This window comes from Ensifer sp. M14 (genome assembly GCF_003355565.1).
GTDB lineage: Bacteria > Pseudomonadota > Alphaproteobacteria > Rhizobiales > Rhizobiaceae > Ensifer.
The window spans coordinates 4,137,503-4,193,042 of sequence record NZ_QJNR01000004.1 but is presented as its reverse complement, the minus strand read 5'-3'; the positions used below and the strand labels follow the sequence as shown (position 1 = coordinate 4,193,042).

The following is a 55,540-nucleotide window of genomic DNA, read 5'->3' as shown; positions in this document are numbered from 1 at the left end:
CGCCGCCGATAATCAGCAGTTCGAAAGGCTGGTTGAGGACTTCCATATGGCCGCCCATGGCCACGTAGCCGCCGAGAATACAGCCAAAAGTCACAAGAAGCCCGATGATGATGTTCATTTTCGATACCCGTCACGATCCCATTTTCGTCTATCGGGATAAGGTCTCTTCCTTGTGTGAGGCTGGCCGCTAGGTCGCGGGAATCATTGCGATGGAACAGGTTCGCGCAAGCCAATCCGGTCAGGATTTGGTATGGCCGGCTCTCCAGTCGCGCCCATCTCATTCCGCTAAGGGCGATCCGACCGTGACCACGACCTATACGAGCTACAAGCTGATCACAGCCGACCTGGGCAAGTCGCTGGAGCGCGTCGCCAAGGAACCTGATGTCGCCCGCGAGACCGAATATTACCTCTCGAAGATCGGCGACATCAAAACCATCGACCAGTTCTTCGCCGACACGCGGCTGTACAACTACGCGATCAAGGCCCACGGCCTCGAAGACATGGGCTACGCCAAGGCCTTCATGCGCAAGGTGCTGAGCGAAGGCGTCGACAACGAGGATGCGTTCGCCAACAAGCTGACCGACAGCCGCTACAAGCAACTGGTCGAATCGCTGAACTTCGCCCGCCATGGCGAGGCTGCCACGTCCTTCGATCGTGCCCAGAAGGGTGTCGTCGACAAATACGCCCGTGAGACGCTCGAGCAGAGTGCCGGCGAAGAGAACGCCGGCGTACGCCTTGCGCTCTACTTCGCGCGGATGGCACCGTCGATTGACAGCGGCTATGCCATCATTGCCGACGAGGCACTGGCGCAGGTGGTGCGCACAACGCTGCAGCTCCCCAACGAATTCGCCGGAACCGAAGTCGATCGCCAGGCGGCCGCCTATGAGGCCGCAATCGATCTCAAGGATTTCCAGGATCCGGCCAAGCTGACGGATTTTCTCGATCGCTTTACGGCTCTCTGGGAAATCGACAATTCAACGGACGGTTATGACCCGCTTGCGGTTTTCGGTGCGTCGAGCGGCTACGGCATCTCTTCCGACCTGCTGCTGTCCATCAACAGTCTGAAACTCGGGGGACGCTGAACGTGCAGACCGGTCTTTACGTCGCGATTTCGTCGCAGATGGCGCTTGAAAAGCGTCTCAATACCCTTGCCGACAACATCGCAAACTCCGGTACCGTCGGTTTCCGCGGCACGGAAGTGAAGTTCAACCAGATGCTCGGCGATACCAAGCCGACGAAGGTTTCCTACGTCAGCAAGGGCGAAGAATTCCTCAATACCAACAATGGTTCGCTGACACGCACCGGGGGCATGTTCGACTTTGCCGTCAAGGGCGATGCCTGGTTCCAGATCGACACGCCTTCAGGTCCCGCACTGACGCGCGACGGCCGCTTCACCCTGACCGAGACCGGCGAACTGGTGACCATTCGCGGCTATCCGGTTCTCGACGCCGGCGGCGCACCGATCCAGATCAACGGTTCGGGCGGCGACGTGACTGTCGGCGCAGATGGCGCCCTGCACCAGAACGGCGTCGCCGTGGCATCGCTCGGTCTCTACCAGGCGGACTTCAGCAAGGGTTTCATGCGCCTCGACAACAGCGCCGTGCTCCCGTCGGTACAGCCAGAACCGGTCGTCGATCGCTTCGATGTTGGCGTCATGCAGGGTTTCCTCGAGGAATCCAACGTCAACGCCATCGCGGAAATGTCGCAGCTGATCATGGTCACCCGCGCTTTCGACAACATCACCGCGCTGATGCGCGACGGCGAAGGGTCGCTCAGCGAAGCGATCAAGACCCTCGGTGGCAGCCGCTAAGGCGTGACGGGAAACGGCATGGAACGCGAAGGTCTGAAGACGAGCGCCGCATCGACATCGCTGGCTGCCCTTGCCGGCCTGGTCGAGCGCTACGCCAAACCCGAACATTCGATCGCGCCGGGCGGCCACGTCCAGACGATCTCGCCGGGTCACTATACGGTGACCGGCCTGTCGCGGCATGTGCGGCTTGGCGACTTCGTCGCCCACAAGAGTTCGACCGGTACGCATCTCGGCGAAGTGGTGCGGGTCGAGCCCGAGCGCGTCGTCGTCTGCCCGATCGAGCCGGGCGATCCGATCGGCATCCACGATACCGTCATCCGCAAGGGTGCCTTCCGCATCGCGCCGACCGACCAATGGTGCGGTCGTGCGATCAACGCACTTGGCGAACCGATCGACGGCCTTGGACCGCTGCTGCAGGGCGACGTCCGCCGCTCGATCTCCAACACGGCGCCGCCGTCGATGACCCGCAAGCGCGTGGAGCACGGCTTTCGCACCGGCGTGCGGGCGATCGATATCTTTTCGCCTCTCTGCCTCGGGCAACGCCTCGGCATTTTTGCCGGTTCCGGCGTCGGTAAATCGACGCTGTTGTCGATGCTGGCGCGGGCAGACGCGTTCGACAAGGTGGTCATCGCTCTGGTCGGCGAACGTGGCCGCGAAGTGCGCGAATTCATCGAAGACACGCTCGGCGACAATCTCTCCAAATCGGTTGCCGTCGTCGCCACCAGTGACGAAAGCCCGATGCTGCGCAAGATGGCGCCGCTGACTGCCGTCACCATTGCCGAGCATTATCGCGACAACGGCGACAACGTGCTTCTGATCGTCGACAGCGTCACCCGTTTTGCCCATGCGATCCGCGAAGTGGCAACCGCATCCGGCGAGCCGCCGATCGCGCGCGGTTATCCCGCTTCGGTCTTTACCGAATTGCCGCGCCTGCTCGAGCGCGCAGGTCCGGGCGCCGAGGGCGCAGGCACCATCACCGCGATCATCTCGATCCTGGTGGACGGCGACAACCACAACGACCCCATCGCCGACTCGACGCGCGGCATTCTCGACGGTCACATCGTGCTCGAACGCAGCCTGGCGGAAGAAGGGCGTTATCCGCCGATCAATCCGCTGGCATCGATCTCCCGTCTGGCGCGCAAGGCCTGGACGCCGGACCAGGAAAAGCTGGTGTCGCGACTGAAGTCGTTGATCCACCGCTTCGAGGAAACGCGTGACCTGCGCCTGATAGGCGGCTACCGCCCAGGCGGCGATCCCGATCTCGACATGGCGATCAAACAGGTTCCTGTCATCTACGACGTTCTGACGCAAACGGCGGGAGAGCCGCCGACGCAGGACGCATTTTCCGATCTTGCCGGCGCGCTGAAAGCCGCTGCGATGGGCAATCAGCCGGGTGCTGCAGGGATGAGGCCGAGGTGATGGGTGTGACGGATTACGACGCGGACGAAACGATCCATCAGCGCAAGCGCGAAGGCGGCATGCCGATGATTGACAAGGCGCTGGCCGCGACCGGCATCATGCTGGCGGCACTTGCGACCTTCTTTCCCTGGTATGCCTTCTTCAACCAGGACAAGTTCACGATGCCGCCGTTGTGGCAGGGGTCGACGCGCGATCTGCCGGAGAAGCCGGCGCGCAATGTTATGTCCGTCTCGCCGCTGGCGATGTCCGACATGGACGGCGAGACCGTCGCCGCAATCGACCAGCTGACGACCGCAACCGTTCCAAGCCTTGGTGGCGGCCCCGCCGCCGAAGGCAAGGCACCGCAGGAGGGGCTCGAACAGCCGTTCCCGGGCAAAACCGGCTTCAAGCTGATGCATGTCGCCAACGGGCGCGCTCTGATCGAGGACACGACCGGCATGTATATCGTGCGCATCGGCTCGATCCTGCCCGACAACAGCCGCCTGGCGACGCTTGAAGAGCGTGATGGCCGCTGGGTGATGATCACTTCGAGCGGCGACATCTACAAGGCCGACTGACCAGCCATAACATTTTGCCGAAGTCTTTCTCCGTTGCGGATTGATCGCCATCCGCGGCGGATAATATCGTGCGCAATTCGCGCGTATCGCGTGGTCTGCGACGAGCCTGTTTTCAACGACAAGTCCCACGCAAGATTACCCACCTAGGTTCGCATCACCAAGCATGGAGCTTTTGATGCAACCGATTCAGCTTTTCGAACTCGCGTCCCGGCAGGCCCAGTGGCTGACCGTCCGCCAGAACGTGGTGGCCGGCAACATCGCCAATGCGAATACGCCGCACTACAAGGCCAAGGACGTCAAGCCGTTCGAAAGCGTGTTGCAAAACACCGGCATCCAGATGGCTGCCACCAACAAGGCCCACTTCACCGAGAGCCTCGAAGCCTCGCAGGTGGCCGAGGTCGGCATGCTCGACGGCGTTCAGATCCAGCAATCCGGCAACAGCGTCGCGATCGAGCAGGAAATGATGAAGACAGGTGAGATCAAGCGCGACTACGAGCTCAGTGCCGGGCTCGTCAAAGCGTTTCACCGAATGATGCTCATGACGGTACGGAAGTAACAACCATGGATCCTTTGACTTCGGCCATGAAGGTCTCGGCCTCCGGTCTGCAGGCAGAATCGACCCGCCTGCGCATCGTTTCCGAAAATATAGCCAATGCACGCTCCTCGGGCGACGTGCCCGGCGCCGATCCGTACCGGCGCAAGACCATCAGCTTTGCAGCCGAGGTCGACAGGGCCAGCGGTGCGTCGCTCGTCGAAATCGAGCGGCTCGGCACGGATGATTCGAACTTCACCATCGAGTTCGATCCGGGCAATCCGGCGGCCGACGAGAAGGGCATGGTCAAGATGCCGAACGTCAACATCCTGGTTGAAATGGCCGACATGCGCGAAGCCAATCGCGCCTATGAAGCCAACCTGCAGACGATCAAGCAGTCGCGCGACCTGGTTTCCCAAACAATCGACCTGTTGAGAGCATCACAATAATGATCGACGCAATTAACTCTGTCGGCGCATTTTCGGTCATGAAAGAGGCCGAGGGTACCCGCCTTACGTCCTCTTCGTCGTCGGTTTTCGGCGCAGCTGCCGCGGCCCCCGCAGCCCCGCAATCCCAGAGCTTCGCCTCGGTTCTCGGCGACATGGCGACTGACGCCATCGGTGCCATGAAGAAGGCCGAAGGCGCCTCGCTCGACGGCATCCGCGGCGAGGCCAATACCCGTGAAGTCGTCGATGCGGTGATGAACGCCGAACAGTCGCTTCAGACCGCAATCGCGATCCGCGACAAGGTGGTGACCGCCTACCTCGAAATCGCGCGCATGCAGATCTAAGGAACGAGACATGAAGGCCCTTTCCATTGCCGCAACCGGCATGAACGCCCAGCAGCTGAACCTTGAAGTGATCGCGAACAACATCGCGAACATCAACACGACCGGCTACAAGCGTGCCCGCGCAGAGTTTTCCGACCTGCTCTATCAAACCGAACGCGCCCAGGGCGTGCCGAACCGCTCCAACCAGGCGATCGTTCCGGAAGGCGCGATCATCGGTCTCGGCGTCCAGACGGCTGCCGTGCGCAACCTGCATATCCAGGGCAGCCTCGTCAGCACCGGCAACGACTACGACCTCGCACTGGTCGGCCGCGGCTGGTTCCAGGTGGAAACGCCCGATGGCGAAACGGTCTATACCCGTGCCGGCGCCTTCAACAAGAATGCCCAGGGCCAGCTCGTCACCATTGACGGCTACACCGTCGTGCCCGGCATCACGGTTCCGCAGGACGCCACCGAAATCGCCTTCACCAGTTCCGGTCAGGTCATGGTGCGCGTCGGCAACGATCCGGCGATGCAGGAAATCGGCCAGCTGACGGTCGCCAACTTCGTCAACGAAGCGGGCCTTGAGCCGCAGGGCGAAAACCTCTTCAAGCAGACGCCTGCCTCTGGCGAGCCGATCGTCGGCACGCCGGCTGATCCGGGCTTCGCGCTGATCAAGCAGAAATATCTCGAAGCGTCGAACGTCGATCCGGTCAAGGAAATCACCGATCTGATCTCGGCCCAGCGCGCCTATGAGATGAACTCCAAGATCATCCAGGCCGCGGACGAAATGGCGGCTACGGTGAGCAAGAACCTCAGGTAACGGAAGAGGGGGCAAACATGACGTTTCGCCGAGCCGCTGGCATGACAGCTCAGAAGGACGGTTCCGCGCCAGGCGCGCGGCACGTGGTGGCGGGCATTTTGCTTGCCGCCGCTTTCCTGTCGCCTTCGGCAGGCTTTGCGGAACGGCTGACGGCGGTCATCCCCAAACAGACGATCTACCCCGGCGAAGCGATCGACGCGAGCCGGCTTGAGGTCGTCGATGTGACCAACCCCGATCTGACGGACGGCTATGTCAGGACGTTGAGCGAGATCGACGGCAAGGTCAGCAAGCGCACGCTGCTGCCCGGCCGCGTCATTCTGGCCTCGGCCCTGCGCGAGCAATATGCAGTCGAGCGCGGCTCCACCGTCCGTCTGGTCTTCAGCAATGGTGGCCTCACCATCAGCGCGGCCGGTTCGCCCCTTCAGGACGCCGCGGTCGGTGATCTGATCCGGGCTCGTAATATTGATACTGGCGTTATCGTCTCCGGAACGGTGATGGCCGACGGCACGATACATGTGGTGGCGAAATGAAAATGCTTGCCTGCAAATGGTTCCTGACGCTGGCCGTCGCGCTGTCTACAGCGATGACGCCTGCCTTTGGCGCGTCGCGAATCAAGGACGTCGCCTCGCTGCAGGCCGGCCGTGACAACCAGCTGATCGGCTACGGCCTCGTCGTCGGCCTCCAGGGAACGGGCGACAGCCTGCGCTCGTCGCCGTTCACCGATCAGTCGATGCGCGCCATGCTGCAAAACCTCGGCATCTCGACCCAGGGCGGAGAATCGCGCACCCGCAACGTCGCGGCTGTTCTCGTCACCGCGAACCTGCCGCCCTTTGCCAGCCCCGGCAGCCGCGTCGATGTGACGGTCGGATCGCTCGGCGACAGCACCTCGCTTCGCGGCGGCACCCTGGTGATGACCTCGCTTTCGGGCGCTGACGGTCAGATCTACGCGGTAGCCCAGGGCTCCGTCGTCGTCACCGGTTTCACGGCGCAAGGCGACGCCGCATCGCTCAACCAGGGGGTTACCACCTCCGGCCGCGTGCCGAACGGCGCCATCATCGAGCGCGAACTGCCGTCGAAGTTCAAGGACGGCTTCAACCTCGTGCTGCAGCTGCGCAACCCCGACTTTTCCACCGCGGTCGGCATGGCCGCTGCGATCAACAAATATGCCGCCGGGCAATATGGCGGCCGCATCGCCGAGGCCCGCGATTCTCAGGCCGTTCTCGTCGAAAAGCCGAAGATGGCGGACCTGGCGCGGCTGATGGCGGATATCGAAAACATCGTCATCGAAACCGATGTTCCGGCAAGGGTCGTGATCAACGAACGCACCGGCACGATCGTCATCGGGCAGGATGTGCGCGTCAACGAGGTGGCTGTCAGCTACGGCACCTTGACCGTACAGGTCAGCGAGACGCCGACGGTGGTTCAGCCGCTGCCGTTCGCGCGCGGCCAGACGGCGATGGAACCGAACACCACGATCGAGGCCCAGTCCGACGGCGGCACGGTCGCGATCCTCAACGGGTCCAGCCTCCGCTCTCTCGTTGCCGGTCTCAACAACATCGGCGTCAAGCCTGATGGCATCATTGCCATCCTGCAAAGCATCAAAACGGCTGGGGCCCTTCAGGCGGAGCTTGTCCTGCAATGATGAACATCGACCGCTTTCTGGGAAGATCCCGCAACATCCTGCTCGCATCGGCCGCCGTCGCGTCGATGCTGGCGATGCCCGGCGCCTTTGCCCAGGACGTCACAGCGCCGCCAGCCGGCAACGCCACGGCCAACGAGATCCAGCAGTTCTGCACCAATATCGCTGACGCTGCCCGCGACCAGCGCTATGTCCTGCAGCGCAAGGAACTCGAAGCGCTTCAAGCCAATGTCGACGACCGGATCGCGACGCTCGAAAAGCGGCGCGAGGAATACGAAGACTGGCTGAAGCGTCGCAACGACTTCCTCAAGCAGGCCGAGATCGGCCTCGTCGGCATCTACAAGACGATGAAGCCGGACGCCGCCGCCGGCAAGCTTGAAATGGTCAACCCGGAGATTGCCGCCGCGATCGTCATGCAGCTACCGGCGCGCCAGTCGTCGCTGATCCTCAGCGAGATGAGCGATGAAAAGGCGGCTATCCTGACCAACATCATCTCAAGTGCCAGCGATCCGAACACCTCGAAGGAACCATCATGAAAATGCGTCTAACGGCCGTATTGGCCGCGGGCCTCCTCGCAGGATGTCAGAACCAGGCTTTCAACGAGATTGGCCGGGCCCCCGCCATGAGCCCGATCGGCAGCGGCCTGCAGTATACGCAGACGCCGCAGCTTGCGATGTATCCCAAGCAGCCGCGCCAGGTCTCCAACGGCTTCTCGCTCTGGAACGATCAGCAGTCGGCGCTCTTCAAGGATGCGCGCGCATTGAACGTCGGCGACATCCTGACGGTCGAGATCGCCATCAACGACAAGGCCTCGTTCGACAACAAGACCGATCGCAGTCGCAAGAACACCAGCGGTTTCAACATCGGTGCGAGCGGCAAGTCGGAGGCGAGCGACTTCGGTTGGTCGGGTGATCTGAAATACGGCTCGAACACCAAGACCGAAGGCGACGGCACGACCGAACGCTCAGAGAAGTTGCAGCTGCTCGTTGCGGCCGTCGTTACCGGCGTCCTCGAAAACGGCAACCTCCTGATCAGCGGCTCGCAGGAAGTGCGCGTCAACCACGAGCTTCGCATCCTCAATGTCGCCGGTATCGTGCGCACGCAGGACGTCGACGCCAACAACGTGATCTCCTACGACCGGATTGCCGAGGCGCGCATTTCCTACGGTGGCCGCGGCCGCCTGACGGAAGTGCAGCAGCCGCCTTACGGCCAGCAGGTCATGGATTTGATTTCGCCGATCTGATCGGCAGGGAACGGCAAGATGGAAGAACTCGATACCGCCGCGCCCGCGAAATCACCGTCGAAGGTGATCACGATCGCTATCGTCGCTGTCCTGACGCTCGTCGCCGGTGGCGGCGGCTGGCTGGTCGGCGGCATGCTTGCGCCGCCACCGCCCAAGGAGCAGGTGGACGCGGCGAAGGAAGTCGCCCCGAACGCAACAGGCGAAGAGGGGGTCCCGAAGATCGCGACGGAGGCCAACGGCGTCGTTCAGCTGGAGCCGATCACCACGAACCTTGCCTACCCCTCTGAAAACTGGGTCCGGCTCGAGGTGGCGTTGCAGTTCGACGGTATCCCGGACCCGGCCGTGGCCGAGCAGATCCACCAGGATATCGCCGCCTATCTGAAAACCGTATCGCTGCAGCAGATCCAGGGACCACGCGGGTTTCAATATCTCAGGGATGACATCCAGGAACGGGTTGACCTGCGCTCGGATGGGCGCGTAACCAACGTTATGTTCAGAACCTTCGTCATTCAATGATTCGCTAAATGATCCGGCTCATCGCCTTCATAGTCGCCATGATGGCGATGTCCGGAATTGCCGGCGCCCAGAGTTTTCCCTCTGACATCCTGAACACGCCTATCGATGGCTCTGCCGCGTCCTGGATCATCCGGACCTTCGGCCTTCTGACCGTCCTTTCGGTGGCGCCCGGCATCCTGATCATGGTCACCAGCTTTCCACGCTTCGTGATCGCGTTTGCCATCCTGCGCACCGGCATGGGTCTGGCAACGACGCCGTCGAACATGATCATGGTGTCGCTGGCGCTGTTCATGACGTTCTATGTGATGGCGCCGACCTTCGACCGCGCCTGGCGCGATGGCATCGACCCCTTGATGAAGAACCAGATCACCGAAACTGAGGCGTTGCCGCGCATCGCGGAGCCGTTCCGGGAATTCATGCTGGCCAACACCCGCGACAAGGATCTGCAGCTCTTCATCGATATCGCCAAGGAAAAGGGTCAGACCGTTGTCGTCGACGACAAGGTCGACCTGCGCGCCGTCGTACCCGCCTTCATGATCTCGGAAATCCGCCGCGGCTTCGAGATCGGCTTCCTGATCATGCTGCCGTTCCTGGTAATCGACCTGATCGTCGCCACCATCACCATGGCGATGGGCATGATGATGCTGCCTCCGACGGCAATCTCCTTGCCGTTCAAGATCCTCTTCTTCGTGCTGATCGACGGCTGGAACCTGCTCGTCGGCAGCCTGGTGCGCTCATTTAGCTGAGCAATTTTGCCCGTCCTGGCAACGGCATCGCCTTGCCGGTATGTGGCGCCCTGCATATGGGGTTTCGGCGCGCCGGTCTTCCGTCACCCGTCTCGATTCCGCGAAGGCCTGTCTCGAGCGTCGTGCCTCAGAAGAGCGCACGAAGGACGCCCTACACTTTGGTTTCAGGCCATCGTATCCGTCTTCAATGGTTCGCTTGAAAGCGGGCTGCTCCGAAGCGTTGCCGCGCAAGCGTGAGACGATGGGCGCGATGTGCTTGTGCTGCCGATCCGCGACGTCGAACAAAAAAACCCCGCCGTGTCGGCGGGGTTTAAGGGGAGACGAAGCATGTCGGCGGTTGCACCGCCGCCGTGTTTTTACTGAGCAAATGATCCCGTTCGCGCCGGCAGGGCCGGCACGTCGATGAGCGCGGGCTCCAGTCCGTTCCTGGCGCGGTCGGCCATCATCTCGTAAGCCTGCTCGAGGTGGCGGCAGAAGCGCTCTGCGTCGAAGAGCGGCTTCAACATTCGATTATCCGTGAGCCGCTGCCGGTACTCGGCGACCTTGGCGCGGTTCTCGTAAAGAGCGACCGCCTGCTCGATGTAGTCGTTGATGTCTGCGGTAACGAGTTCCGGCACGCCGATCGCGTGCAGCAGGCTTTCGCTAACGCGTGAGGCGAAGTGGGTGCCCTTGGGCGTCAGGACCGGCAAGCCCATCCACAGCTGTTCGGAGGTTGTGGTGTGGCCGTTGCAGGGGAAGGTATCGAGGCCGAGATCTGCCGCCGGGATACGGCCGAGGTGCTTTTCGTAGTCGACCTTCGCGCAGAAGATGATGCGCTTCGTGACGATGCCGTAGCTTTGGAAGCGCCGGAGAATATGAGCCTGGGCTTCGGGTTTCGGGCACATGAGCCAGAGCACGCTATCGGGGGTTCTGCGAAGGATTTCCGCCCATGCCTTCATCGTCTCAACCGTGATCTTGCGGTTGGCGTTAAACGAGGCGTAAACGAACGCGTCTTCCGGCAAGCCGATCTCCGCGCGGTTCGTCGTTGCGGGCAGGGGACGGCCGGCAGGGTCGTTCGGCTGGTAGGTCTCCGGCAACCGGCAGAACCGCTCGTGGTAATGTTCCTGGCTGCCATCGGGCAGGACGTAGGGGTCGCCGATGATGTAGTCGAGGTCGGTGTTGACGGTGGTGCCGGGGAAGCCGAGCCACGCGACCTGAACCGGGGCGACCTTGTGGTTGAGAATGGAGACGCGACTGTTCATCGTGTGCCCCTTGAGATCGACGAGAATGTCGATCTGTTCGTCGCGGATCACCTGGGCCGCATGCTCGTCGGAAAGGTGTTCGACGCGGACGATCCTGCCCCAGCTCTCCCGTCCTTCGCCGACTACCTTGAGATATTTCTCCGGCGTGTAGCAGAACAGGACGATCTCGAATTTTTCAGGGTCATGGGCGGTCAGGACGGCCCGCAGCAGCTTCATGGTGGCGTGCAGGCCCCAGAAGTCGTTGGACAGATAGCCGATCCTGATTTTCTTACCCCAGCTATGCGGCATGGAGCGACGCTCCTGCGGCAGGCCGGGCGGGAACGGCTGATCGAGTGCTGCAGCCAGGCGGTTCAGTCTTTCGTCGCGGCACCAGTGCACGTTGTAGAATGGTGTTTCCGCGCGCAGAAATTTGCTATTGCTCGATTGAACCACGCGCTCCAACGCTTGCGCATAGTTTTCGATTTCGTTGAAGTTGTTCACTTCCTGCATGAAAACGAGATAGGCGGACAACAGGACCGGGTTCGAAGGCGTCCGCCGGAACAGGTTGGTGACGATCTCGCGATCGTCGTTGTTGCCGACGTCGGACGTCAGCAGCTTCGCAGCAAGCACCTGGTGTTCCTGCCGGGCGCTCGCCGAGAGCGTCGACTTGAAGGGGCCGAGGATATCGGCCTGGTCGCGCTTCAGGAACAAGGTCACGATGATGTAGGCAAGTTCGGGATCCGTCTTGGCCTGCTCGAGCAGCGGCCGGCCGAGGCTCAAGGCCTGATCGTCATTGCCGCAGGCGAAGTGCAGCTTCATGGCTTCCGCCAGGAAGTGCTCCGAACGCAATCCACCTTCTTCACCCGCCAGTTGATAGGCTTGCGCCGCATCGCTCCGGAAGCCGAGCTTGAGCAGTACCTTCGCCAAGAGCGCGTAGGTTTTGGCATCGCGGGTAAGATCGAGCAGCTGATTGAGGGAATCGAGGGCCTCGGTGTACTGGCCTTTTTGATACTGCCGCGAAGCGGAAGAAAAGATGGTGTGGGCGTTCAAGGGAAGCTCCATGGAATAAGCGCAACCGTTGTCACCGCGCAAGCCTGTGCAACGTCAATGTACCAAGAGCCTGTTTTGAAGCAGAAACCTTGCCCCAGGCGGGATTGCTGGGCGATTAGCGTATTGTTTTCCAACAAATGCAGTGTCGCCGAAGTCATTCCCGCAAGCGGGGCTGGGGCGAAAGTAACGTGCTGTTAACCATAAGATTTTGCTTCGAAAATATCTTGCCGCCTTAATGAAATCGCAAGCATTGGAGGTGATATTCACCCTCACATGACGGGTTTGGTTTCCTTCACTTGAGTGAGCGGAGCCGAGTGGCATGAAGCCGGTCCGTCATTACCGGTAGACGTTTTCAAGTCCGGTATGTCCCCAACCATGTAACCTTGTAAATTTGAGGGACAGTCTCATGACTTCTATTATGACCAACAACTCGGCAATGGCCGCACTCTCCACGCTGCGTTCGATCAATTCCTCGATGGAAACGACGCAGGACCGTATTTCGTCCGGCTTCCGCGTTGGTAACGCTTCCGACAACGCTGCTTACTGGTCGATCGCAACGACCATGCGTTCGGACAACAAGGCCCTCGGCACCGTTCAGGACGCACTCGGCCTCGGCGCTGCCAAGACCGACGTTGCTTACACCGGCATGAAGGCTGCGATCTCGGTCGTCGACGAAATCAAGGCAAAGCTGGTTGCTGCCAGCGAGCCGGGCGTTGACAAGTCCAAGGTCCAGAAGGAAATCACGCAGCTTCAGGATCAGCTGAAGAGCGTCGTCAAGTCCGCTGGCTTCTCCGGCGAAAACTGGCTCTACACCGCTTCCGGCGCAACTGCTCCGGGCACCAAGTCGATCGTCGGTTCGTTCAACCGCGACTCCAACAGCAATGTCAGCCTGACGACGCTCGACGTCGACACGACCAAGACGATGCTGATCGACGAAGCTGCAACGGCAAACGGCCTGCTGACGGCAGAACTCAAGGATGCAGGCGGCACGGCTATCGCTGGCGTCAGCGTTCTCAGCCTCAACATCACGGCAGCCGACACGACCGCGCTGAAGAACTACCTCAGCGGTGTTGACACCGTGCTGAAGAGCATGACCGATGCCGCTTCGGACCTCGGTGCTGTCAACAAGCGCGTCGACCTCCAGAAGGACTTCGTCGACAACCTGATGGACTCGATCGAATCGGGCGTCGGCAAGCTGGTTGACGCTGACATGAACGAAGAGTCGACCCGCCTGAAGGCTCTGCAGACGCAGCAGCAGCTCGGCATCCAGGCTCTCTCGATCGCCAACAGCAGCTCGCAGAACATCCTGTCGCTGTTCCGCTAATCGGTCCAGACACCGGCGATTTCGGTCCCGGTCTGCAATACGAAAAACCGCGTCTCGATCGAGGCGCGGTTTTTCTTTTGGCTATACGGTTTTTTTGGGTCGCGGCTTCAACGTTCGTTAACCATCTTGGTGTTTTCTATGCCTATCGAAACGGCGGGTTAACCAACAAGATTAACGCGTTAGCAGGCATGAAGCTGGCCGCCGTTTCCCGGTAATCCCGGAATGTCCCTTTCAATCCAGAATTCCCAAGGGGCACTCAGCCAATGACTTCTATCATGACCAACAACGCCGCGATGTCCGCACTCTCGACGCTGCGTTCGATCAATTCCTCGATGGAAATGACGCAGGACCGTATTTCGTCGGGGTTCCGCGTTGGTAACGCTTCCGACAACGCAGCTTACTGGTCGATCGCAACGACCATGCGTTCGGACAACAAGGCCCTCGGTACCGTTCAGGACGCACTCGGCCTCGGCGCTGCCAAGACCGACGTTGCTTACACCGGCATGAAGGCTGCGATCTCGGTCGTCGACGAAATCAAGGCAAAGCTGGTTGCTGCCAGCGAGCCGGGCGTTGACAAGTCCAAGGTCCAGAAGGAAATCACGCAGCTTCAGGAGCAGCTGAAGAGCGTTGTCAAGTCCGCTGGCTTCTCCGGTGAAAACTGGCTCTACACCGCTTCCGGCGCGACTGCTCCGGGCACCAAGTCGATCGTCGGTTCGTTCAACCGCGATTCCAACGGCGCTGTCAGCCTGACGACGCTCGACGTCGACACGACCAAGACGATGCTGATCGACGAAGCTGCAACGGCAAACGGCCTGCTGACGGCAGAACTCAAGGATGCAGGCGGCACGGCTATCGCTGGCGTCAGCGTTCTCAGCCTCAACATCACGGCAGCCGACACGACCGCGCTGAAGAACTACCTCAGCGGTGTTGACACCGTGCTGAAGAGCATGACCGATGCCGCTTCGGACCTCGGTGCTGTCAACAAGCGCGTCGACCTCCAGAAGGACTTCGTCGACAACCTGATGGACTCGATCGAATCGGGCGTCGGCAAGCTGGTTGACGCTGACATGAACGAAGAGTCGACCCGCCTGAAGGCTCTGCAGACGCAGCAGCAGCTCGGCATCCAGGCTCTGACGATCGCCAACACCAACTCGCAGAACATCCTGTCGCTGTTCAAGTAATCAGCGCGTCGGGCATGGGGGCACATCCGCCCTCATGGTCACCAACTCCAGGAAACCGCGTCGCCCGAGAGGGTGGCGCGGTTTTTCCGTTTCGCGTCTGTGGCTTGCTGGCATTAACGCCTGCTTCATATTTCCTTATTTTTGTTCACCTTCGTTACTGACTTATGAATGGCGTTAACTGTTTGTTAACCAAACAATCATTACACATTCGTTAAGAGCGAAGGGTCGCCCCCAGGGCAAAACAGGGGCGGTTCGCATGACGCTGGTCCCGTCGCTGCCGGTCATTCACACCGGGATGTTCTCAGAAAATCTTTCGGGGCAAGTGACCAATGACCAGCATCATGACCAACACGGCCGCCATGGCCGCACTCCAGACGTTACGCTCGATCAACACCAACATGGCCGAAGTGCAGGACAGGATCTCGTCCGGCTACCGGGTACAGACGGCAGCGGACAATGCCGCCTACTGGTCGATCGCGACCACCATGCGATCCGACAACGCCGCTCTGTCAACGGTGCAGGACGCGCTCGGCCTCGGTGCAGCCAAGGTCGATACCGCCTATGAAGCGATGAAAGCTTCCATCGACATCGTCACGGAAATCAAGACGAAACTGGTTGCCGCGCGCGAGCCGGGTGTCGACAAGCTCAAGATCAACAAGGAAATCACGGAGCTGAAGAACCAGCTCATGTCTGCCGCGCAATCGGCGTCGTTCTCGAGCGAGAACTGGCTGTACAACACCAATACCGCCGCTGTCGGCACAAAGTCGATCGTCGCCTCGTTCAACCGCGACGGAAACGGCAATGTTTCCATTACCACGCTCGATTTCGATACGGCGCAATCAATGCTGATCGACTCAGGCAGCTCGGCCCGCGGCCTGCTGACCAGAGGCTATGATGCTGACGCGCTCCTGGGAACGCCGACGGGCACCGCGGCTCCGTACTATCTGATCGTCGCACCGCCCGCAGCTCCTCCGACCGGCACCGAAATCAAGCTGTCCGCATCCACCACGCCTGCCGACATGGACGCGATGATCCGCGTCGTCGACAAGATCCTCGGACAGTTGACGGACGCCGGCTCGACACTTGGTGCGATTACCAAGCGCATCGACATGCAGGAAAGCTTCGTCGCCAACCTGATGGATACGATCGACAAGGGCGTCGGCCGTCTCGTTGATGCCGATATGAATGAAGAATCGACGCGGTTGAAGGCGCTGCAGACGCAACAGCAGCTCGGCATTCAGGCGCTCTCGATCGCCAACACCAATTCCGAAAACATCCTGCGCCTCTTCCAGCAGTAAGGTTTTCCAACCGGTGCGCTCTGGCCCGCCGGTTTGAGATCGCTCGGCCGCATCCGCTGAGAAGCGGATGCCGGAACGGGTTGAGTTCTGCCATGTCGTCGGTCACGGCACCCGGTGGAAACGGTTGGACCGCGCTAATTGCCCTGGCGCGGTCCAACACATTCATTTTCGCACAAGTTTGACCGAATAGCCTTCCCTCGCAGTCCTGTCGGTTGACTGCCGGCCAATATGAGATTTGTGCCGCCGCCTGCATCGGTCCGCCGCTTGGATGAGAGTTTCCGAGCGCGACCTGTGTAAGTCCAAGCATGCAGGGTTCGCCGCTATCGGCGAGCGGACCCGAGGGAGACATTTCAGCAGTGTCAGCATCATGGGAATTCTGCGCCGTAAGGCGGCGCCTGTCGGGCAGACGGGGATCGCCGGCTGTCGGTCTGCGCGCATCGAGGTTCCAGCCATGAGCGCGATGCTGTCACGCTATCTCAAGGATTTCAGCGCGCCGAAAGTCGAACTGTCGATGATGCCGCCGAAATATTTTCCCGATCTGGATATCGACTACTCCGATAGCGACCGTTCCGCGCCGCGGTCGATCGCCCCTCAGATCGATGTCGATGCCGAGCGTCGTGACGCATTCGAGCAGGGCCGCGCGGAAGCGCAGGCTGAGCTTGCCTTTGAACACGCCAACCAGATTGCCGACCTCCAGGCCGCCCACGCAGCCGAAATCGAAGCCCTGACCCAGCGCTTCGAGGATGAGGCGGCAAGCCGTGTTGCCGAACGATTCAACGCGATGACGGATCAACTGGCCGTGTCGCTGGGTGACCAGACCGCCCGTGTGCTTGCTCCCGTCATGGAGGATGCGCTTTTGCAGCGGGCCGTTGCCGATATGGCCCAGATGATCCGGCAAGGGATCGTCGCCGGCGAAGGGTGTGCGATCACCATCAAGGGCCCGCTTCGCCTGTTCGAAGCCTTGAAGAGCAGCCTCGGCGACGACATGCCGGTGTTCCGCCACATTGAAACAATGGACGTCGATCTCGCCATCGAAATGGACGGCACGATCCTCGTCACAAGAATGGCGGCTTGGGCCGACACTGTCCGGAAGGTTCTCGCATGAGCGACGAAAGCCACCACAACGGCAAGAACGAAATCATCATCGTCAAGCGCGTGAGCGGCAATCATGACGGCCATCACGGCGGAGCGTGGAAGATCGCCTATGCCGACTTCATGACGGCGATGATGGCCTTCTTCCTCGTCATGTGGCTGATCAATGCGGCCAACGAAGAGACGAAGGCGGCGATCGCCTCCTATTTCAACCCGGTGCAGTTGACCGACCAGAAGCCTGCCGAACGTGGCCTCAAGGACCCTGCCAAGGATGCGCAGGGAGAAGAGACGCAACAACGATCGAAGGTGGACGGCGAGCAGGACAAGTCCGGTGGCTCCGCAAAGACCGGCGACCAGCTGACGGCGACTTCGGGCGAGGAAACGAAATACTCCGACGCGGACTTTTTCGAGAACCCCTATTCCGTGCTTTCCGAGATCGCACAGGAAGTGGGCCAGCAGGCAAACATCAGCGTCAAGGGTGACGGCGGCGCAGCGCAATCCGGGCCATCGACCGGCGCTGAGGGCGGCGAAGCCTATCGCGACCCGTTCGACCCGGATTTCTGGACCAAACAGGTCGAAGTCAAGGATGCCGGCAACGCGGCCGAGACAGATGTAGCCCTGGCGTCCAAGGCGGCCATGGAAAGCGGCGCAGCGCCACTGCAGAAAACCACAGAAGAGCAGAAGGCCGAGGAAGGCGCCAGGACTGCCGAAGCCGGCAAGAGCGATGCCGAGAAGGCCGAGCTTCTCAAGCAGGATGCCGCGGCGCAGGCAGAAGCGCTGAAGGCCGAGATCACGAAGGAGCTCGGCGGCGATGCCGGCAAACTGGCGGAAGGCCTCGTCGTGACGCCAGCAGAGGGTGGTCTGCTGGTGACGATCAGCGAGCAGACGGATTCCCAGATGTTTGCCGTCGGTTCGGCCGTGCCGCAGAAGGAACTGATCATGGCCATGGAAAAGATCGGCAGGCTGTTGTCCGAGCGCCAGGGCGCCGTTGCCATCCGCGGCCACACCGATGGTCGTCCGTTCAAGGACGGCACCTACGACAACTGGCGCCTGTCGGCCGCACGGGCTCAGAGCGCCTACTACATGCTCGTGCGCGGCGGTCTGAAGGAAGATCGCGTCAGCCAGATCACCGGCTTTGCCGACAGACGGCTGCAGATCCCTGGCGATCCCTATGCGCCCGGTAACCGCCGCATCGAAATCCTGCTGCAGTCGGCAAAGGGCTAGGACCGATGCTGCGACGCCTGAGATCCGCCTTGATGATGTCGGCACTTGCCATCCCGCTTTCGGCGGGACTGGCCGGTGCCAACGATCTCGAGGAGCTTGCACCGTTCAAAATGATCCGGTCGCTGCAATATGTGCAGGACTCGGTGGTGCTCGGCGATCATTCGGCCATCGAGATGCAGCGCTTCATGCTGGGGGCGATCGACAAGCGGCTCAGGGCCGCAGACGCATCCGTGTTCCGCGATCCGCGCAACGTCGATGCGGCGCTTGTCTACGCCATGAGCGGCGGTAACCCGGAGACGCTCAACTATCTCGCCGACCACGATGTCGACGGCAATTTCGATTCGCGCGTTACCGATGCGCTGCGCCAGTATCTCGGCGGCAAGGGCGGTCTGATCGTCGAGAGCCTGTCGAAGGCGGCGCCCGAGTACCGCAACTCCCGTGTGGGTCCCTACCTGTTTCTGATTCTGGGCAATGCCACCTCGCAGCAGGATCCGGTTGGGGCGATGAAGTTCTACGACTGGGCACGATTGACAGCTCCCGGCACGATCATCGAAGAGGCGGCACTTCGCCGCTCTGTCTACCTCGCAGTGCAGGCGAACTTGCCGGACAAGGGCTTCCGCTACGCGCTGAACTACGCCCGCCGTTACCTGACGTCGCCCTATGCGAGCCAATTCGCCGATGTCTTCGTCGAACTGGCCGTGGGGCATTTCGAAGAAGGTGCGCATGAGCGGATTTCCGAAATCCTGACCTTCATGGACGCGCCGCGCCAGCGAGAGGTCTATCTGCGCGTCGCACGGCGCGCCGCCATCAGCGGCAAGCAGACCCTGGCGAAGCTTGCGTCCGAACGAGCCGAACAGCTTGCAGTCGACGGCGCCTCCGAGCCGCGCGTACTTGCCAATTTTTACGCCGGGCTGGCGTCGGTGCCATCGTCAGACGTTTTCGCCGCGACCCAAAGCATTGCCGCGATCCCGGACGCGGAGCTCTCACCGCGCGACCGCGCCTTGCGCGATGCCGCCAAGGCGGTTGCAGATGCGGTCGTCAGACCACCGGACGATGAAAGCCTCACGCAAGCGTTCTCCGCTAGACCGGTTCAACCAGTCACGCCGAATGATGACATCGAAGGCGTGGAAACGGGAAGCGGCATGAGCCCGTTCGGGGAACCGACGGCGCAGGCCGGCGTCCCGACAGCTGAAGAGACGACAGAGGTTAGTGCCGACGCTGCCGACGCCTCCGACCCGGCCCACGATGGTTTCGTGGCGAAGGGCCGGTCAAAGGTCGACGAGATCGATGTGCTGCTTAGGGGGGAAGGCAAATGAGAGCTTTGGATGAAAGCCTGCGCGCACCGCCTCCAACCCAGACGGGCAAGGCGGGCGCCCGCGCGGGCGGCAAAGAGCAGGCCCCGGGCGCCTTCGAGGATGCCGTCGCGACCGCCGGGCGCCAGAAGGCGAACGGTCAGGGAGGACAGGGTTCGGTCGCAGGAAACGGCGATGCCGCAGACGGCGATAATTCGGGAGCTGCGGCTTTGATCGGCAACGGTGGCATCAAAGGCGGTGACGCAAAGATCTCGATCTCCAAGCCAGCGCACAGGGCGCCTGGGGATCTCGAGGACCCGTCGCTTGAAAATCAGAATGCTCAGAACGAGCGTTTCTCACTCGCCGCACGTGAAAAGGACGCCAAGCGTCTTGCCGCAGCCAGGGCAACGCTAGCGCGGGAGAACACGGGCACGCCCGAACTGGCCGGCGAAGCGGACGACGTGGCTGCGCGCATAGCGGCGCTGTCGCACGGGCCTGGCAAAGCCCAGACGAGCGGCGCACAAGGTGTCGACGGCAACGTCGAGCCGACAGACGGGCAAACGGCTTCCGAGGCCAAGTCATCGCCAAACGCCAGCGTGGATGATCTGCTGACCTTGCTCGGCGGCAATGCGATGCCGTCGGCGCGTGCGGATGCGCGAGCCGGCGCGCCCGGATCGGTCGGTGTTCATGCGCTTGGCGACGGCAACGCGAAGGTCGCAGCACATGGCGAGATGACCGATGCGCATGGTTCGAACGCTGAAGGTGCCGAGGGCGAGCAGGGCACGGACCGGCTGTTTCGCTTTGCCCGCGCCGATGGCAAGGGCCAGGCGATCTCGATGAGCATATCCAACGATGGTGAGCGCGCGACGGTCGACGCCGCGCGGTCGTCGGCCAAGGCCGAAAACGTCACCGTGCTCGAGGCACGCCGGTATCTCGGCATTTCGATGAATACGAATTCCACCAACGTCACCAGCGCGATCGCCGGTGATGCAGGTTTCGCCCAGTCGTTGCAGCACAGTGCGGCCCTCGGCCAGCCGGATGCCTGGACCCAGGCCGGCAAGACCTTGAACACGCTCAAGATCCAGATGCATCCGATCGAGCTCGGCCTTGTTACCGCGACGTTGCGGTTGAAAGACGACGAGTTGCAGGTCGAGCTGAAGGTCGAAAACGCCGACGCTTTCCGCCAGCTGCGCGACGACCAGAGCGAAATGGTCAAGGCGCTGCGGGCCCAGGGCTTCGCGGTCGATCAGATCAACGTCGTGTTCAATTCGGGCGGCGATGCCTCGACCGGCAGCGGCAGTTCGCAGCAGCAGGCTCAGGCGGGCCAGCAGGGCCGCGAGCGCGCCGAGGACGGTAGCGGGCAGGGGCGGCAGCGACAGAATGGCGACAGCCAGGCTTCAATGGCGGAAAGGCGAGTTGGCAATGGCGGTACGGATGATGCGGTTGCCGGCACTGAGCGTTCTCGTACTGGCCACGTCTACATGTAGCGCGTTCGCCAGCGCCGGCACCGGCATCTGTGAGCGCGAAATCATCTCGGCAGCGTCGAAATACGGCATCCCCGCAGGCATCCTCTATTCCGTCGGGCTGACGGAGACGGGCCGCAAGGGATCGCTGCAGCCATACGCGATGAACATCGAGGGCAAGGCCTATTTCGGCAACAGCACCCAGGACGTACTGGTCCGCTTCGCCAATGCCCGGGCTGAGGGTGCCAAGCTCATCGATCTCGGTTGCATGCAGATCAATTACTACTTCCATGGCGATCAGTTCGCATCGCCGACGGAGATGCTTGACCCGCGCAAGAATGTCGAATATGCCGCGCGCTTCCTGTCCAACCTCCGCGCGAAGCACGAGAGCTGGACCATGGCCGTCGCGCGCTATCACGCCGGCCCGAATAACGACCCGGCGCAGAAGAAATATGTCTGCCGGGTGATCGCGAATCTGGTCGCGACGGGCTACGGCAAGTGGACGCCGAACGCCACGCAGTTCTGCCAATAAACAACCAATGATTGCTTGATCGCGGGCCGTGCCGCATTGTGGCGACAATGCGCGGAGAATGTGACGGCAAGTGGTTTTGTCGCAAGCCGTTAACTTTTCCACATTATTTTAGTGTGATCGTTAACACTTAGCCACTAGATGTAGATCAAATCGGTGCGACATGGTTAATCAATTATTAATTCCACCCATTAACTTCCTCTAGTTGTTCATGAATCCCTCGATTCGTACCTCTCAATCAGTGCGGTGCCATACTGATTCGGAGGCGGACGAATGATCGTAGTGGTTGATGATAGAGAACTCGTGAAGGACGGCTATACGTCGCTTTTCGGGCGTGAAGGAATTCCCTCGACGGGCTTTGATCCCAAGGAGTTCGGCGAGTGGGTGAATGCGGCGGCAGATTCGGATATCGATGCGGTCGAGGCGTTTCTGATCGGCCAGGGTGACAGCACCTTTGCCCTGCCGCGCGCGATCCGCGATCGGTCGATGGCGCCCGTCATCGCCGTCAGCGATACCCCCTCTCTCGAAAACACGCTGGCGCTGTTTGACTGCGGCGTCGACGACGTCGTTCGCAAGCCCGTCCATCCCCGCGAAATCCTGGCCCGGGTGGCGGCGATCCGCCGGCGTCTGAAGGCCATCAACAACTACACCGATATCGGTCCGATCCGCGTCTTTGCGGATGGCCGCGATCCGGAGATCAACGGCGACGTGTTCGCATTGCCGCGCCGCGAGCGCCGCATTCTCGAATACCTGGTCTCGAACCGCGGTCGCCGCGTCTCCAAGTCTCAGATTTTCAACGCGATTTACGGCATCTTCGATGAAGACGTCGAGGAGAACGTCGTCGAAAGCCACATCAGCAAGCTGCGCAAGAAACTGCGCAAGAAGCTCGGCTTCGACCCGATCGATTCCAAGCGTTTCCTTGGCTACTGCATCGACTGGAACTAAGGCGCGCTCAAGCGGTCGAATGCGGCACCTAAGACAGGTTCACGCAAGGCCCGCTTCCTAGTGTCGCTGCAACATGGAAATGAGGATCCGATATGAGTCTCTATGGCAGCATGCGAACGGGCGTCTCCGGTATGAACGCTCAGTCGAACCGTCTCGGCACAGTGGCTGAAAACATCGCAAACGCGAACACGACGGGCTACAAGCGTGCCTCGACTGAGTTCTCTTCGATGATCCTGCCTTCGGGCGGCGGCAACTACAATTCCGGTGGCGTCGAGACCCAGGTGCGCTACAGTATCTCGCAGCAGGGCGGCACCAGCTACACGACGTCGTCGAGCGACCTTGCGATCAACGGTGGCGGCTTCTTCATCGTGCAGGGCAATGGCGGCGAAAACTTCCTGACTCGCGCCGGCTCGTTCGTTCCCGACAAGGACGGCAACCTCGTCAACACCGCCGGCTTCAAGCTGATGGGCTACGAATACGTGGCTGGCGCCGACCCGACCGTGGTCGTCAACGGCTTCGACGGCCTGACGGAAGTCAAGCTCAAGGACGAGGGCCTTGTCGCCGCTGGCTCCACCAAGGGCGCGATGGATGCGAATCTTCCCTCGGGCGCGGCCGTCGGCGACACATCCAAGACCTCGATGGTCGTCTACGACAGCCAGGGCAACACCCGCATCCTCGATTTCACCTACACGAAGACCGGTCCGAACGCCTGGGGCCTCAACGTCGTCGACCGCACGTCGGGTACCGCTATCGGCACCCAGACCATGACGTTCGATGCGGCGGGCAAGCGCATTTCGGCCACGCCCGCCACGTTGACGACGGCCGCCATCAACAACTTGCCCGGCACTGGCGCGAATCTCGGCGCGCTCACGATCGACACGACGAAGACCACGCAGCTCGGTGGTGATTTCACCAGCAGCGGCGGCGGCATCGACGGCTCGAAGCCGAGCAAGATGTCTGGCTTCGAGATCGACAAGGAAGGCATCGTCTACGTCAAGTACGGCGACGGAAACCTCATTCCGAAATTCCGCATTGCGCTTGCGACCGTGCAGAGCCCGGACAAGCTCCTGCCGCAGTCGGGCAACGTCTACTCGCAGGGCACCGATTCCGGCGTCATCGTCACCGGTTTTGCCGGCTCCGGCGCTTTCGGCAACATCCAGTCCAAGGCGCTCGAGAACTCGAACGTCGACATCGCCAACGAACTGACCTCGATGATCGAGGCCCAGCGCAACTACACGGCAAACTCCAAGGTGTTCCAGACCGCGTCTGACCTGCTTGAAGTTCTGGTCAACCTGAAACGGTAATTGAAAGAGATACGGTCCGCGTCATGTCGCTGTCCTCCGCAATATCCATCGCACAACAGGCCTTCAGCAACACGGCGCAGCAAACCGCGATCGTGTCGAAGAACATCGCGAACGCGGGCAACGCGGATTACTCGCGTCGGCTTGCTCTGCTCGGGAGCACGGCGAACGGCGCGCAGGTCGTATCCATCTACCGTGCCCAGAACGAGGCGCTGCTCAAACAGAGCATCGCCGGCATGGGCGAGGCCTCCGGCCAGGCAAGGCTCCGCGAGGGGTTGGAGCTGATGAAGTCGGCGCTCGGCGGCAACAACTACGAGACGGCGCCTTCCAAGCTGCTGGCCGATTTCCGCAACAGCCTTCAGACCTTTGCCGCGACCCCCGGCAACAAGACGATTGCCGCCACGGCGGTGTCCGACGCCGGGGACCTGGCGGATTCGCTGAACAAGGCCTCGAAGTCCGTCCAGGACATGCGCGAAAATGCCGACAAGGAAATCGCGCTGGAGGTCGACAAGCTGAATGGCTTGCTGGCGGAGTTCGAAAAGGCCAACAATGCGGTCAAGTCGGCAACGGCACAGGGTACCGACCCGAACGATGCGCTCGATCAGCGCGACAAGATCCTGAAGCAGGTTTCCGAAATCGTCGGTATCTCGACCACGACGCGCGGCAACAACGACACCGTGATCTTTACCACCGACGGAACCGTTCTGTTCGAGAATATCCCGCGGTCCGTCACCTTCGCGTCGCAAAACACCTATGACGCAACGACTGTCGGCAACAAGATCTATGTCGACGGCGTGCCGATTGCAGCCGGAACCGGCGCCGATACGACGGCCAAGGGCAAGCTTGCCGCGCTGGTGCAGCTTCGTGACGACGTCGGACCGAAATTCCAGTCGCAGCTCGACGAGATTGCGCGCGGTCTGGTGACCCTGTTCCAGGAAGGCGGCCAACCCGGCCTGTTTACCTGGGGATCGCCCGGTATTCCGCCCGTGGGCATCGTGCCGGGCATGGCATCGAAGATCACGGTCAACGCGCTTGCCAAGGCAAACCCGCTGATGCTGCGCGACGGTGGTTTCGACGGCACGTCGAACAACCCGACCGGCAACGCCGGCTACACCGACCTGCTGGATGGCTTCATCAACAAGATGGGCGAGAACATGGCGTTCGACCCATTGTCCGGCCTCGACAGCAGCAGCAACATCATGAACTTCGCCACCAGCTCCGTTGGCTGGCTGGAGCAGTTCCGCAAGACGGCGTCGACAGCCGACGACAACAAATCGGCGCTCTTGTCTCGCACGGCGGAAGCACTGAGCAAGCAGACGGGGGTCAGCATCGACGAGGAACTGTCGCTGCTTCTCGATCTCGAACAATCCTACAAAGCATCGGCCAAGCTGGTCAGCACCGTGGACGCCATGATGGCGGCCCTTATGGAAGCTGTGAGGTAATCATGAAGACGTCCTTCGTTTCAAACCTGGCGATTCAGAGCGCCATGCGCCTGACGATTCAGCAAACTCAAGCCGAGTTGCTGAAGCGGTCGCAGGAACAGACAACCGGCATTCACTACGACCTCGGGCTGACGCTCGGCGCAACGACATCGCGATCGCTCAACCTTCAGCGCGAGCTGGACAGGATGTCGGCGATGAAGGGCACCAACGCCGTCGTCACGCAGCGCCTTTCGGCGTCCCAGGGTGCGCTTGAAACGATGCAGAAGGCGGCCGAGAAGGTGCGCGATACGCTCGTTACCTACAAGGGTAACGACAGCGTTGACGCGATGAAGATCCTGAAAACCGAAGTGAACGGCGCCCTTCAGATCTTTACGTCGGCGGCCAACACCTCCTTCAACGGCGAGTTTCTCTTCTCGGGCATCAACACCGACGTCAAGCCGTTGGCCGAATACAACTCGGTGCCTCCGTCTGCCGCCAAGGCCGCCTTCGATACGGCGCTGACAGGCTACATGTCGGCGAACAGCCTCACCGATATGAGCCAGTTCACGCCGGCGCAGATGCAGGATTTCATCAGCAACACGCTGGAGCCGATGTTCACCGGCCCCGGTTGGGACGCCAACTGGTCGGATGCCTCGAGCCAGAACATGACGAGCCGCATCAGCGCCAGCGAGGTCATCGAGAGCTCGACCAACGCCAACACCAAGAGCTTCCGCATGTTCGCGCTCGCAAGCGTGATTTCGTCGGAGCTGATGGACAAGAACGTCAATTCGCAGGTTCGCAACACGATCGGCAACGCGGCATTCGGTTATGCGGAGCAGGCCATTGCCGGCCTCAACGGCGAACGCAGTTCGCTCGGCATCTCCGAATCGCGCGTCAAGAAGGCGACCACGTCGCTTGAGGCGCAACAGAAGCTGCTCAATACCCACATCCTGGATATCAATGGCATCGATCAGATCGAAACGGCGACCCGTGTGAACACCTTGAAGACTCAGCTCGATACATCCTACGCGCTGACGTCGAGACTGCAGCAGATGAGCTTGCTCAACTACCTCTGAGAAGAGGCGACCGGACAAACATGAAGGATGTCTGAATGTACCAATTTTCCTATGCCGAGATCATGGAGGACGGCGTTGCCGACTCCAAGAATCGAGAACGGCAGGTACTCGATCGCTCGATCGCGCTCCTGGAAGCCGCGAGACAGCAGAACGGGTATTCGAGAGAGGCCATCGAGGCCATCTATTTTACCCGGCGCGTCTGGATCCGCTTCATCGAGGATCTTCGTGCACCGGAAAACCAGCTCAACGAAGAGCTGCGCGCCAATCTGATTTCGATCGCCATCTGGATACTCAACGAGACGGAAAAGATCCGCAAACGCGAATCCTCCAACTTCCAGGGCATAATTGACATTACCACCATCATCAGGGATGGACTGAAATGAAGAGCACACTGCGTATCTCGCTGAAATCGGGCGAAAGAATTTTTGTAAACGGCGCGGTGCTTCGCGTCGACCGCAAGGTCGCCGTCGAATTCCTGAATGACGTGACCTTCCTTCTGGAAAACCACGTGCTTCAGCCGGAAGATGCGACCACGCCGCTGAAGCAGCTCTATTTCATCGCCCAGATGATCCTGATCAACCCGGAAGGCGCCGAGCAATCGACCGCCATGTTCCGCAAGTCGGTCGTCATGCTGCTCAACTGCTTCAAGAACGAAGAGATCCTGGCTGAGTTGAAGCGGGTCGATGGCCTGGTCACCAACGGCCGCGCCTTCGAGGCGCTGAAGGCGATCCGCGGGCTCTATGCAATCGAAGACCGCATCCTCAACACGCAGGAAATCACGCCGGCCACGGTCGAGCAGATTCGCAAGGAGATTGCACCATGGCGGTAAGCGGCGTCAGCAACAAGGACTACAGCCCGATCGTTTCGGGTTCCGATTCAGGCAACGACGCCAGCAAGGCATCGCTGAACTATGAGAGCTTCCTCAAGCTGCTCGTCGCCCAGATGAAGAATCAGGACCCGACACAGCCGATGGACGCAACGCAGCAGATCGCGCAGCTCGCGACCTTCTCGCAGGTCGAACAGACGATCAAGACCAACAAGAACCTTGAGAGCCTGCTGCAACGCACGTCGCTCAGCGAGGCGGATGCGGTGATCGGCAAAACTGTCACCAATGCGGACGGTACGGTCACTGGCGTCGTCAAGGAAGTCAAACTATACTCTGACGGAATCATTGCAGTGCTGGATAACGGCAAGGAGCTCGTTATCGGCCCAGGCGTCAAGGTAAAGTGATACCCGAATGAATGAGGCGGATGCCCTCGATATCGTGCAGGCTGCGATCTGGACCGTGATCGTGGCCTCAGGGCCCGCCGTTCTTGCCGCGATGGTCGTCGGCGTCGTCATCGCCTTTATTCAGGCGCTGACCCAGGTTCAGGAAATGACCCTGACCTTCGTTCCGAAGATCCTCGCGGTGATGATCACGGTAGCCATTTCCGCGCCCTTCATCGGCGCTCAGATCTCGATTTTCACCGACATCGTCTTCTCCAGGATCCAATCCGGATTCTGATCGCGCTTTCGCGCTACCACTTTCGCGCAAGCTTGGGCCTTTATCTCCAGTCGTAAGATTGGGGCAGCGCGTGTGAATGCTGCCCGACCTCTCATGAAGAGACGGAAGAGACATGGCACAACAAGCAGCGCTGATCATCCCGAAAGTAGCACCAAAGGGCCGGGACATCGGCTTCGCTATCGGGATCATCATGATCCTGGCAATTCTCTTCCTGCCGATACCGCCGTTCCTGATCGATATGGGGCTGGCTTTCTCGATCGCCTTCTCGGTTTTGATCCTGATGGTGGCGCTTTGGATCCAGCGGCCGCTCGAATTCTCGTCCTTTCCGACGATTCTACTGATTTCGACCATGGTTCGCTTGGCGTTGAACATTGCCACGACGCGCGTCATCCTTTCCCATGGTCATGAAGGCCACGGTGCTGCCGGCGGCGTCATCTCCGGTTTCGCCAGCCTCGTCATGTCCGGCGATTTCGTCATCGGTCTGATCGTCTTTCTCATTCTGATCACGGTGAACTTCATCGTCATCACCAAGGGTGCGACGCGTATCGCGGAAGTCGGTGCGCGCTTCACCCTCGATGCCATCCCCGGCAAGCAGATGGCGATCGACGCCGACCTTTCCGCAGGCCTGATCGACGAAAAGGAAGCGCAGCACCGTCGCCGCGAACTGGAGCAGGAAAGCTCGTTCTTCGGTGCCATGGACGGTGCGTCGAAGTTCGTGCGCGGCGATGCGATCGCCGGCCTGATCATCACCGCGATCAACATCTTCGGCGGCATCATCATCGGTTATCTGCGCCACGACATGCCGATCGGCGAAGCAGCCGACGTCTTCGTCAAGCTTTCCGTCGGCGACGGTCTGGTTTCGCAGATCCCGGCGCTGATCGTCTCTCTGGCCGCAGGCCTGCTCGTGTCGCGGGGCGGCACGGCCGGCTCGACGGACCAGGCTGTTGTCGGTCAGCTCGGCGGCTATCCCCGCGCTTTGATGGTTGCCTCAGGGTTGATTATCCTGCTTGCGCTTATTCCGGGCCTGCCATTTTTCCCGTTTGCCGTTCTCGGCGGCGGCATGGCTTTCCTGAGCTGGATCGTCCCGCGCCAGATCGCAGCGGAAAACGAGGCGCGCCGGATGCAGGAAGCGGCAACGGCCCAGCAGACTAAGGAAGGCGAAGCGGACTCGGTCAAATCGGTACTGAAGACCGCCGAGATCGAGCTGCTGCTTGGCAAGCAGGTCTCGACCCGGTTGCTTGGCGCCCACCAGGAACTGGCGTTCCGCGTTGGCAAGATGCGCCGCAAGTTTGCCGGCCAGTACGGCCTCGTCATTCCCGAGATCAAGGTCTCCGACGATATCAGCATCCCGGACAAGGCCTATCACGTCCGCATCCACGGCACGACGATCGCATCCAACACGGTGCGTGTCGGTGAAGTTCTTGTTGTCACCGGCGGCGGCCGCCGCCCGAGCGTGCCGGGAGACGAGATCCGCGAGCCCGCCTTCGGCATGCCGGCGGTTTCCATTCTCGAGACGTTTACCGAAGACCTGAAGCGCGAAGGCTTCCACCCGATCGACAACGTCTCGGTGGTGCTGACGCATCTTTCGGAAGTGATCCGCAACAACCTGCCGCATCTCTTGTCGTACAAGGACGTGAAGGTGCTGATCGATCGGCTGGATCCGGAGTACCGCAAGCTGGCCGACGAAATCTGCACCTCGCACATGTCCTACTCCGGGCTGCAGGCCGTGTTGAAGCTGCTCTTGGCGGAGCGGGTATCGATCCGCAACCTGCACCTGATCCTCGAAGCCGTGGCCGAGCTCGCGCCGCATGTCCGCAAGACCGAGCAGATCGTCGAGCATGTGCGCGTGCGCATGTCGCAGCAGCTGTGCGGCGATCTCGCCGACAACGGCATCCTGCGTGTCCTGCGCCTCGGCAACAAATGGGACATGGTGTTCCATCAGGCGCTGAAGCGGGATGCCAAGGGGGAGGTTGTCGAGTTCGACATCGATCCGCGTCATCTCGAAGAGTTCAGCGAGCAGGCGACAAAAGTTATCCGTGAACATCTCGATCGCGGTATGCCCTTCGTGCTGGTAAGTTCGCCCGAATCCCGCTCTTATGTCCGCATGATCATCGAACGTCTTTTTGCCACTTTGCCCGTGCTCTCGCATGTCGAGCTTGCCAAGGGACTCGAGATCAAGATCATCGGCTCGATTTCATGATAACCGACCCCGAGGGCACGGTGCTCGCGCTGTTTGCGGCATTCTGCCGGATCGGGGCGTGCATCATGATCATGCCGGGGTTCTCGACCGCGCGCATTCCCATGCAGATCAGGCTGTTCATCGCGGTCGCCATCTCCATGGCGATCCTGCCTGTCATGTGGACCGATATCTATCCGCAGGTGACCGGTAAGGGCCACACCTATATCTACCTGATCGCGGCCGAAACGGCGGTTGGCGCGGTGATCGGTCTGGTCGCGCGCTACTATGTGCTCGGCCTTCAATTCGCCGGCACGACGATAACGATGCTGATGGGCTTCAACCCGCCGCCATCGTCGGACGTGCTCGAAGACACGGCGGAAAACCAGATCACCAGCATGATCAGTTTTGCCGGGCTGATGATCCTGTTCATGCTCGACTTCCACCACGTGATGTTCGAAGCGATCGCCCAGTCCTATCGGGTCATGCCCGTTGGCAGCGTCTTCGATCCGCAGGGCGTTCTCATCACGCTGACGGATTCGCTCGAGCAGACCTTCATGATCATGGTGAGGCTTGCGAGCCCCTTCCTGATCTACGGCCTCTTGTTCAACGTCGCCATCGGCATGGTCAACAAGCTGGCGCCGCAGATCCCGATCTACTTCATCTCGCAGCCCTATCTGATCATGGGGGGCCTGTTCCTGCTCTATCTCGGCATCGCCGCGATGCTGCGCCTGTTCGGCGACGGCTTTGCACCTGTCATGCAGGGAGGCTAGGCAAATGAAGACGCGCTCGCAGAAGCTCAAGCGCCTGGTCGCCGTTCAGCGTCATCTTGAGCAGATGGCTGAGGCTGACTTCGTCGAGATGACGCGCCAGCGCGATGTCCTGGCCGAGACGATTGACGTCGTCGTCGATGCCATGGGCTCGGGCCATCCGATGCATCGCATGTTTTCCGGTCACTATTCCTCGCAGGTCGGGCGCCTTGTGCAGAAGGACCAGATGCTGCTCGGCATCCAGCAGACGCACGAAGCGCGCATGCTAAAGGAGCGTGCGAAGGCCGACCGGCTCGAGGAAAACATGAAGGAGGCCCGGCAGTCGGAAGACCGGGAAGAGGCCGATAATTCCATCTACGACCTGATCGACCAACACGTCGCCGGCCAAGCGCCAGCTTCCGGTAAGGTTGAGCGGCGATAGTGTGACATCCGCAACGCTCGCCGATCGGCAGGGCGTTCGGGTCGAATGTTGAACGCGCGATTGCGTCGGCCCCGATCAAGGACGCCGCGATACCGTTGTCGAGAGGAATTGTCATGGCTATCTCTCCGCCCAGCGATCTGGTGATGGACGTCGTACGCGCCGCCGATCCGGCCGAGGTGCAGGAAGCGCAGGCCCGGCTTAAGGCCAATCGCGCCGCCTTTCAGGCGACGAGCCTTGCGGAAAACGGCAATGGCTTCGCCGCTACCGTCAACGTTCTCAACTCTTCGCAAGGTTCGAGTGGCCTCGGCGACATCAACAATCGCGTCGAACAGAAGAAGATCCCCGAGACCTATCGCAAGTTCGAAGCGATGATCCTGCAGAACTTCGTGAAATCCATGCTCCCGAACGACAGCGAGAACGTTTTCGGCAAGGGCACATCCGGTGACATCTGGAAAAGCATGATGGCCGAGCAGATCGGCGACGTCATCTCCAAGAGTGGCGGTATCGGCATTGCCGATCAGCTGGCGGGCAGCGATGCGCGTGAGCGCGTCAATGCATCGCTCGACGGCAACAGCCGAAACCTGGCCGCAAGCCTCGTGCAGGAATACGAGCGCAAGACGCTCACTGGTTATTCGACTGAAGACGATAAAAACAAACAAGCTTAATTGGGAGTTCATTTATGGAAGCTGTGGCATCCAACGACGTCCGGATCCAGAACGTGCTCGGCCGGCTGGAAATGATCATCGACAATGAAAACAGCCGTATCGGCGTTGATCCGGAGTTCGATATCAAGACGTCGAACGCGCACAAGAGCCGTTGCCTCTACGAATTGACGATGCTTCACCGCGATACGCTGCCGGGCGAAATTTCGCCGGCCTTCGCATCGCAGACCCGTCACCTGCGCGACAAGCTCGAGGTCAACTCACAGAAAGTCGAAGCCCATCTCGATGCCGTGCGATCGGTCGTCGATCTGCTGAAGACCGCAGCTCAGGACGCCGATGCCGATGGCATCTATTCCGAAGCGCAGTTCCGCTACAGCGATTTCTAATGCTTAAGCTCATTCTCACCGGGGTTTGGGTCTGCGCCGTCACGCTCGGATCCGTCTATTATTCCATGCAGAGCGCTTCGGCGCCCGTCGTCTCGGATGCGGAAGCAACGCGGCGTGCATCGGAGCAATATGTTCCGGGGGAAATGATCACGGTCCCCGTCATCAAGGACGGGGCCGTACAGGGCTATTTCCTGACCAAGCTTTCCTTCTCGGCGACGAAGGAAGGCATCAATAATTTGCCGGCGCCGCTGCGCCAGATGGTGACCGACCAGCTCTACGACATGCTGGTCGGCTCGCGCTTCATCGACGTCGCTGATACCGGCACGTTCGACCTGCCGACCTTCAAGTCGACCGTCAAGGACGGGCTCAACAAGAAGCTCGGCGGTGAAGTGATCACCGAGGTCCTGGTCGAACAGCTCGAATATCTGACCAAGGACGACGTCAAGCGCGTGGCCAACGGCCAGAATATCCCGCGGCAGAAGCCTGTCGCCATCGTCGACAAGAATGGCAATGTTGCCAACGACAAGCTGCCGGAAGGCGGCGTCAGCGCCAGCAGCGGCCACTGATCGCCTGCGCAACGGCTCGGCTCCGTATCAGTTCTTTTCCGGATTGCGGTACTGTTCGTTGACGAAGCCGAGCTCCGCCATCAGCCGGCCGACGGCCACATAGAAGTGGTAAAGCCCGGCCGAGAAGAGACCGGTCTTCCGCCATAATTTGATGCCGCGCGGCAGCGAAGCGCCGAGCAGGGCAAGCGACTTCCCGAAGGTTTTCACGCGTCCGCCGAAGCTTGGATCCCGGCGGTGCTCGAGCATTGTCGAAATCGCCCCGTTTCTGAGACTGCGCGCGCGAACCCAGGACGCGCTGGTGCGCCGGGCCGGCACCGTTTCTGCCACCCACGCCTCGTTGGCCCAGGCGAACGAAAACCCCTTTTCCTTGCCGCGGCTGTAGAAGTCGGCGTCGCCGCCGCCGATGAAGTTGAAAGCCGGATCGAGAAACGGGCGCGGCATGGCGTCCAGAACCCGGCGCGTCACCAGCGCGTTGCCAGAGGAAAAGAGGGTAGGCACCGGTCCGGTCGTGTCATAGTGGGGCGTAAACACCGGATGCCGCTTCCACTTCTGCCCGGTCACATCCTCGAAGACGGGCAGCTGTGGACCGCCGACCATGTCCGCCTGGGTCGCTTCCTGTGCCGTGATGAGGCAATCGAGCCATTCGGGTGCGGCGATCTCGTCGTCATCGATGATGGCAATGGCACGCAGGTTGGGATAGTTTTCAAGCGCCGTCGCCCAACCGGCATTGTAGGCGTAGCAGTTTCCACGCTGGTGGGCGATGATGACGATGGAGTCCGACGGATGTCCGAGAAAGAAATCCTTCGCGGCCGCAGCACCCGCCAGACCTTCATCGTCGTTTTCGATGACGACGGTCGCAAAGGCGACGTCAGGCCGTTGGGAAACAATCGTTTTCAGCGTCTTGATGACATGTTCCGGCCGACGAAAGGTCGGCAGCACGACGACGAGTTCGATGTCACCGGCGTCTTCCAACTCGGTCCGGAAATAGATGGAAATATCCTGGCCGGTAGACGTCATCATGAAACCTGTGCAAGCGGATTGCTGGCCACCACTAAAGCAAATCTTCCTAAACAGATGCTGAACCGGCAAAACGACTTTTGAATGAATGCTTTAAGCGGTCCTTCACCCCGTGCTGGTAAAGAAAGGGCATTGCTCCATCCATGACGTTTGGCAAAATGCATCTGGTCCTGGTTTCCTCGCTCGTTCCCGTCGACAATCCTGCCTCCGGTTTCGATATCGCCAATCGTGCGGTGCTTGACGGTCTGCTTGCCCTTGGTCATCGGGTCAGTGTCGTCGGCTTCCTGCAGCCCGGACGCAAGTCCGCGCCCGGTTGCGAGATGCACCTGCTTGGCGAGTTGGAAGTGACCAATGCCAAGGTCGGCCGCCGGCAAAAGCTGAGCTGGCTTGCAACCGCCTTTCTCAATCGTGCGTCGGTGTCTTCAGCCAAGATGCTCGGCACATCGGCAAGCCGGATCCAGTCGATCCTGGACAGCCTCGCACCCTTCGACGGCCTGGTGCTCAATTCGGTGCAGCTGCCCGCTGCCTTCGCGCAGGTTTTCCGCCCGTATCCGTCGATCTACGTCGCGCACAATATCGAGGCCAATTCCGCATTGGAGAACGCCGAGCGTGCCAAGGGTGCGTTCGAGCGGTATCTGTTCAGGCGGGAGGCATTCTACCTCGAACGGTACGAGCAGCAGCTGGCGCAAGACGCTGTCGCATTGTGGACGTTTGCCGAGGCGGATCGTCTCGGATTTGGCCGAGCGGTTTCCGATCGGGCATTCGTGCTGCCTTTGGTCACGGGGTGGGACGCACCGGCGTGTCCGCAAGTGCCGCGCCGACACGATCTCGGCTTAATCGGTACCTGGAGTTGGCGGCCAAACCGGCTCGGCTTGGACTGGTTCCTGGAAGAGGTCGTGCCGCAATTACCCGGGGACATGTCGATCGCGATTGCCGGACAATTGGATGGAACGCCAACTCTTTCGCACCCCGGTATTCATTTTGTCGGCCGCGTACCGGATGCTCGCGCCTTCGTTGCCGCCAGCGCCATTGTGCCGTTGATCAGCCGTGGCGGCACGGGCGTGCAGTTGAAAAGCATCGAGACTTTCGAACTTGGCATGCCATCTGTTGCCACAAACGCTTCGTTGCGCGGCATTGAGACGGTCCCGGCAAATTGCGTCGCGACCGATAATCCCCTGGAGTTCGCACGCCTGCTGGTCGAGAAAGTTGGCCAAGCGCGGGCGGGCTCGGCTCAACGGCTGGATGGAACTCTGTTTCACCAGGCCCAGAAGAACAGGATGATGCAGGTGATGCGCGATGTGCTGCCCGATCTTGCCTTGCGTGGCCAAAGTGACCAGAGCCAAAGTGATGAGGGGGGACGACCTTCACAACCGCGATTGACCGTTCTTGGCGGAGGGCGCTGAGGATGGGGGTTTCCACCGCGACGAACGCCGCCGTATCGCAACGGATGATCCTCGGCATTCCGGTTGCAGATCTAGGTTGGGCGAATGCGTTTGACTTTGCCAGCGAAGCGGCCTCCCGCTCCGCCGGCCAGGTCAGGATCGCCTTTCTCAATGCGAACAACGCCAACCTGATGATGAAGGACGCGGAATACCGGGATGTGCTGCGTCGGCAAGTCGTGCTTCCCGATGGATACGGCGTCGATATCGCGTCCTATGTGTTCCATGGTGACATGTTTCCCGCCAATCTGAACGGCACCGATTTCGTTCCGGCCCTGCTGACCTACATCGGCCGACCCATGCGGGTGGCGATGATCGGTGCGCAACCGGACGTATTGGCGCGCGCGGCCGAGAACCTCGGCAAGCACGCGCCCTGGCATGAGTTCATGCCGATTTCGGACGGCTTCTTCGATCGGGCTCGCTCGCGCGATATCCTTGCGGAGGTTCGCGCCCGCAAGGCCGATATTCTCATCGTCGCAATGGGAAGCCCGATGCAGGAGAAATGGGTCGATGCCTATGTCGGTGCGCAGGATGCCCGGCTGGTGATCACCGTTGGCGCGCTGTTCGATTTTGTTGCCCACGCGTTTCCCCGGGCGCCAAAACTTCTGCGCAGGCTCCGGCTCGAATGGCTCTATCGGTTGGCGATGGAGCCGAAACGCATGTGGCGTCGCTACATCCTGGGCAACCCGCTGTTCCTGTTGCATGTCCTTCTCCATAAGCTGACGGGGCGAGCGCGAAGGAGTGTCGGCGAAGCAAGTCTTGGGGCGCGAAAGTATTGACCGGCCCTTCCACGCGAACCGCGATCGTCACCGCATCCTACGCCAACGATTTTGAACGCTGTCGCCTGATGTGCGAAAGCATGGACCGCCGCGTGCAGGGCGACTGGGTCCACTATCTGCTCGTCGCCGATTTCGACGTGGCGCTCTTCCGGCAGCTCGAAGGATCGCGGCGGCAAGTGGTCAGCGAGCGCGACCTTCTGCCGTGGTGGCTGCGGCCCGTTACCGACCCGCTCTCGGGCGGGCGCCGCAAGATCTGGCTCAGCCCTTTTGGCCTGCCGCTTCGCGGCTGGCACGTTCAGCAGCTTCGGCGTCTCGCGCTTGCCCGCCACATCGATGAGGCGGCGATGTTCGCAGTCGATTCCGACGTCGTCTTCCTGCGCGATTTCGACCCCGCCACGCTCTGGCAGGGCGATCGGTTGACGCTTTATCGCAAGGATGCGTCGATCGATGCGAACATGCGCTCCAACCATCTGGCGTGGCTTGCGCATTCGGATCGGCTCCTGGGCATCGGCCCCTATGCGCTGCCGGCCAACGACTACATCAACACCTTGATCGCCTGGCGCAGCGACACATGCCGTAAGCTGGTCGACCATGTGGAAGCGCTGCACGGCCGCAACTGGGTTCGTGCGGTGACGAAGACGCGTGCCTTTTCCGAATGCACGATCTATGGCCGCTTCGTCGACGACGTGCTGGGCGGGCAGGGACACGAGCCGTCGCCGGACGCGCTCTGCCATGTGCTCTGGTTCGACGACAGCTATCGGCAGGGCATCGCTGGCCTGAGGGATTTTCTGAGGGATATGGCACCGCACCAGATCGGCATCGGCGTGCAGTCGTTCGTCGGTCACGATCTGGACGATATCCGCAAAGCGATCGTCGAACTCGCGGCCTGAGCGGCTCGCGCGTCAGATGACCCGGCTGGCCGGCTTGCTCAGGGCCGTGTATGTCAGGCCGAAGGACAAAAGATACAAAGCCAGGAAGATCAGGTTGAGCGATGGTGCCCACGCTGCGACGTCGGTGGTTGTCCTCAACAGCAGCGCGAGCAACCCCACTTTCACCACGCCTGCGACGAGCAGGTTCGCCATGCGCCGCACGGTGCGTCCGGTCGCATAAAGCAGTTCCGAGTGATACTCGATCAGATTGCGGAACGACGGCACCAGCAGGATCATTGCCACGATCGGTGCTGCGGCCGAGACATTACGTCCAAGGCCGTTCGGGAAGACGTGGAGATAGCCCGCCATTGCTGCGATGCCGACAAAGGAGGCGACGGCAACTGCAAATTCGATCGACAGGCGAACGGGCCAGCGGGCGATCGCATCGGGCGAGCGCATGATCCGCTGCACGAGCAGCGTATTGAACGAGCGCACCGGCAGGGCGGTCAGATCGGCAAGCCGCATCAGGATCGCGTAGATACCGGAGACTGCCGGACCGCCGATCGCCAGCACGGCGATCTTGTCGAACTCCGACTGGATGTAGAAGAGGATTTCGGCGCCGGCGACCGAGACCGAATCGGCCCATCGACGGAAATAGAGCCGGGGTTGCCAGCGAAGACGCACCCTCGGGTAAAACACCATGATCGCAACGACGAGGCTGATGGCGTTGGCCGCGAGATAGAAGTGTGACCAGGCGCCAAGCGACTTGAATTGCAGCAGCGCAAACAGCAGCGCTGCCGCCGTGCGGATTGCCGTCGCGATGACGACAAGCAGGGCACCGCGGCCGAACCGACCGAGGCCGTTGAGAACGATGACCGCCGTCTCGAGTCCGCGCCAACAGACGATCTCCGCGGCCATGAAGGCCGCAAAGGTGGCGGCCGACATGTCGCGTGAGAAAAGCGCAAGGAAAGTGCCGGCGCAGATCAGGGCGATCATCGGCAGGGAAAGCAGTGCGCCAACGAGAAAACCGGCGCTGTAGGTGCCGACCAGCAGCGGCTTGACCGTCGCCACCCGGTAGAGTGGGGACATGAAGCCGAAGGCGAGAGCCCGTGAGATCATGATGCCGGCGGCCGACGCCGTGGCAAATAGCCCGAAGTCGGAAATGGAAAGCGTATTTGCGACGGCGATAAAATAGGCGAGCGACAGCAAAAGCCGCCCCGCCGAGCCTCCCGTCATCGAGAGATAGGCGTGAATAAGCGCCCCGTGGCGAATATAAAGCGCTTTGATGCGGTGGAGCACGATCGAACTTCCAGTAGTCTCATCCGTCATAGGCGGGAAAGCTTAATAAGGCGTGAGATCAGCCGTTTCTGCGGTTGGCCCTTCTCAAAAATTAACCATTTGTTTTCCCTGTTTCCTTAGGTTGAATTCACTATTCGGAATTCGCCATCTCGGCAGCCGCGGGATAAGTCATGTTCAACGTCGACGACGAAAAACGCCCGGTTCCGCGTGCATCGTTGCTCGATATCGCAGCAGGGAGCCCGCGGGTTTCGGCGCGCGTGCAAAATCCCGGCGCCAAGGGCCGCGGATCCTCCGGCTCGTCGCTGCTCGATCGCTTCGTCGAGGTCGATGACGCGGCCGCCCATGCCGAGGCGAGGCATGCAGTTCGTCCAATACCGCAGCCCAAGACATCGCAGCCCAAGGCATTGGAATCCAAGACACCGTCGACCTTGACCGGTGCAGCGAACCGGGGACAGCGCAAGCGCGGCCTTGGCGGCACAGGCGGAAAGATTGCGCGGTGGCTGGCCGGTCGCGATACGGATGACGCGTCCGGCAATGCGGGTGGGGACGCGCCGTCGCCGCCTGGCGATAGGCCGCTCGTCGACATCAAGGCCGTTCTTCGCTCCGTCTGGCAGGTTCGTTTCGTCATTGCTGCAACGACCATACTGGGCGCCATCGTCGGCGTCGCGATCACCTTGTCGACCCCCAGCATCTACCTTTCGGAGAGCCGGCTCTATATCGATCCGCGCGAGGTGCGGTTGACGGATTCCGATCTTTCCAAGCAGTCGCTGGCGACAGAGGGCATTCTCGCGCTTGTCGACAGCCAGCTTGAGGTCCTGCGCTCCCGCACGGTGATGGAGAAAGTTGCGCGCGATCTCGATCTGGAGAACGATGCCGAGTTCTCGGGAACCGGTGCAGCGGAAGGCGAAGTCTCGCCGCGCACGCTCCAGAAATTGAGTGATGCGATCCGCGTGTGGCGCGACCCCAAGACCTTCATCGTTATCGTCGAGGCGCAAAGCAGAAGCCCGGAGAGGTCTGCACTCATCGTCAATCGACTGGTCGAAACATTCCTCGGTGAGGAAACGGCGGCGCAATCGGGCTTTTTCCAGAAGACCACGGCGGCTCTCGATCAGCGCATCGTCGAACTCAAGGCCGAGCTCGATACCGCGGAGAAGGCGATCGAAGAATACAAGGCGCGCAACGACATCGTCGGCGCGGGCGGCGAGTTGATCGCCGACAAGCAATTGCTCAGCCTCAGCGATCAGGTCGCTTCTGCGCGCAACCGGATTGCCGAGGCAAAGGCGAAGGCCGAAGTGTCCGGAAAGGTCCGGATCGATGATGTCTTGACCGGCGCCTTTCCCGAGGAGGTCGGTTCGATGGCTCTCGCCGAGCTGCGCAAGCAATATGCGGCGACCAGAGCGCAGCTGAGCTCGCTTGATGCAAGCCTTGGCCCCCGTCATCCGCAACGCATTGCCGCGGTGCAATCGCTCGACTCTTCGCGCGCCGAAATTGCCAACGAGCTGCGGCGCATCGCCGCCGGCGCTCAGACGGAACTCGATCGTGCCCAGCGGGCGGAACAGGATCTCGTGCGCCAGTTCGCGGCGCAGAAGGCCCGGCAGATCAATTCGTCCGGCGAAATGGTCGAGTTGCGTGAATTGGAGCGAAATGCCGCCGCGACCCGCGAGATCTACGAATCCTTCCTGAAGCGCGCCGCCGAAACGCGCGAGGAGGAGAAGCTGACGGCAAAGAACATCCGCGTTATTTCCCGGGCGGAGCCGGCGTTGCAGCCCAAAGGGCCGTCTCGCAAGATCATCGTCATTGGTGCAACGCTAGCGGGACTTTTCGCCGGTGCCGGCCTCGGTATCCTGCTCGGGATCTATCGCAGCCTGAATGGTCTGTTTGTCGCGCCCAGAGGTGTGCCGCCGGACACCGTCGACCCGGATCCGTCGGAGCCCGGCACGGACCCGGATCCCTTGCCCGGCACACGCAGCCAGAGGGAGGAGCAAGTGCGCGAGATGGACCTGCCGCCGCCGTTCTCGCCGGCGGCGCACCATGCCCAGTCGCTGACCGCCGCCTATCTCGCCTCACGCGAACTGGTGAAGCAGGATTCCCCCGCCAAGCACTCGCCTCGCGGTTTCGAACCTGACGAGGATGTCGGCATCGCCCAGGTACAGGACGATCTTCGTGCGCTCAGGTCCCGCGTCGAGAGCTACTCCCGCCAGAAAGTCGCGCGTCGCTGAACCTCAGGATTTGCGGGTGTCACTAAGGCGGCCCTTCAGTGATGAGAGGAAATGACGCTGCCTGCACTGTAAACGTGCGTCTGGCGATACCTGCCCCTTGCATTTATGCGTTTGGGACAGCATAGGGCGCTTTGAGGCAATCGCCTTTCCCGAGGCGAATTAGAGTGTGCCGCGAACAGGAAGCCAGGAGGAATGCCGTGACGACTGTGATTGATGGCAAGCAGGTCGCCGCTTCGGTTATCGAGGCCGTAAAATCCGCGACACAAGCGCTTGAAGCGGATGCGGGCGTGCGTCCCGGTCTCGCGGTGGTCATCGTCGGCAACGATCCGGCAAGCCATGCCTACGTCTCTTCCAAGAGCAAGATGGCCAAGGAATGCGGCTTCCAGTCGGTCCAGCACACCTTGGCCGAGGAGACGACCCAGGAAGACTTGTCGGCATTGGTCTCCAAGCTCAACGGGGACGCCAGCATTCACGGCATTCTCGTCCAGCTGCCGCTGCCGAAGCATCTCAACTCCGAACCGATCATTCAGTCGATTCTGCCGGAAAAGGACGTGGACGGTCTGCATGTGGTCAACGCCGGCAAGCTGGCGACCGGCGATCTCGAAGGCGGTCTGGTTTCCTGTACGCCCGCCGGCGCGATGGTGTTCGTGCGCCAGACCCATGGCGAGGACCTGTCGGGCATGAACGCCGTTGTCATCGGCCGCTCGAACCTTTTCGGCAAGCCGATGGCGGCTTTGCTGCTTGCCGCCAACGCGACTGTGACGACGGCGCATTCGCGCACGAAGGATCTGCCGGCCGTCTGCTGCAATGCCGATATCCTGGTCGCGGCCGTCGGTCGCCCGGAGATGGTCAAGGCGGATTGGGTCAAGCCCGGCGCAACCGTCATCGACGTCGGCATCAATCGTGTGCCGGCGCCGGAAAAGGGCGAGGGCAAATCCAAGCTCGTCGGCGACGTCGCTTTTTCCGAGGTGGAGAAGGTCGCGGGCGTGATCACGCCGGTGCCGGGTGGTGTTGGTCCGATGACCATCGCCATGCTGATGGCAAACACTGTGATTGCCGCCTATCGCAAGGCTGGGCGCAAGCCGCCGCGCTTCTGATCGGCGCAACTCGGTTTTTGTCGATATCTGACGCGCGGCCCTTCGCGGCGCGTTTTCATTTTTGCGGAGCGGGGCCGGTCGAAGCGCGAACGATCAATTCGGCCCGCCAGAGTTCCTGGTCGGGGTGATCGCCGCTCTTGAGGATGCCGGCAATCAGCCGGGTCGCGATGCGTCCGCCCGCCGCTCGCAGCGACGACCGCGTCGTCGTTAGCGGCACGCTGAAGTTTTCCGGCTTCAGCATCGGCAGCACATCGTCATGCGCAATCAGCGAGATGTCGCGACCTATCATCAGCCCCGCCTGGTTGATGGCCCTGACAGCCCCGAGCGCCAGCACCGTGCTCGAGCATAAGACCGCGGTCGGCGCGTCTGGCTGCTGCAGGAAGCGCTGCATGCTGCGATAGCCGTGCTCGTCGGTCATCAGCGAGTGGTGCACGAGCGCCTCGTCGAGGGTAAGGCCATGCTCGGCAAGCGCCCGGGCCATGCCTTTCCGGCGGCGAATGGAAAAGCTCAGATAGTCCGGGCCATTGATCAGCGCGATCCGCTGGTGGCCAAGCTGGATCAACAGCCGCGTCGCATCGTAAAAGGCGCCGGTGTTGTCGATGTCGAGGAAGGGATAGTCCCGTGTCTCGCCGATCGAACGTCCATGCACGACAAAGGGAATAGGCAGCGATTTCAGCATGGCGATGCGCGGATCGTTGGCGCGCATATAGGCAAGGAACAGCGCATCGACATTGCCGCTGGCCGCCAGCCTCTGGAAAGTCGCCTCTTCATCCTCCGGCGCGCTGGGATTGAGCACGAAATGGAAGTCGTGCTTGACGGCTTCCTCGCCAAGCCCGGCCAGGAACTCGCCGAAATGCACGTCGGAATCGATGCCGGCGGCGATCGGCATGACCATGCCGATCGAATAGGCCTTGCCGGTGGCAAGCCGCTGGGCCGCCCGGTTCGGCCGATAGCCCGTTTCGCGCACGGCCTGCAGCACGCGCTGGCGGGTTTCCGCATTGACTTCCGGATAGCCGTTCAACGCCCGGCTGACTGTCGTCTGCGACAGGCCGAGCAGTTCCGCGAGCTGCTTGAGATTGACCCCCATGGTCAATTTTCCTCCCAAAGCGCTTTGGATATCCCTTTGATTTTTGTGGTTTCATCCAGCGCCCTCAATTTCTGTAGCACTCGTTTTTCATCATACAAAGCAGAATTAGCCGGCTTCGCGCTGCAAAAAGTTGCCGCAAAGCAAAATAATGTCGGATGAGAGACGGTGAATCGAAAGCGCTTGACTCCTGGAGCGTCGCAATGGTTTGTTAGCAAACTCAAAGCGCTTTGAATTTTGCGCATTGATGATCTGCCCGGCGGGATCCGGGTTCATCTTGGGAGGAGAACAACGTGAAGAGATCATTTCTGTTGAGCGTGGCCGCGCTGGCGCTGTTTGCTGGCGCTGCCGGCGCTGCGGATCTGAAGTTCAAGCCTGGCGAAGATTCCAAATTCAACTGGGCAAGCTTCGAGGAATTCAAGAAGGGTCATGACCTCAAGGGTCAGACGCTGACGATCTTCGGCCCCTGGCGCGGCGAGGACGAGGCGCTCTTCAAGAGCGTCTATGCCTATTTCGTCGAGGCGACCGGCGTCGAAATCAAGTATTCGTCCTCTGAAAACTACGAGCAGCAGATCGTCATCGACACCCAGGCCGGCAGCCCGTCCGATGTTTCCATCCTGCCGCAGCCGGGCCTGATCGGCGACCTCGCGTCCAAGGGCTACCTGACGCCGCTCGGCGATGACACCCAGAAGTGGCTGCTCGACAATTATGCGGCCGGCCAGTCCTGGGTCGACCTTTCGACCTACAAGGGCAAGGACGGCAACGCCGCCCTTTATGCCTTCCCCTACAAGATCGACGTGAAGTCGCTGGTCTGGTACTCGCCGGAGAATTTCGAGGACGCCGGCTACGAAGTGCCGAAAACCATGGAAGAGCTGAAGGCGCTGACCGAGAAGATCGCCGCTGACGGCCAGAAGCCCTGGTGCATCGGCCTCGGCTCGGGCGGCGCGACCGGCTGGCCCGCCACCGACTGGGTGGAAGACATGATGCTGCGCACGCAGCCCGCCGACGTCTATGACAAGTGGGTCAAGAACGAGATCCCGTTCAACGATCCGGCCGTCGTTGGTGCGATCGACGAGTTCGGCTGGTTCGCCAAGAACGACAAGTTCGTCGATGGTGGCGCGGCTGCAGTTGCATCGACCGACTTCCGCGACAGCCCGAAGGGTCTCTTCGCATCGCCGCCGAAGTGCTATCTGCATCACCAGGCCTCGTTCATTCCGTCGTTCTTCCCTGAAGGTACGGTGATCGGCGAGGATGCCGACTTCTTCTACATGCCGCCCTACGAGAGCAAGAAGGACCTCGGCAATCCGGTTCTGGGTGCCGGCACGCTGGCGATGATCACCAAGGACACGCCAGCGGCGCGCGCCTTCATCGAATTCCTGAAGACGCCGATCGCGCATGAAGTCTGGATGGCGCAGACGAGCTTCCTGACACCTTACAAGAGCGTCAACGTCGATGCCTACGGCAACCCGCCGCTGAAGAAGCAGGGCGAGATCCTGCTGAACGCGACGACGTTCCGCTTCGATGGCTCCGACCTGATGCCCGGCAAGATCGGCGCGGGCGCTTTCTGGACCGGCATGGTCGATTTCGTCGGCGGCAAGTCGGCCACCGACGTTGCCGACAGCGTTCAGAAGGCCTGGGACGCAATCAAGTAAAACCGGACGGCGGGCGGCGATTGCGCCGCCCGCCCAGTCCACTGGGTCCGTTGAACGTTCAGTGCGACGAGACCCCAACGAGAACGGCGACAATCGCCATGCCCTGCGCGAAATGTGCACTTGGGGGAGGGACATGTCATGCAACAGCTCGTCTTTGCCGTAGGAACGATGGTGGCCGGGGTTCTCGGCTGTGCGGCCTATTTCTGGGGAACCAGCTTCCTCCTCGATCTGATCTTCCCGTCGAAGGGGCGGTCCGGCGTCGAGGCGTCGCGCAACCTGCGCATCACCAATGCTATCCGGCCATGGCTGTTTCTCGCCCCGGCACTGTTCGCTTTGACGATCTACCTCATCTACCCGGTGATCATGTCGGTCTGGTTCAGCGTGCATGATCGCGCCGGCGAAAACTTCGTCGGTGCCAGCAACTACGTCTGGATGCTGAACGACGGCGAATTTCGCCAGTCGATCTTCAACAATTTCCTCTGGCTCTTGGTGGTGCCGGCGCTCGCGACCTTCTTCGGGCTTGTCATCGCCGCCCTGACCGACCGCATCTGGTGGGGCAACATCGCCAAGACCCTGATCTTCATGCCGATGGCGATCTCTTTCGTCGGCGCCGCCGTCATCTGGAAGTTCATCTATGACTATCGCGCCGAGGGCACCGAGCAGATCGGCCTTCTGAACGCCATCGTCGTCGCCTTCGGCGGTGATCCGCAGGCCTGGATCACGCTGCCCTTCTGGAACAACTTCTTCCTGATGGCCATTCTCGTCTGGATCCAGACCGGCTTTGCCATGGTCATCCTGTCGGCCGCACTGCGCGGTATCCCGGAGGAGACGGTCGAGGCCGCCGTGATCGATGGCGCCAACGGCTGGCAGATCTTCTTCAAGATCATGGTGCCGCAGATCTGGGGCACGATCGCCGTGGTCTGGACGACGATTACCATCCTGGTCCTCAAGGTCTTCGACATCGTTCTGGCGATGACCAATGGCCAATGGCAGAGCCAGGTGCTCGCCAACCTGATGTTCGACTGGATGTTCCGCGGTGGCGGCGACTTCGGTCGCGGTGCTGCGATCGCCGTCGTCATCATGGTGCTGGTCATCCCGATCATGGTCTGGAACATCCGCAATGCGGCCAAAGAAATGAAGGGGCACTGAGATGAACCCGGCGACGCGCTCCCCTCTCACCTGGGCCGTACACCTCTCGGTCCTTCTCCTGGTCGCTCTCTGGACGCTGCCGACAGCCGGCCTGTTGATCTCGTCTCTGCGCGACAAGGATCAGCTGGCAGTCTCCGGCTGGTGGACGGCACTGTCGACTTCGACCCAGAACATCGTCGCCCGCGCGCCGGGCGCAGATACCCAGGTCGAACGCGACGGCAAGTTCGTGATCTCGGGCGACGTGCTTGAAGGCACCGCTGCCGGTGAGGTTTCCGCCTTCGGCTTTTCCAGCCAAAAGCCGACCGCCTTCAAGCCTGGCGAAACCGCCGAACTCAACGACGGCGAGAAGCTGACGGTGCAGGCCGATGGCAGCTTCGAGATCGTCTCCGATACCAAGATGGAAGGCTCGCGCGGCCAGCGCATCTTCTTTACCGCCGCCGTTCCGCCGCGCTTCACCTTCGACAACTACGTCGAGGTTTTGAGCGCCGAAGGCATCGGCGCCTCCTTCATCAATTCGCTGACGGTCGCCATTCCCTCGACGATCATCCCGATCCTGATTGCGGCCTTCGCTGCCTATGCGCTCGCCTGGATGCCGTTTCCGGGCCGCGCGATCCTGATCGCAGTCGTCGTCGGCCTTCTCGTCGTGCCGCTGCAGATGTCGCTGATTCCGCTTCTGAAACTCTATAACGGCGTCGGTGCCTTCTTCGGCGTGCCGGCCAAGACCTATGTCGGCATCTGGCTCGCCCATACCGGTTTCGGCTTGCCGCTGGCGATCTATCTCCTGCGCAACTACATGGCCGGCCTGCCGCGCGAAATCATGGAATCCGCGCGCGTCGACGGCGCCAGCGACTTCGATATCTTCGTCAAGATCATCCTGCCGCTGTCGTTTCCGGCGCTGGCGTCGTTCGCGATCTTCCAGTTCCTGTGGACCTGGAACGATCTGCTGGTGGCCATCGTCTTCCTCGGTGCGGGCCAGGACGAACTGGTCCTGACCGGCCGGCTGGTCAATCTCTTGGGTTCTCGCGGCGGCAACTGGGAAATCCTCACCGCGTCGGCCTTCATCACCATCATCGTCCCCCTGATCGTCTTCTTCAGCCTGCAGCGCTATCTCGTGCGCGGCCTGCTGGCGGGATCGGTCAAGGGCGGCTGACCTCACAGGGACTTCTGAACGCAATGAGCATGACTGAAATGAGCCAATCCACTTTGCAGGTCGACAAGGACTGGTGGCGCGGCGCGGTGATCTATCAGATCTATCCGCGCTCCTACCAGGATTCCAACGGTGACGGCATCGGCGACCTCAAGGGCATCACCGCCCGCCTGCCGCATGTCGCCTCGCTCGGCGCCGACGCCATCTGGATCTCGCCCTTCTTCACCTCGCCGATGAAGGATTTCGGCTACGACGTCTCGAACTACACCGACGTCGACGGCATCTTCGGCAATCTCGCCGATTTTGATGCGCTGATCGCCGAGGCGCATCGGCTCGGCATCCGGGTGATGATCGACCTCGTATTGTCGCATACCTCGGACCAGCATCCCTGGTTCGTCGAAAGCCGCGCCAGCCGGACGAACGCCAAGGCGGATTGGTACGTCTGGGCGGACTCCAAGCCCGATGGAACGCCGCCGAACAACTGGCTGTCGATCTTCGGCGGCTCGGCCTGGGCCTGGGATCCCACGCGGCTGCAATATTATCTGCACAACTTCCTGACCTCGCAGCCGGACCTGAACCTGCACAATCCCGATGTGCAGGAAGCGCTCCTGGGCGTCGAACGCTTCTGGCTGGAGCGCGGCGTCGATGGTTTCCGCCTCGACACCATCAACTTCTATTTCCACGACAAGCAGCTGCGCGACAATCCGGCCTTGGCGCCGGAGCGGCGCAACGCCCAGACTGCGCCGGCGGTCAACCCGTATAACTATCAGGAACATCTCTACGACAAGAACCAGCCGGAGAACCTGGCGTTCCTCAAGCGCTTCCGTGCGGTCATGGACGAGTTTCCGGCGATCGCCGCTGTCGGCGAAGTTGGCGACAGCCAGCGCGGACTCGAGATCGCCGGCGAATACACCTCCGGCGGCGACAAGATGCACATGTGCTACGCCTTCGAATTCCTCGCGCCCGAAGCGCCGACGCCGCAGCGTGTTGCCGAAGTCCTGCGTGATTTTCACAAGGCGGCCCCCGAGGGCTGGGCCTGCTGGGCGTTTTCCAACCACGACGTCGTGCGCCATGTCAGCCGTTGGGGCGGCGGCGTTGCCGATCGCGACGCGCATGCCAAGCTGCTCGCCAGCCTGCTGATGTCGCTGCGCGGCTCCGTCTGCATCTATCAGGGTGAGGAACTGGCGCTGGGCGAAGCCGAGCTCGCCTATGAAGACCTGAAGGATCCCTACGGCATTCAGTTCTGGCCCGATTTCAAGGGCCGCGACGGCTGCCGGACGCCGATGGTCTGGGACAGCGCTGCGGTCAACGGCGGTTTCGGCGATGCCAAGCCCTGGCTGCCGGTGCCGGCCGAGCATCTGAAGCGGGCAGTCTCCACGCAGAAGGGTGACGAAGCCTCCGTCATGGAGCACTATCGCCGCTTCCTGCAGTTCCGCAAAGCGCATCCGGCCTTTGCCAAGGGCGAGATCGAGTTTCGCGGCACCGATGGGCCGGTGCTCTCCTTCGTGCGCAGCCACGGCAACGAGAAGCTTTTCTGCGCTTTCAACATGGGCGGTACGGCTGCTTCGGGCGATTTGCCGAGCGAGCCGTTAGAAGCGCTCGACGGTCACGGCTTTACGGCCGAGATCAAGGACGACAAGGTCAATCTTCCGGCCTGGAGCGCATTCTTCGCGCGCCTGGTTTGAGACAGACATAAGAGACGAAGGGGAGGGTGCGATGACAGGTCTGACGCTTAAAGATATCCGCAAGTCCTATGGCGCGGTCGATGTCATTCACGGCATCAATCTCGACATCAAGCAGGGCGAGTTCGTCGTGTTTGTGGGCCCGTCCGGCTGCGGCAAGTCGACATTGCTGCGCATGATCGCGGGTCTGGAGGAAATCACGGGTGGCGACATGTTCATCGACGGCGAGCGCGTCAATGATGTGCCGCCGTCGAAGCGCGGTATCGCCATGGTGTTCCAGTCCTATGCGCTCTATCCGCATATGACCGTCTACGACAACATGGCCTTCGGCATGCGCATCGCCAAGGAGAGCAAAGAGGAGATCGACCGGCGCGTGCGTGCCGCCGCCGATATCTTGCAGCTCACCAAATATCTCGATCGCCTGCCGAAGGCGCTTTCGGGCGGCCAGCGCCAGCGCGTGGCGATCGGCCGGGCGATCTGCCGCGATCCCAAGGTGTTCCTGTTCGACGAGCCGTTGTCCAACCTCGACGCGGCACTTCGCGTCGCCACCCGCATCGAAATCGCCAGGCTCAACGAGCAGATGGCCGACACGACGATGATCTACGTCACCCACGACCAGGTCGAGGCGATGACGCTCGCCGATCGGATCGTCGTGCTGTCGGCGGGGCATATCGAGCAGGTCGGTCCGCCGCTCGAGCTTTACGAGCGCCCGGCGAACCTGTTCGTCGCCCGCTTCATCGGCTCGCCGGCGATGAACGTCATTCCGGCAACGATCACGGCGACCGGTCCGCAGACGACGGTCAAGCTTGCCGGCGGCAAGTCGGTGACGCTCGATATCGCCACCAATGCTTCCGAAAACGGCAAGACCGCGAGCTTCGGCGTTCGTCCCGAAGATTTGCAGACGGCGAGCGGCGAGGATTTCCTTTTCGAAGGCACGGTCGCCATCGTCGAGGCGCTCGGCGAAGTGACGCTGCTCTACATCGAAGGACTCGTGGAAAAGGAGCCGATCATCGCCAAGATCCCGGGCATCCTGCCCGTGCATCGCGGTGAAAAAGTCCGGTTCACGGCCGACAAGAACAAGCTGCATCTCTTCGACGCCGCCGGCAAGAGCTACCGCGCCTGAGCAAAGCCGCCACTGCGTGCTGATCGACCCGTCCGATTTTCGGACGGGTTTTTCTATGTCGGGGTCCTCAATCTACCCTCTGTTAAATTTCTTCCTCTAGCCTGACGGGCAGGGGATACTAAGAGGCCTGTAGAATGACGACCGCGGCACCGGTGATGCAGAACCACTTCCTGAACAAGGAAGAATCTTTCATGTACGATCGCGAAACCACGTTCCCGATGGAGGATACGCGGAACGAGGCGCGCATCGAATATACCGAAAAAGGCATGACGCAGCTGAGCTCCCGCCGCTGCGAAATCATCAAGCTGTCGAAGAGCGGCGCGGTTCTCGGTATCCTGACCAAATACCAGCTGCCGCAGAATTTCTACCTCGATATTCCGAGTGCCCGCATCCAGATGGTAGGTTGCCTGCTCAAGCGCGTGCACGCCAACAATATCGTCGAAGCGCGCTTCCTGCGGCTTCTGACTGACCGCGATCTCAATCGCATCTTCGTCTACAGCACCCATCCGAACCACCGGAACCGTACGCTCGACATCTATCGCTGAACGCGCAGGCGGTCTCGCGGCTGCTTCCGTCCGACTGAAACGGGCAGATGGGCACGCGCTTGTGTGGCGAATTGATCGTCTTTCGAAGTCGCTGCAGCCTATGCTTGACTTGGTGCGTGGGCGTTTGATTGTTGTCGCCTGCACACCGGACGTAAGGCAACCGATCGATGAAACGACCTTACCGCCTTTCCTGCCATTGCGGCGACATCTGCATCGAGGTTGATGAGGAACTCTCAGGCCTGATCGAGTGCAACTGCTCGACATGCCGGCGCACCGGCTTTCTGCATTGGAAGGTCGATAGCAGCAAGATTCGGCTGATCACCGAGAAGCGGCGCCTGTCGACCTATGTCTGGCGCGGCTTGACCGAGGGCCATCACTTTTGCCCGACCTGCAGCGTCGCCATCATGCGCAGCGGCTACCCGGACGGTCGCGTGTCGCTCAATGCGCGCTGCATCGAGGACATCGACGTCTTCACGCTCGAAGTTAAGCGCTATGACGGCCGAAACGACATGCCTCCAGGGCCGTTGAAATAGACGTCATTTTCGAAGCGTCGATGCGGCTGCCGGTGCTCATCCCCGGCAGCACTCGCGTGAGGCAAGACAGACCCCGGCGTGACGCCGAGGCTCCGTTCAGTTGAACAGCACGCTTGCGCCGTGGTCGGCCGAGCCGGCAATGGCGCGGAACGGCGCGAACAGTTCGCGCCCCATTCCGAACTCGTTGTCCGAGAGATCGGCATGGGCGGGGATGCGCGTCTTCAGCGCGATATCCTCGACCAGAACTTCGATTGTGCCGGTGATGGCATCGATGCGCACGATGTCGCCTTCCTGGATACGGGCGATCGGTCCGCCGTCCTTGGCTTCCGGCGTCACGTGAATGGCGGCGGGAACCTTGCCCGATGCGCCCGACATGCGACCGTCAGTGAGGATCGCCACGCGCTGGCCGCGATCCTGCAGGATGCCGAGCACGGTCGTCAGCTTGTGCAGTTCGGGCATGCCGTTCGCCTTCGGCCCCTGGAAGCGTACGACGGCGACGAAATCGCCTTCGAGCTTACCGGCCTTGAAGGCTGCGTTCAGCTCGCCCTGATCATGGAAGATTTTTGCCGGTGCCTCTATGACGTGGCGGTCCGGCTTGACGGCTGAGATCTTGATCACCGCCTTGCCGAGATTGCCGGTCAGCATCTTGAGGCCACCCGAGTGCTGGAACGGCTTGTCAATGGTGGAGAGCACCTTGGGATCGGCGCTTTCGGCCGGCGTCGGCACGCGCTCGACACCGCCATCAGCCCCGAGCCGGACGTCGATCTTGTAGGCATCGAGACCCTGGCCGACGACGGTGCGCACATCGTCATGCAACAGGCCGCCGCGAAGCAACTGGCTGATCAGGAAGCCCATGCCGCCAGCGGCATGGAAGTGGTTCACGTCGGCAAGGCCGTTCGGATAGACGCGGGCAAGCAGCGGCACGATATCGGAAAGCTCGGAAATGTCCTGCCAGGTCAGAAGGATGCCGGCGGCGCGCGCCATGGCGACGATATGCATGGTGTGGTTGGTCGAGCCGCCGGTGGCATGTAGGCCGACGACACCGTTGACGATCGAGCGTTCGTCGATCATTTCGCCTGCCGGCGTGAACTCGTTGCCCATGGCGGTGATCGCCAGCGCCCGCTTCGTCGCTTCCTTCGTCAGCGCGTCGCGCAGCGGCGTGCCGGGATTGATGAAGGAGGCGCCGGGCAGGTGGAAGCCCATGATCTCCATCAGCATCTGGTTGGAATTGGCCGTGCCGTAGAAGGTGCAGGTGCCCGGGCCGTGATAGGATTTGGACTCCGCTTCGAGCAGCTCCTCGCGGCCGACCTTGCCTTCGGCAAAGAGCTGGCGCACGCGCGCCTTCTCGTCGTTCGGCAGGCCCGTCGTCATCGGTCCGGCCGGCACGAACACGGCTGGCAGATGGCCGAAGGTCAGGGCGGCGATGACAAGGCCCGGCACGATCTTGTCGCAGACGCCGAGATAGACGGTGGAATCGAACATATTGTGCGACAGGCCGACCCCGGCAGCCATGGCGATCAGGTCGCGCGAAAACAGCGACAGCTCCATGCCCGGCTGGCCCTGGGTGACGCCGTCGCACATGGCAGGTACACCGCCGGCGACCTGGGCAACGCCGCCTGCCTCGTGTGCCGCTTGGCGGATCAGCGCCGGATAGGTCTCGAACGGCTGATGCGCCGAGAGCATGTCGTTATAGGAGGTGATGATGCCGAGGTTGGCGACGCGGTCGCCCGCGAGCGCCACCTTCTCGGCGGGGGAACAGACGGCAAATCCGTGCGCAAGGTTGCCACAGCCGAGAACGCTGCGATGCGGCCCGCTCGAGGCGGCACGGCGAACGCGATCGAGATAGGGCTCTCGGTGCGGCTTAGAGCGCTCGACGATGCGGGCGGTGATTGCGGCAATGCGGGAATCGGCGGACATGGCAAATCCTGTTCCGGAGCGCTCACGCTCCTCATCTTCATCCTGTCATCGATCCGGAGCGTTGCCTGCCTGGGAGAACGTGCAGGCCACGCCCCGGTATGAGCTCTTTCAACACCTTCGCGTTCCGGTGGCGCGCCACCGGTTGAAAGTGTCCTGAACCGGCCGGAAATCCGGCCGTTATGGCGCCCAGTATATCTGCAGCGGCGAGGCCGCACGGCGCAGCATGGTGCGGATCGGCATCTCGGCCTCGTCGCCGGGGCCTTCCGCCTTGGCCAGCACCACCTTCTTGCCTTCGCCCTCGATGTGCAGGACCAGGAGTCTCGCATCCTGAAGGCTGGAGAAGGTAAAGGTGAGCCGCGGTTCGCCGGCGCCCTCTGCTTCCATGGTCATCACGCCGCGTGGCGTCGTCGCGTCGATCGCCCTTGAAAGCTGCGTGCCGCCTGGGAAGAACGACGCGGTATGGCCATCCGTTCCCATGCCGAGCACGACGACGTCGAAGGGAGCGCCGATCTTTGCCGTCTCGTTGCTGGCCAGCACGGCCGCATCTTCTGCCGAAGCGGCTGCGTGGTAAAGCGGAAGAAAATGCGCTTTAGCCGCGGGACCCTGCAGCAGGTTGGCTTTCACCAGCGCATGGTTGGAGCGATCACTTTCCGGCGGAACGAAGCGTTCGTCCACCAGCGTGACCGTCACCTTGTCCCAGTCGATATCTTTTTTGGCGAGCGCCTGGAAGAAGGCCTTGGGCGTGGAGCCGCCGGAAACGGCAATGCTTGCCGTTCCGCGGGCAGCAATGCCGGCCGCAAGTGTTGCGCCGACGGCGTCCGCCAGGCCTTCGGCCAGCGCAGCGCCAGTGTCGAATGTGTGAAGCGTCGTGCTCATTTCCAACCTATATCGCATCGTGCCAGGTGCGGCCGTCACGCTCGATCAGCGCGATCGACTGGCTCGGACCCCAGGTGCCGGCGGTGTAACCCTGCACCTGCTGTCCGGTCTCTTCCCAGGCCTTCAGGATCGGGTCGACCCATTTCCATGCGGCCTCGACCTCGTCGCGACGCACGAACAGCGTCTGGTTGTTGCGCACGACGTCGAACAGCAGCCGCTCATAGGCATCGGCGTTGCGCACGTCGAAGGCCTCGGCAAAGCTCATGTCGAGCGAGACGTTGCGAAGGCGCATGCCGCCCGGGCCCGGGTCCTTGATCATCAGCGACTGCTTGACGCCTTCGTTCGGCTGCAGGCGAATGACGAGCTGGTTCGCCGAAATCCGACCGGCACTGTTGTCGAAGATCGAATGCGGAATCTGCTTGAAGGTAATGACGATTTCGGACATGCGTCCGGCAAGCCGCTTGCCTGTGCGGATGTAAAACGGCACGCCGGCCCAGCGCCAATTGCTGACCTCGGCCTTGATCGCGACGAAGGTTTCGGTGTTCGAGACGCCGCCTTCAAGCTCTTCCAGGTAGCCCTTGACCGGGCCGCCGGCGGATGCCCCCGCACGGTACTGGCCGCGCACCGTCACCTGCTCGACATTGGACGTGTTGACCGGCTTCAGGGCGCGCAGAACCTTGAGCTTTTCGTCGCGCACGGCTTCCGCATCCATCGACGTCGGCGCTTCCATCGCAACGAAGCAGACGAGCTGCAGGATGTGGTTCTGCACCATGTCGCGCAAGGCGCCTGCCTTGTCGTAGTAGCCGGCGCGATTTTCGAGGCCGACGGCTTCCGAAACGGTGATCTGCACGTGGTCGATATGGGCGGAGTTCCACAGCGGCTCATAGAGCGCATTGGCGAAACGCAGCGCCATCAGGTTCTGCACCGTCTCCTTGCCGAGGTAGTGGTCGATGCGGAAGATCTGCTCTTCGCGAAAGACCTTGCCGATGGTGTCGTTGAGCTCGGTCGCGGACGCGAGGTCGCGCCCGATCGGCTTTTCGACGACGATGCGGGTGGTCTTGGTGATCAGCTTGTGGTCGCGGATCTTTTCCGAGATGTCGCCGAAGATAGCCGGTCCGACGGCGAGGTAGAAGGCGCGAATGCGCTCCTTGCCCTCTTCCAGGATCTTCTTCAGCGTATCCCAGCCCTGATCGGACTTGGCGTCGACGGAGACGTAGAAGAGGCGGGCGGTGAATTTCGCCACTTCCTCTTCGTTGTATTCGGCCGGCTTCAGGTGTTCCTTCAGCGCATCGGCGGCGAACTTGCGATATTCCTCATGCGTCAAGGCGGCGCGCGAGGCGCCGATGATGCGGGTCGGCTCGGTAATCTGGCCTTCCATCTGGCGGTGATAGAGCGCTGGCAGCAGCTTGCGCTCGGCGAGATCGCCTGTGCCGCCGAACACGACATAATCAAACGGTTCGACGGGAATGATCTGGCTGCTCATGGGATAATCTCGATCTTGTTCAGGTCAGGGACACATATAATCTAATCGATTTAAAGGCGCTAGGGTGCGACGCAATAAAATGCCCGCAAATGCTCATCCTAGAGCTTGTCGCGCAGCGCGTACCAGCTCAGCGCCAGAAACAGAAGCGGCGAACGGAAGCGTGCTCCGCCGGGAAAAGCCGGTATTTTCAAGGCTTTCAGCAGGTCGAGTTCCGTCTCTTTGCCAAGTGCCAGGTCAGCGTAGAGCTTGCCGCAATAGTTGGAAAGCATGACCCCGTGGCCGGAATAGCCGCCGATCGACGTGACGCCCGGCATGACTTCGCGACAGAAGGGCGTGCGCGGCATGGTGATGCCGACGGAGCCGCCCCAGCCATGGGTGATCTCGACATTTCCGAGTTCCGGATAGATCTCGCTGATCTGCCGGCGGATATGGGTGGAAATGTCGCGCGGGTTGTCGGCGGTGTAGGCTTCGCGCCCGCCGAACAGCAGCCGCCCGTCTTTCGACTTGCGGAAGTAGCGCACGACGAAGCGCGAATCGTCGACCGATTCGCCGCCGGGCAGCACATTGGGATGAGCGGAGAGGACCTCGGTCGCACCGATGAAGGAACGGATCGGCATCACGTGGCTGGCGCTCACCGGCTCGAGATTGCCGATATAGGCGTTGCAGGCGACGAGCACA

The 55,540-nt window shown here is 61.3% G+C and carries 59 protein-coding genes (2 of these 59 cut by a window edge); 48 read left to right on the top strand and 11 right to left on the bottom strand.

Going from position 1 to position 55,540, the window contains the following annotated elements:
* A protein-coding gene (gene motA / locus BLJAPNOD_RS20350; RefSeq protein WP_115420953.1) for a flagellar motor stator protein MotA crosses the window boundary here: on the bottom strand, positions 1-118 show its beginning. It extends 761 nt beyond the left edge of the window; 118 of the gene's 879 nt are visible here — the first part of the coding sequence; the start codon lies at positions 116-118; its stop codon lies beyond the left edge, outside the window.
* 184 nt (positions 119-302) lie between these two features.
* Between motA and BLJAPNOD_RS20345 the strand changes: the two genes are divergently transcribed.
* The 14 genes from BLJAPNOD_RS20345 (at position 303) to fliP (ending at position 10,051) form a co-directional block, all read left to right on the top strand.
* Positions 303-1,082 (top strand): DUF1217 domain-containing protein, encoded by a 780-nt coding sequence (locus BLJAPNOD_RS20345; protein WP_077504417.1) that lies wholly within the window; start codon positions 303-305, stop codon positions 1,080-1,082.
* A 2-nt stretch (positions 1,083-1,084) separates the two neighbouring features.
* A complete protein-coding gene (flgF, locus tag BLJAPNOD_RS20340) occupies positions 1,085-1,810 on the top strand; it encodes a flagellar basal-body rod protein FlgF (protein WP_077504339.1) in 726 nt (241 codons plus the stop codon).
* A gap of 18 nt (positions 1,811-1,828) precedes the next feature.
* Positions 1,829-3,229 carry a flagellar protein export ATPase FliI gene (gene fliI, locus BLJAPNOD_RS20335; RefSeq protein WP_115420952.1) on the top strand — a complete coding sequence of 467 codons (1,401 nt, stop codon included), beginning with the start codon at positions 1,829-1,831 and terminating at the stop codon, positions 3,227-3,229.
* Positions 3,229-3,786 carry a flagellar protein gene (locus BLJAPNOD_RS20330; protein WP_115420951.1) on the top strand — a complete coding sequence of 186 codons (558 nt, stop codon included), beginning with the start codon at positions 3,229-3,231 and terminating at the stop codon, positions 3,784-3,786. The genes fliI and BLJAPNOD_RS20330 overlap by 1 nt, the downstream gene beginning before the upstream one ends.
* Positions 3,787-3,961: 175 nt before the next feature.
* On the top strand, positions 3,962-4,342 hold the full coding sequence (gene flgB / locus BLJAPNOD_RS20325) for a flagellar basal body rod protein FlgB (protein WP_077504416.1): 381 nt from the start codon (positions 3,962-3,964) through the stop codon (positions 4,340-4,342).
* Between the two features lie 5 nt (positions 4,343-4,347).
* The gene (gene flgC, locus BLJAPNOD_RS20320) at positions 4,348-4,767 is read left to right on the top strand and encodes a flagellar basal body rod protein FlgC (protein ID WP_053250468.1); all 420 of its coding nucleotides are present in this window, start codon (positions 4,348-4,350) and stop codon (positions 4,765-4,767) included.
* Positions 4,767-5,108 (top strand): flagellar hook-basal body complex protein FliE, encoded by a 342-nt coding sequence (locus BLJAPNOD_RS20315; RefSeq protein ID WP_115420950.1) that lies wholly within the window; start codon positions 4,767-4,769, stop codon positions 5,106-5,108. The genes flgC and BLJAPNOD_RS20315 overlap by 1 nt, the downstream gene beginning before the upstream one ends.
* Positions 5,109-5,118: 10 nt before the next feature.
* Positions 5,119-5,907: a flagellar basal-body rod protein FlgG gene (flgG, locus tag BLJAPNOD_RS20310; protein ID WP_115420949.1), complete on the top strand. Its 789-nt coding sequence runs from the start codon at positions 5,119-5,121 to the stop codon at positions 5,905-5,907.
* Positions 5,908-5,924: 17 nt separating this feature from the next.
* A complete protein-coding gene (flgA, locus tag BLJAPNOD_RS20305) occupies positions 5,925-6,437 on the top strand; it encodes a flagellar basal body P-ring formation chaperone FlgA (RefSeq protein WP_077504334.1) in 513 nt (170 codons plus the stop codon).
* Complete coding sequence (locus tag BLJAPNOD_RS20300) at positions 6,434-7,549, top strand: flagellar basal body P-ring protein FlgI (RefSeq protein WP_077504333.1); 1,116 nt, start codon at positions 6,434-6,436, stop codon at positions 7,547-7,549. The genes flgA and BLJAPNOD_RS20300 overlap by 4 nt, the downstream gene beginning before the upstream one ends.
* Positions 7,549-8,082, top strand: coding sequence for a MotE family protein (locus tag BLJAPNOD_RS20295; RefSeq protein ID WP_199566009.1), 534 nt, complete (start codon positions 7,549-7,551; stop codon positions 8,080-8,082). Before BLJAPNOD_RS20300 ends, BLJAPNOD_RS20295 begins: the two co-directional genes overlap by 1 nt.
* The gene (gene flgH / locus BLJAPNOD_RS20290; protein ID WP_115420947.1) at positions 8,079-8,789 is read left to right on the top strand and encodes a flagellar basal body L-ring protein FlgH; all 711 of its coding nucleotides are present in this window, start codon (positions 8,079-8,081) and stop codon (positions 8,787-8,789) included. Before BLJAPNOD_RS20295 ends, flgH begins: the two co-directional genes overlap by 4 nt.
* Before the next feature lie 18 nt (positions 8,790-8,807).
* On the top strand, positions 8,808-9,305 hold the full coding sequence (locus BLJAPNOD_RS20285) for a flagellar basal body-associated FliL family protein (RefSeq protein WP_077504330.1): 498 nt from the start codon (positions 8,808-8,810) through the stop codon (positions 9,303-9,305).
* Positions 9,306-9,313: 8 nt separating this feature from the next.
* On the top strand, positions 9,314-10,051 hold the full coding sequence (gene fliP / locus BLJAPNOD_RS20280; protein WP_053250460.1) for a flagellar type III secretion system pore protein FliP: 738 nt from the start codon (positions 9,314-9,316) through the stop codon (positions 10,049-10,051).
* Positions 10,052-10,407: 356 nt separating this feature from the next.
* Here the strand turns inward: fliP and BLJAPNOD_RS20275 are convergent, their stop codons facing one another.
* The gene (locus tag BLJAPNOD_RS20275; protein ID WP_244610980.1) at positions 10,408-12,321 is read right to left on the bottom strand and encodes a glycosyl transferase; all 1,914 of its coding nucleotides are present in this window, start codon (positions 12,319-12,321) and stop codon (positions 10,408-10,410) included.
* A 406-nt stretch (positions 12,322-12,727) separates the two neighbouring features.
* Between BLJAPNOD_RS20275 and BLJAPNOD_RS20270 the strand changes: the two genes are divergently transcribed.
* The 22 genes from BLJAPNOD_RS20270 (at position 12,728) to BLJAPNOD_RS20165 (ending at position 32,952) form a co-directional block, all read left to right on the top strand.
* The gene (locus BLJAPNOD_RS20270; protein WP_115420945.1) at positions 12,728-13,645 is read left to right on the top strand and encodes a flagellin; all 918 of its coding nucleotides are present in this window, start codon (positions 12,728-12,730) and stop codon (positions 13,643-13,645) included.
* Positions 13,646-13,908: 263 nt separating this feature from the next.
* Positions 13,909-14,826 (top strand): flagellin, encoded by a 918-nt coding sequence (locus BLJAPNOD_RS20265; protein ID WP_115420944.1) that lies wholly within the window; start codon positions 13,909-13,911, stop codon positions 14,824-14,826.
* Between the two features lie 329 nt (positions 14,827-15,155).
* Positions 15,156-16,124 (top strand): flagellin, encoded by a 969-nt coding sequence (locus BLJAPNOD_RS20260; protein ID WP_077504326.1) that lies wholly within the window; start codon positions 15,156-15,158, stop codon positions 16,122-16,124.
* Between the two features lie 451 nt (positions 16,125-16,575).
* Positions 16,576-17,229, top strand: a complete 654-nt coding sequence (locus tag BLJAPNOD_RS20255) for a hypothetical protein (protein ID WP_115421393.1) — start codon at positions 16,576-16,578, stop codon at positions 17,227-17,229.
* A complete protein-coding gene (locus BLJAPNOD_RS20250) occupies positions 17,226-18,440 on the top strand; it encodes a MotB family protein (RefSeq protein ID WP_115420943.1) in 1,215 nt (404 codons plus the stop codon). The genes BLJAPNOD_RS20255 and BLJAPNOD_RS20250 overlap by 4 nt, the downstream gene beginning before the upstream one ends.
* Before the next feature lie 5 nt (positions 18,441-18,445).
* Entirely contained in the window at positions 18,446-19,756 is a 1,311-nt protein-coding gene (gene motC, locus BLJAPNOD_RS20245) for a chemotaxis protein MotC (protein WP_115420942.1), read from the top strand.
* Positions 19,753-21,219 carry a flagellar hook-length control protein FliK gene (locus BLJAPNOD_RS20240; protein WP_115420941.1) on the top strand — a complete coding sequence of 489 codons (1,467 nt, stop codon included), beginning with the start codon at positions 19,753-19,755 and terminating at the stop codon, positions 21,217-21,219. Before motC ends, BLJAPNOD_RS20240 begins: the two co-directional genes overlap by 4 nt.
* A complete protein-coding gene (locus tag BLJAPNOD_RS20235) occupies positions 21,170-21,727 on the top strand; it encodes a lytic transglycosylase domain-containing protein (RefSeq protein ID WP_199566008.1) in 558 nt (185 codons plus the stop codon). The genes BLJAPNOD_RS20240 and BLJAPNOD_RS20235 overlap by 50 nt, the downstream gene beginning before the upstream one ends.
* A 270-nt stretch (positions 21,728-21,997) precedes the next feature.
* Positions 21,998-22,669 carry a response regulator transcription factor gene (locus BLJAPNOD_RS20230; protein ID WP_025425938.1) on the top strand — a complete coding sequence of 224 codons (672 nt, stop codon included), beginning with the start codon at positions 21,998-22,000 and terminating at the stop codon, positions 22,667-22,669.
* A gap of 92 nt (positions 22,670-22,761) precedes the next feature.
* The gene (locus BLJAPNOD_RS20225; RefSeq protein ID WP_115420939.1) at positions 22,762-23,973 is read left to right on the top strand and encodes a flagellar hook protein FlgE; all 1,212 of its coding nucleotides are present in this window, start codon (positions 22,762-22,764) and stop codon (positions 23,971-23,973) included.
* 23 nt (positions 23,974-23,996) lie between these two features.
* Positions 23,997-25,412, top strand: a complete 1,416-nt coding sequence (flgK, locus tag BLJAPNOD_RS20220; RefSeq protein ID WP_077504321.1) for a flagellar hook-associated protein FlgK — start codon at positions 23,997-23,999, stop codon at positions 25,410-25,412.
* Between the two features lie 2 nt (positions 25,413-25,414).
* Entirely contained in the window at positions 25,415-26,467 is a 1,053-nt protein-coding gene (locus BLJAPNOD_RS20215; RefSeq protein WP_077504320.1) for a flagellar hook-associated family protein, read from the top strand.
* A gap of 35 nt (positions 26,468-26,502) precedes the next feature.
* Positions 26,503-26,850 carry a flagellar biosynthesis regulator FlaF gene (flaF, locus tag BLJAPNOD_RS20210; RefSeq protein ID WP_025425942.1) on the top strand — a complete coding sequence of 116 codons (348 nt, stop codon included), beginning with the start codon at positions 26,503-26,505 and terminating at the stop codon, positions 26,848-26,850.
* Positions 26,847-27,296, top strand: a complete 450-nt coding sequence (gene flbT / locus BLJAPNOD_RS20205) for a flagellar biosynthesis repressor FlbT (protein ID WP_025425943.1) — start codon at positions 26,847-26,849, stop codon at positions 27,294-27,296. The genes flaF and flbT overlap by 4 nt, the downstream gene beginning before the upstream one ends.
* Entirely contained in the window at positions 27,287-27,697 is a 411-nt protein-coding gene (gene flgD / locus BLJAPNOD_RS20200; protein WP_077504319.1) for a flagellar hook assembly protein FlgD, read from the top strand. The genes flbT and flgD overlap by 10 nt, the downstream gene beginning before the upstream one ends.
* A gap of 7 nt (positions 27,698-27,704) precedes the next feature.
* Positions 27,705-27,971 (top strand): flagellar biosynthesis protein FliQ, encoded by a 267-nt coding sequence (gene fliQ, locus BLJAPNOD_RS20195; RefSeq protein WP_077504318.1) that lies wholly within the window; start codon positions 27,705-27,707, stop codon positions 27,969-27,971.
* Between the two features lie 112 nt (positions 27,972-28,083).
* Positions 28,084-30,171 (top strand): flagellar biosynthesis protein FlhA, encoded by a 2,088-nt coding sequence (flhA, locus tag BLJAPNOD_RS20190; protein ID WP_115420938.1) that lies wholly within the window; start codon positions 28,084-28,086, stop codon positions 30,169-30,171.
* On the top strand, positions 30,168-30,920 hold the full coding sequence (gene fliR, locus BLJAPNOD_RS20185; RefSeq protein WP_077504316.1) for a flagellar biosynthetic protein FliR: 753 nt from the start codon (positions 30,168-30,170) through the stop codon (positions 30,918-30,920). Before flhA ends, fliR begins: the two co-directional genes overlap by 4 nt.
* Before the next feature lie 4 nt (positions 30,921-30,924).
* Positions 30,925-31,338: a hypothetical protein gene (locus BLJAPNOD_RS20180; RefSeq protein WP_077504315.1), complete on the top strand. Its 414-nt coding sequence runs from the start codon at positions 30,925-30,927 to the stop codon at positions 31,336-31,338.
* A gap of 113 nt (positions 31,339-31,451) precedes the next feature.
* The gene (locus BLJAPNOD_RS20175; RefSeq protein WP_115420937.1) at positions 31,452-32,003 is read left to right on the top strand and encodes a rod-binding protein; all 552 of its coding nucleotides are present in this window, start codon (positions 31,452-31,454) and stop codon (positions 32,001-32,003) included.
* 14 nt (positions 32,004-32,017) lie between these two features.
* Entirely contained in the window at positions 32,018-32,386 is a 369-nt protein-coding gene (locus BLJAPNOD_RS20170) for a hypothetical protein (protein WP_077504313.1), read from the top strand.
* A complete protein-coding gene (locus BLJAPNOD_RS20165) occupies positions 32,386-32,952 on the top strand; it encodes a hypothetical protein (protein WP_115420936.1) in 567 nt (188 codons plus the stop codon). The genes BLJAPNOD_RS20170 and BLJAPNOD_RS20165 overlap by 1 nt, the downstream gene beginning before the upstream one ends.
* Before the next feature lie 27 nt (positions 32,953-32,979).
* On the opposite strand, the gene BLJAPNOD_RS20160 is transcribed toward BLJAPNOD_RS20165, so the two are convergent.
* Together BLJAPNOD_RS20160 and BLJAPNOD_RS35415 are read right to left on the bottom strand one after the other, a co-directional pair.
* Positions 32,980-33,969 (bottom strand): glycosyltransferase, encoded by a 990-nt coding sequence (locus BLJAPNOD_RS20160; RefSeq protein WP_115421392.1) that lies wholly within the window; start codon positions 33,967-33,969, stop codon positions 32,980-32,982.
* Complete coding sequence (locus BLJAPNOD_RS35415) at positions 33,969-34,232, bottom strand: hypothetical protein (RefSeq protein ID WP_158556142.1); 264 nt, start codon at positions 34,230-34,232, stop codon at positions 33,969-33,971. The genes BLJAPNOD_RS20160 and BLJAPNOD_RS35415 overlap by 1 nt, the downstream gene beginning before the upstream one ends.
* Positions 34,233-34,289: 57 nt before the next feature.
* Between BLJAPNOD_RS35415 and BLJAPNOD_RS20155 the strand changes: the two genes are divergently transcribed.
* Genes BLJAPNOD_RS20155 through BLJAPNOD_RS20145 form a run of 3 tightly spaced genes read left to right on the top strand, consistent with a single transcriptional unit; the run spans position 34,290 to position 37,077 of the window.
* Entirely contained in the window at positions 34,290-35,372 is a 1,083-nt protein-coding gene (locus tag BLJAPNOD_RS20155) for a glycosyltransferase family 4 protein (RefSeq protein ID WP_158556141.1), read from the top strand.
* Positions 35,373-35,374: 2 nt separating this feature from the next.
* On the top strand, positions 35,375-36,187 hold the full coding sequence (locus BLJAPNOD_RS20150) for a WecB/TagA/CpsF family glycosyltransferase (RefSeq protein WP_115420934.1): 813 nt from the start codon (positions 35,375-35,377) through the stop codon (positions 36,185-36,187).
* A complete protein-coding gene (locus BLJAPNOD_RS20145) occupies positions 36,184-37,077 on the top strand; it encodes a DUF6492 family protein (protein ID WP_244610978.1) in 894 nt (297 codons plus the stop codon). The genes BLJAPNOD_RS20150 and BLJAPNOD_RS20145 overlap by 4 nt, the downstream gene beginning before the upstream one ends.
* Before the next feature lie 12 nt (positions 37,078-37,089).
* Here BLJAPNOD_RS20145 and BLJAPNOD_RS20140 read toward each other — a convergent pair whose 3' ends face one another.
* Positions 37,090-38,355, bottom strand: a complete 1,266-nt coding sequence (locus BLJAPNOD_RS20140; RefSeq protein ID WP_115420933.1) for a lipopolysaccharide biosynthesis protein — start codon at positions 38,353-38,355, stop codon at positions 37,090-37,092.
* Positions 38,356-38,525: 170 nt separating this feature from the next.
* Between BLJAPNOD_RS20140 and BLJAPNOD_RS20135 the strand changes: the two genes are divergently transcribed.
* The gene (locus BLJAPNOD_RS20135; protein WP_115420932.1) at positions 38,526-40,574 is read left to right on the top strand and encodes a GumC family protein; all 2,049 of its coding nucleotides are present in this window, start codon (positions 38,526-38,528) and stop codon (positions 40,572-40,574) included.
* 197 nt (positions 40,575-40,771) lie between these two features.
* Positions 40,772-41,671 (top strand): bifunctional methylenetetrahydrofolate dehydrogenase/methenyltetrahydrofolate cyclohydrolase FolD, encoded by a 900-nt coding sequence (gene folD, locus BLJAPNOD_RS20130; RefSeq protein ID WP_115420931.1) that lies wholly within the window; start codon positions 40,772-40,774, stop codon positions 41,669-41,671.
* Positions 41,672-41,726: 55 nt separating this feature from the next.
* Here the strand turns inward: folD and BLJAPNOD_RS20125 are convergent, their stop codons facing one another.
* Entirely contained in the window at positions 41,727-42,758 is a 1,032-nt protein-coding gene (locus BLJAPNOD_RS20125; protein ID WP_115420930.1) for a substrate-binding domain-containing protein, read from the bottom strand.
* 2 nt (positions 42,759-42,760) lie between these two features.
* Positions 42,761-43,000 (bottom strand): hypothetical protein, encoded by a 240-nt coding sequence (locus BLJAPNOD_RS35200; RefSeq protein WP_147294562.1) that lies wholly within the window; start codon positions 42,998-43,000, stop codon positions 42,761-42,763.
* A 48-nt stretch (positions 43,001-43,048) separates the two neighbouring features.
* Between BLJAPNOD_RS35200 and BLJAPNOD_RS20120 the strand changes: the two genes are divergently transcribed.
* The 7 genes from BLJAPNOD_RS20120 (at position 43,049) to BLJAPNOD_RS20090 (ending at position 50,586) form a co-directional block, all read left to right on the top strand.
* A complete protein-coding gene (locus BLJAPNOD_RS20120; protein ID WP_115420929.1) occupies positions 43,049-44,407 on the top strand; it encodes an ABC transporter substrate-binding protein in 1,359 nt (452 codons plus the stop codon).
* 138 nt (positions 44,408-44,545) lie between these two features.
* A complete protein-coding gene (locus BLJAPNOD_RS20115) occupies positions 44,546-45,556 on the top strand; it encodes a sugar ABC transporter permease (protein WP_115420928.1) in 1,011 nt (336 codons plus the stop codon).
* Between the two features lies 1 nt (position 45,557).
* Complete coding sequence (locus BLJAPNOD_RS20110) at positions 45,558-46,706, top strand: carbohydrate ABC transporter permease (protein WP_077504302.1); 1,149 nt, start codon at positions 45,558-45,560, stop codon at positions 46,704-46,706.
* A gap of 23 nt (positions 46,707-46,729) precedes the next feature.
* Positions 46,730-48,388, top strand: coding sequence for an alpha-glucosidase (locus tag BLJAPNOD_RS20105; protein ID WP_115420927.1), 1,659 nt, complete (start codon positions 46,730-46,732; stop codon positions 48,386-48,388).
* Between the two features lie 31 nt (positions 48,389-48,419).
* Positions 48,420-49,508, top strand: a complete 1,089-nt coding sequence (gene ugpC, locus BLJAPNOD_RS20100; protein ID WP_115420926.1) for a sn-glycerol-3-phosphate ABC transporter ATP-binding protein UgpC — start codon at positions 48,420-48,422, stop codon at positions 49,506-49,508.
* Between the two features lie 134 nt (positions 49,509-49,642).
* Entirely contained in the window at positions 49,643-50,053 is a 411-nt protein-coding gene (locus BLJAPNOD_RS20095; protein ID WP_077504300.1) for a hypothetical protein, read from the top strand.
* Between the two features lie 167 nt (positions 50,054-50,220).
* Positions 50,221-50,586, top strand: a complete 366-nt coding sequence (locus BLJAPNOD_RS20090; protein ID WP_115420925.1) for a GFA family protein — start codon at positions 50,221-50,223, stop codon at positions 50,584-50,586.
* 96 nt (positions 50,587-50,682) lie between these two features.
* On the opposite strand, the gene edd is transcribed toward BLJAPNOD_RS20090, so the two are convergent.
* The 4 genes from edd to BLJAPNOD_RS20070 all read right to left on the bottom strand — a co-directional run.
* Positions 50,683-52,503: a phosphogluconate dehydratase gene (edd, locus tag BLJAPNOD_RS20085; protein ID WP_115420924.1), complete on the bottom strand. Its 1,821-nt coding sequence runs from the start codon at positions 52,501-52,503 to the stop codon at positions 50,683-50,685.
* A gap of 177 nt (positions 52,504-52,680) precedes the next feature.
* The gene (gene pgl, locus BLJAPNOD_RS20080; RefSeq protein ID WP_115421390.1) at positions 52,681-53,379 is read right to left on the bottom strand and encodes a 6-phosphogluconolactonase; all 699 of its coding nucleotides are present in this window, start codon (positions 53,377-53,379) and stop codon (positions 52,681-52,683) included.
* A 7-nt stretch (positions 53,380-53,386) separates the two neighbouring features.
* Positions 53,387-54,862, bottom strand: coding sequence for a glucose-6-phosphate dehydrogenase (gene zwf, locus BLJAPNOD_RS20075; RefSeq protein WP_115420923.1), 1,476 nt, complete (start codon positions 54,860-54,862; stop codon positions 53,387-53,389).
* Positions 54,863-54,960: 98 nt separating this feature from the next.
* A protein-coding gene (locus tag BLJAPNOD_RS20070) for an FAD-binding oxidoreductase (RefSeq protein WP_115420922.1) crosses the window boundary here: on the bottom strand, positions 54,961-55,540 show its final stretch. It continues 707 nt past the right edge of the window; 580 of the gene's 1,287 nt are visible here — the last part of the coding sequence; its start codon lies off the right edge, out of view — the gene reads right to left on this strand; the stop codon is at positions 54,961-54,963.

Coding starts and splice junctions, on each gene's coding strand:
- fliI (WP_115420952.1), top strand. CDS start 1,829: ATGGAACGCGAAGGTCTGAAGACGAGCGCCGCATCGACATCGCTGGCT.
- BLJAPNOD_RS20230 (WP_025425938.1), top strand. CDS start 21,998: ATGATCGTAGTGGTTGATGATAGAGAACTCGTGAAGGACGGCTATACG.
- BLJAPNOD_RS20250 (WP_115420943.1), top strand. CDS start 17,226: ATGAGCGACGAAAGCCACCACAACGGCAAGAACGAAATCATCATCGTC.
- flaF (WP_025425942.1), top strand. CDS start 26,503: ATGTACCAATTTTCCTATGCCGAGATCATGGAGGACGGCGTTGCCGAC.
- BLJAPNOD_RS20315 (WP_115420950.1), top strand. CDS start 4,767: ATGATCGACGCAATTAACTCTGTCGGCGCATTTTCGGTCATGAAAGAG.
- BLJAPNOD_RS35200 (WP_147294562.1), bottom strand. CDS start 43,000: ATGCGCAAAATTCAAAGCGCTTTGAGTTTGCTAACAAACCATTGCGAC.
- BLJAPNOD_RS20240 (WP_115420941.1), top strand. CDS start 19,753: ATGAGAGCTTTGGATGAAAGCCTGCGCGCACCGCCTCCAACCCAGACG.
- flgK (WP_077504321.1), top strand. CDS start 23,997: ATGTCGCTGTCCTCCGCAATATCCATCGCACAACAGGCCTTCAGCAAC.
- BLJAPNOD_RS20235 (WP_199566008.1), top strand. CDS start 21,170: ATGCGGTTGCCGGCACTGAGCGTTCTCGTACTGGCCACGTCTACATGT.
- flgB (WP_077504416.1), top strand. CDS start 3,962: ATGCAACCGATTCAGCTTTTCGAACTCGCGTCCCGGCAGGCCCAGTGG.
- BLJAPNOD_RS20180 (WP_077504315.1), top strand. CDS start 30,925: ATGAAGACGCGCTCGCAGAAGCTCAAGCGCCTGGTCGCCGTTCAGCGT.
- BLJAPNOD_RS20165 (WP_115420936.1), top strand. CDS start 32,386: ATGCTTAAGCTCATTCTCACCGGGGTTTGGGTCTGCGCCGTCACGCTC.
- BLJAPNOD_RS20300 (WP_077504333.1), top strand. CDS start 6,434: ATGAAAATGCTTGCCTGCAAATGGTTCCTGACGCTGGCCGTCGCGCTG.
- BLJAPNOD_RS20260 (WP_077504326.1), top strand. CDS start 15,156: ATGACCAGCATCATGACCAACACGGCCGCCATGGCCGCACTCCAGACG.
- pgl (WP_115421390.1), bottom strand. CDS start 53,379: ATGAGCACGACGCTTCACACATTCGACACTGGCGCTGCGCTGGCCGAA.
- flbT (WP_025425943.1), top strand. CDS start 26,847: ATGAAGAGCACACTGCGTATCTCGCTGAAATCGGGCGAAAGAATTTTT.
- flgA (WP_077504334.1), top strand. CDS start 5,925: ATGACGTTTCGCCGAGCCGCTGGCATGACAGCTCAGAAGGACGGTTCC.
- BLJAPNOD_RS20135 (WP_115420932.1), top strand. CDS start 38,526: ATGTTCAACGTCGACGACGAAAAACGCCCGGTTCCGCGTGCATCGTTG.
- BLJAPNOD_RS20255 (WP_115421393.1), top strand. CDS start 16,576: ATGAGCGCGATGCTGTCACGCTATCTCAAGGATTTCAGCGCGCCGAAA.
- fliP (WP_053250460.1), top strand. CDS start 9,314: ATGATCCGGCTCATCGCCTTCATAGTCGCCATGATGGCGATGTCCGGA.
- flgC (WP_053250468.1), top strand. CDS start 4,348: ATGGATCCTTTGACTTCGGCCATGAAGGTCTCGGCCTCCGGTCTGCAG.
- BLJAPNOD_RS20330 (WP_115420951.1), top strand. CDS start 3,229: ATGGGTGTGACGGATTACGACGCGGACGAAACGATCCATCAGCGCAAG.
- flgG (WP_115420949.1), top strand. CDS start 5,119: ATGAAGGCCCTTTCCATTGCCGCAACCGGCATGAACGCCCAGCAGCTG.
- edd (WP_115420924.1), bottom strand. CDS start 52,503: ATGTCCGCCGATTCCCGCATTGCCGCAATCACCGCCCGCATCGTCGAG.
- BLJAPNOD_RS20270 (WP_115420945.1), top strand. CDS start 12,728: ATGACTTCTATTATGACCAACAACTCGGCAATGGCCGCACTCTCCACG.
- BLJAPNOD_RS20095 (WP_077504300.1), top strand. CDS start 49,643: ATGACGACCGCGGCACCGGTGATGCAGAACCACTTCCTGAACAAGGAA.
- flhA (WP_115420938.1), top strand. CDS start 28,084: ATGGCACAACAAGCAGCGCTGATCATCCCGAAAGTAGCACCAAAGGGC.
- BLJAPNOD_RS20125 (WP_115420930.1), bottom strand. CDS start 42,758: ATGGGGGTCAATCTCAAGCAGCTCGCGGAACTGCTCGGCCTGTCGCAG.
- BLJAPNOD_RS20155 (WP_158556141.1), top strand. CDS start 34,290: ATGCACCTGCTTGGCGAGTTGGAAGTGACCAATGCCAAGGTCGGCCGC.
- ugpC (WP_115420926.1), top strand. CDS start 48,420: ATGACAGGTCTGACGCTTAAAGATATCCGCAAGTCCTATGGCGCGGTC.
- BLJAPNOD_RS20215 (WP_077504320.1), top strand. CDS start 25,415: ATGAAGACGTCCTTCGTTTCAAACCTGGCGATTCAGAGCGCCATGCGC.
- BLJAPNOD_RS20285 (WP_077504330.1), top strand. CDS start 8,808: ATGGAAGAACTCGATACCGCCGCGCCCGCGAAATCACCGTCGAAGGTG.
- fliQ (WP_077504318.1), top strand. CDS start 27,705: ATGAATGAGGCGGATGCCCTCGATATCGTGCAGGCTGCGATCTGGACC.
- BLJAPNOD_RS20090 (WP_115420925.1), top strand. CDS start 50,221: ATGAAACGACCTTACCGCCTTTCCTGCCATTGCGGCGACATCTGCATC.
- BLJAPNOD_RS20110 (WP_077504302.1), top strand. CDS start 45,558: ATGAACCCGGCGACGCGCTCCCCTCTCACCTGGGCCGTACACCTCTCG.
- BLJAPNOD_RS20170 (WP_077504313.1), top strand. CDS start 32,018: ATGGAAGCTGTGGCATCCAACGACGTCCGGATCCAGAACGTGCTCGGC.
- BLJAPNOD_RS20105 (WP_115420927.1), top strand. CDS start 46,730: ATGAGCATGACTGAAATGAGCCAATCCACTTTGCAGGTCGACAAGGAC.
- BLJAPNOD_RS20225 (WP_115420939.1), top strand. CDS start 22,762: ATGAGTCTCTATGGCAGCATGCGAACGGGCGTCTCCGGTATGAACGCT.
- BLJAPNOD_RS20295 (WP_199566009.1), top strand. CDS start 7,549: ATGAACATCGACCGCTTTCTGGGAAGATCCCGCAACATCCTGCTCGCA.
- zwf (WP_115420923.1), bottom strand. CDS start 54,862: ATGAGCAGCCAGATCATTCCCGTCGAACCGTTTGATTATGTCGTGTTC.
- fliR (WP_077504316.1), top strand. CDS start 30,168: ATGATAACCGACCCCGAGGGCACGGTGCTCGCGCTGTTTGCGGCATTC.
- flgD (WP_077504319.1), top strand. CDS start 27,287: ATGGCGGTAAGCGGCGTCAGCAACAAGGACTACAGCCCGATCGTTTCG.
- flgH (WP_115420947.1), top strand. CDS start 8,079: ATGAAAATGCGTCTAACGGCCGTATTGGCCGCGGGCCTCCTCGCAGGA.
- BLJAPNOD_RS20175 (WP_115420937.1), top strand. CDS start 31,452: ATGGCTATCTCTCCGCCCAGCGATCTGGTGATGGACGTCGTACGCGCC.
- BLJAPNOD_RS20150 (WP_115420934.1), top strand. CDS start 35,375: ATGGGGGTTTCCACCGCGACGAACGCCGCCGTATCGCAACGGATGATC.
- motC (WP_115420942.1), top strand. CDS start 18,446: ATGCTGCGACGCCTGAGATCCGCCTTGATGATGTCGGCACTTGCCATC.
- BLJAPNOD_RS20115 (WP_115420928.1), top strand. CDS start 44,546: ATGCAACAGCTCGTCTTTGCCGTAGGAACGATGGTGGCCGGGGTTCTC.
- BLJAPNOD_RS35415 (WP_158556142.1), bottom strand. CDS start 34,232: ATGACCAAGGGCAAGCAGACCGTCAAGCACCGCACGATTGGCGATATC.
- BLJAPNOD_RS20265 (WP_115420944.1), top strand. CDS start 13,909: ATGACTTCTATCATGACCAACAACGCCGCGATGTCCGCACTCTCGACG.
- BLJAPNOD_RS20160 (WP_115421392.1), bottom strand. CDS start 33,969: ATGACGTCTACCGGCCAGGATATTTCCATCTATTTCCGGACCGAGTTG.